This window comes from Microcoleus sp. FACHB-SPT15, assembly GCF_014849525.1.
GTDB lineage: Bacteria > Cyanobacteriota > Cyanobacteriia > Cyanobacteriales > Coleofasciculaceae > Symplocastrum > Symplocastrum torsivum.
Window position 1 is genome coordinate 170,608 of sequence record NZ_JACJNU010000064.1, and the last position, 57,671, is coordinate 228,278.

The following is a 57,671-nucleotide window of genomic DNA, read 5'->3' on the forward strand; positions in this document are numbered from 1 at the left end:
AACAAAAACCTCTAGTGCAATGGGAGAAGGTTCTTTAGTGATTGCTCCCAAAGGCGATCGCTTTTTCCGCTTTGCCCCTAATGCTGCTGCAAACACCATCGCATCAGCATACGTGTGGAAAGGTCCAGTTGTATGGTTTGAGTCTACTAAGGCTTTCACCAAATCAGCCTTATCCTTCGCAACTCTAATTCGATTTGCACCCATGTTGTTCGTATCTAGTTTCTCAAAATCTTATAGCAGTTCTCATGTGGATGAGGTACAAATTTCTGGGTTTTAGGGAATAGGGAATGGGGAATTGGGAATAGGCAAAGGGGGATTGAAAGTGTTGATGCGATCGCCAATTACCTAATAAAAAAAGAGATCGTCCACTGACATCAACCATCCCAGCACAGCAGGTTCAGCTTCAGCCACCTCACCACGATGATAGACTTGCGGCTGTTCAGGACTATCTGCACCATACACTCTCACAACTTCCTCTTTCAGCACATCTACATCCCAAACAACCAGCGTCCCTGCTGTAAAGTAATCCTGACGCTTAACAGCCATCTCCTCCTCTGCTGGCTTACCATAATCATTTTCACTTCTTACCTCAACGGCAAAAACAGGCGCACCATTGAGAAATTTCCCGCCTGTGGGTTCCCCCGTGTAGAAAGCAGCATCAGGGCTAAAAGAACGACGAGTTGGGAGATTAACCAGGAAACCAACATTATCAGGCAGCGCATATCCACTCCTGGTGCGGCGTTCATAATCGCGCAGACTGGCATAAATTTCACCACCCGCCCGCCCAGGCAGGAAACCCGTCGCCGCCATCAATACCAGTTCTCCATTCACAAGTTCCGCCTTCCCATCTTCAGGCACGCGGTACAAATCTTCGATAGTTGCTTTAGTTTTTATACTCATCAGATCCCGGCAAACCTTTACTGCCCTGCGTTAAGAACCTCTTCTGCCGTTAACGACTTTATAGAGATTACAGAAGACTGAATTGGGTCAGACCCACTGAAAACACCCAGTTCACGATAAATTCCGTTCTTAAGTTCCAAAACAGTAATAGTTTGTTGTATTCGGTCAATCAGCCAGTATTCAGGGATGCAGATATCTTGATACTGCTTGCGTTTAGCGATGTAATCCCTCTCCCTATTGCTTTCACCAGGGCTGACCGCTTCAATCACCAGTAGAGGCGGTTCCATGGAAAGCCTGATCGTGTTGCGTGATTGCAACTGTTGGATGTGTTCTTCTCGAATAACAACGAGGTCAGGGTAGCGATTTTTGGGTTCTCCCCATACTTCAAGTTCTAACCCCCATCGCACTCTTCGGTATCCCACAAGCGGTACGAGCTGGAGACAAACGAACATGAGAATGCTATTATTTTCACCCGATTCTGGTGGCAATTCAATTAAGTCTCCATTAAGTAGTTCGTAACGTTTGTCTGTCCCATCGTCATAAGACAAATAGTCTTCAAAGGTTGAGAATATGGGTTTGGCTTGAGTCATGGCGATCGCTCCTTTAGAAAACCATGTCATCTAATAGCGCTGTTACTCTTCTAACGCATTGGACAACAACAATGTACTTTCTGCTATACCTATGGCGTCATAGGTACGAAATCGGCATTAACTTTGGTGAAGTTTAAAATAGGCACAATACTCAAGAGGTAGTGATGGTCAATCCCACCAGAGCGAAATTTCTCGCAGCGGCGGTACTCAAGGTTGCTGTCCTATGCCTTTCATTGTCCCTGCTGGTAAGCGGCAATAGCTGGGCGCAACCCACTCCCTACACCCAGGTTGCTCCACTCATTGAGAAGCTAACCGATAATGATTTTCGGGTTCGCCATGATGCGGCGGATGCGATCGCAAAAATTGGCTCACCAGCGGTTCCTGCTCTCATCGAAGCGTTGAAGAGTGAAAATAAACAAGTTCGTTGGCGTGCTGCCTCTGCCTTGGGTGAAATCGGTGCAGAAGCTTCATCGGCTGTGCCTGCCTTGACGGCGGCATTGCAAGATGAGGATGAATATATTCGCCGGATTTCTGCCTATGCGTTAGGAAAAATTGGTTTAGAAGCTGCCTCAGCAGTCCCTGACTTAATTGCCGCGTTGCAGGATACGGATCGAAACCTTCGCCTGGTTGCCGCTTATGCATTAGGCAAAATTGGACCAGAAGCTTCATCGGCAGTTCCTAACTTAATTACTGCCTTACAGGACACGAATGCAGAAGTTCGCTTGAATGCGGCAACGGCGTTGGGGCGAATTGGTGCGGAATCAAAAACGGCAGTCCCTGCCCTAATTGTGGCGTTGCAAGATACAGATAAATACGTTCGCCAGGGTGCGGCTGATGCCTTGGGGCGATTCGGGACGAGAGCAAAAACAGCCGTTCCTGCCCTAATTACTGCGTTGCAGGACAAGAATAACTATGTTCGCTTGAATGCGGCTGCTGCTTTGGGACGAATTGGGATGGAGGCGAAACCCGCGATTCCTGCTCTAATTGCTGCCTTGCAAGACGAGAAGGAGGAAGTGCGGCGCAATGCCGCGAATGGATTGGGAGGGATTGCTGGTATCTTTCAGGATAAGGCAAAGTCACTCTCTAGCTCGGAGTTGGAAAAAGACATTTCAGATTTAGAAAAAGCCCTAAAAATTGTAGAAGACCCTGAGGCTAACTTTGCCGAAGAATATATTGCCGTTGTGCGACGACCACTTTTGGCACTAAAAGCTGAAAAAGAAACCCGCTTGTTTGATAGAACCTTTGAATGGATTCTTAAACATCAATGGCTTTTAGGGTTTACCAGTTACGTTATCTTTGTTCCTTTACTCTGGTTAGCACTCCTCTGGCTGCGTCCTTTGTGGCTGTTGCGGATAAACAATGCCCTAAAACCATATACAGACGTTCCCTTGCCTTTCATCGGCATCAGCGTACCAATTCGATTTGCACTATTTGTTGGTTTTTTTCACTACCATCCGAGAGTCTTGGATGCCTGGGTGACGGCACACATCACATCAGTTCGAGAGAAATTTCAAGATAAGGACACGGTACGCGATCGCAACATCTATATTCCAGTCCCAGTGGTTTTAGATGGCGAAACTGTCGCCCAATTCACCGCTAAAGATTTGCGCTCAAAGTTAAAAAAGCGTTGCCTACTGATCTGGGGTGAAGGAGGCGCGGGAAAGACAAGTTTGGCGTGTCAGATTGCTAAGTGGGCTTTGTCAGAAAATGAGACAGAACGTCTCTGTGACTACCAAATGTTGCCTGTGCTGATTGAGGAAGAGTTAGATTTTGATGCAGCAGGACAACAACCGTTTATGGCTGCAATTCGGGGACAGTTGCAAGATTTGACTAACGAGGCTGAGCCAATTTCCGAGGAACTGTTGGAACGTCTTCTTAGACAACGGCGTATTCTCGTAATTGTCGATCACTTGTCGGAAATGACTGAGGCAACGCGCAGGGCAATTCGTCCTGACTTACCAGACTTCTGGGTTAATGCCTTGGTGATTACGTCTCGGACAGAAGAAACACTGGGCAAAGTCACGAAGACGACGCTTAAGCCTCTCCGAATTGAGGGGAATCGGCTGTCATCATTTATGGAAGCCTATTTAACGCAGCGAGGAAAACGCGATCGCTTTACCGATACTGAGTTCTTCGATGCCTGTAGTCGATTGAGTGTAATGGTAGGAGCGCGAAATATTACCGTCTTGCTTGCCAAGCTCTATGCTGAACAACTGATTGCTGTTAAGGATGGTACAACAGCAGGCACACCCTTAATTGCGCCCTTGCCGGATAACATTCCTGATTTAATGCTTAGCTACTTAAACGAATTGAATCGGGATGTGACCGGGGATAAATTTGATGATCGCACAGTTCAGGAGGATGCAAAAGCGATCGCTTGGGAATGCTTGAAGCTTTCCTTTCGACCAGTAACAACAAAGCGTCAGGATGCGATCGCTGTTTTAATTGGTGATAATGCAGAAGCCCGTCTCCACTATCTAGAAAATCGCCTGCGCCTCATTCAAACTATTGGTCCGGCTCAAGACCAAATCCGCTTTGCCCTCGACCCTCTAGCTGAATATCTTGCAGCTTTGCAGTTGTTAGAGCAGTACGGCAAAAACCAGGGACAGTGGCGTAAGTTTCTCGCTCAGACAGCCGCCATTCCAGGCGAACCAGTAGCAATCCAAGGTTTCTTGCTAGCTGTGTTAGATTGCTGTCTGGCGAAAGGAGTAGAAGCCAAAGTGCCTGATTTTGTAGCACAGGAACTCAGTAAACGTGCTGGCGCCAGCATTGCTTCTGGGCAAGCTCAGTTGGTGCAAACGCCTTAGACAAACTTGCCTCTTTTCCTGTAGATAAGTAGGTAGACACAAATAAAAGCCTTGCGCCCCTACAGATGGTGGTTCAAAGATAAATTTGCGTAAGTCCTGCAAATGTTAGGAGACTAAAATCTTCTTCCCTTCTGCCTTCTACCTTCTGCCCTCTGCCCCCTGCCTTGCCTCAACAGTAAAGATTAATGCCGAACTACTTAGCAGGGAATTGTAGCTTAAGCGCTAGCATAAAACATGATTGCGAGACTATCTGAATACAAGGAACCGGAGTATTGAAGTTATGGTAGAAAAACCCATAAAGCGATCCGAGCGTCAGACTATTGCCCCTAAGAGCGATAGTGGCGAAGAGGTCAAAGGGCAAGGACGCCCGACTGAAGATCGTTCTGACTCAACAACTGGACGATCTTTCCAGAAGCAAGATAGAAGAAAAGGAAAAGGAAAAGGTAATCAGCAGGAGTCGCGCCCAACTAGCGTGAATCCAGCCTTGATGCGAGGCCCGAAACCGACCAAACCGAAGCCGCCAGTACTTGAAGAGACACCGTCAGAAACAGTTGATGAAACTGAGGATTCAGCTACTGAGACTGAGGATTCAGTGACTGAAACTCCTCAAGAAACGGCTGCTGAAGAATAGAAGGTTGTGTTTGCTATTTGTTGTTCGTTAAAGAATACAAATAGCAAATAACCAACAAACAATTGGGCTTTCCTAATAAGCGATCGCAACATCGTTTTGTTGATGACATTCTAAGGTTGGGAAAGGTAAAAGGGCAATTTCCAAACCCTTTAACCCTTTCCCTTTTTCCTTTTACCAAGGATTACCAATCATCGTGAAAGCCGACCAGTAATATGGATGCTCAAGCGTTTGATCTCCTAAGGCTGCTAATTCCGGTGGTAAGGGAACATCTGCGCCAAGAGTGCGGAGTTTACCCCCTTCCAAGCGCACTTCTCCTTTGAGCATCGCGAGTTGCGCTCGTCGCAGTGCTTCGGCTTTAATTGGGGCGCTCTTCAACTGCTCGTAAAACCCTGTCATTAGTCCCAATGTTGCTTCATCACTGACGTACCAGAGACTGGCTAGTGATGATTTGACTCCTGCTAGTACTGATAACCCTGCAAAGCCTAATTCTGCTTCCTCATTCCCCAAGGCTGTGCGACAGGCACTCAGCACCAATAGCTCTACTGCTGGGTTATTCCAGCCTAGTTGTCGCAGTTGGTTGAGGCGCAGCTTGGTATCCCATAGCTGGATATAGGAGTTACTTGGCGCACCTGGCTGGAAGTCGCCGTGGGTTGCCAGGTGGATAATACCAAATGGCTGTTGCTGCCGCGATCGCGTTAGGTTCTCTAGAGTAAAAGCATCATTCAAGAAGGACTTACCCTGCCACAGTTGATCTGCAATGGTGGACACTTCTATGGGTACAGCAGGTAAAGGCGGTTGGTCGGTAAATTTTTCGGCTCCCATTGCCAGTACTTGCGACTCTTTGATGTCTTTGTAGCGGGTATCACTGAGGCTGAGACTCGGCATCAAAGCAACACTGTAGCGCTCAATTAGAAAGCCTTTTTCATCATGGAGGGCAGCAACAGGTAGGGAGCGCAAGCCAGTATCCATGAGGAAGACGAGGTTTTGAATGTCTCGCTCTTGTAAGTCCGACTCTAAGGGGGCAACTAGCCATTGGTAAAGTTGTTGAGCTGAAGCGAGGTAACCAGTAGGGCGCCTGAAGTTAGTGACTTGACTACGAAAGTCTTGAGCAACTTTGAGAACTTGTGTGCGAGTAGCCCCTGCAATCTGCTTGCGAACAGGTGTTCCTTTCGCTGTTATCATTACCAATTCGAGTTGATCATTGTCTTGCGGTAGGAGATTTTCTGGGCTTTGTGTTGACTGTTGTGATAAGGATGCAGTCGTCTGAGGCACAAACGTGACATAGAGTATTGCGGGTTTGATGCCAGTTGCTTTCTCTATTTCGTTCAGAATTTCACGCGCCTCATCCAGACTGGTGATTGGTGTCTGAGAAGGCTGTCCGAAATATTGCTCGAACTGGCGTGTCAATGATTCCTCTAGTTGAGCCACAACCGAGTCAATTTCAAGGGGGGGTAGGTCACTAATTAGGGGTAGTTTTTGTAAGGGAGTCTCTTCTGGAAGTGGATTATCCACTGGTAAATCCGGTGGGACATCTGGCGGGATATCTGGTGGGACATCTGGCGGGATATCTGGTGGGATATTGGGCGGCAAAGCAGTTACGTTGATGCTTACCTGTTGTGGCTCTGAGAAGGAAACGCGATCGCTTGCAGCAATGCTAAACGCTGAGAGTTGACCCGTAGTATCTGCTGGCGGCGTATAGACCAACGTATCACCTGGCAAAATCGTATCTCCTAGTGCCAGTGGAACACCATTTCTTGTCAGGGTTCCAGTTGCGATCGCCTCAAGAATGATTGACGTGTTATCTCCATTGGTATCATCCACCAAAGCACCTAAATCGGCAAAGGTGAAGCTAAGTGGCTGATTTTGTTGAACACCAGGTAGCTGTTGATTGGCTGTTAGCGTCGGTTTACTATTGACAAAAGTTACTTGAACCCCATCAACTCCTGGAGTAGTGCCCCGTGTAACCAAACCAGGAGTAGGAAATTCCTCTCCAACTGCTACCGTCACCGTCCCCGTTGTAATTGCGCCAGCCGTCCCGTTGTTCGTTGCATCACCGATAGTAAACGGTACGTTGTCTATTCCGCCGTCATGTTGAATCGTAACTGAACCGCCTTGAGTTCTTCCTTGAGTATTGATCGTGTTGCCTGCTATATCTCCTGTTCCTTGAATAACTCCGTTACTTGTCAGGATGACATCCCCTCCTCTGGCGACTCCACCACCGGTAAACGTGTTGATTCCTTGGGCATTGATACTCTCAAAGAGAATGTTACCTCCTGCAAGTAAGGTAACCTCACCTCCTTGAGCAGGTTGGCTAAAACTGCTACCAGAGGTATTAATTACACCTGTAGAGATATTCCCGCCTGCTTGTAAGGAGACATCACCCCCGGTAGCATTGAAGACGGAAAAACTATTGCTGAAGGTATTGATATCGCCAGTTTGAATATCACCTGTAATACTACTAATAGTTACCGGACCACCTGTTCGGATTGGAGTACCATACTGGTTAGTCAAACCAACATTGATATCGCCGTCAACTGTGACATTTCCTGGTGTAGACGTTTCGCCAGTTGCACTAAAAACTGTTGGGGGAAATCCAAATCCAGGAGAATCAGGAGGAACCTCAGCAAAAACTGTACCCGGATAGTTAAAGTTAGTCTCTTCTAAAACATCTAAGCCAGCTCGTAAAATGAGAGTCGGCTGTGTTCCTAAAGCGATCGCATCATCTGAGCAATTAGTCTGCGGATTACAAAAACGATTAAGATTGTCATCCACACCAGTAATAACAATATCTCCAGTAACAGTAATACTCCCTAACGTTTCTACCTTTAGGGACACACCTGTATAGTTACCGAAAACAACATCCTCAGTGGAGCTAATAATGGGGTCAAAGTAACTGACAAAATCACCACCACCACCACTCAAATTCAGAACGGAAAAACGACCACCACTCGCATAATGTGCATCTCCAGAAATAATTCCATTACTAACTAAACTAAGATCACCACCGCTAAGAAATGCTTTTTGGGTAAGATGATTCAGCGCAAGAATATTAATGCCTTGGTTTCCCTGAATATAGAGATTTCCCCCTGCTTGGGCAAGAAAAGGATTAGCGATACTATCTCGCACAAATACTGTATTCTGTGCCAGCAGATTCATGTCTCCACTAGTTACTAAGTTGCTCTCAATTAAAGAAAGATTATTTTGAGCCGAGAGTGTGGCTGTCCCACTATTCAATTGGCTGGTAACAACATCACCTACTTCTATCCCCACCCCCGAATCTGTAAGTTGTGCCTGTCCTAAGTTATTAACGCTTACACCCATCGCTAGATTAGCTGCCTCACCTGTCAGCAGTTGGGGCAACATCAAGGGTGTAATAGATAAAAGATTTCCCTCTCCATTCGTCGGCAGCTTTACCTCCAAATTGAGAATTTGTCCGCTTTGGCTCAGACGTAACCAACTACTTCCCGGTACAGAGGTTACAGTAATATTCCCTGCTGGTGCTTGCAAGCTACCACTACTAACAACTGTTCCCCCGATTAGCGTTGAATTCTCCCCAACGGGAACGGCTAAGTTGCCAGAATTCACAATCACCCCAACTTGAGAAGTGGCAAACCGAAAGGCATTGGGAGTACCAACTAAGCTGCTGTAGTTATTGGTTCCAAGTGCCTTAAACCAACCGCCATCTAAGCCAATACCTGTAGCAGTGGTAGCCGTGAAAGAAGCTGGAACATTTAGCTGGGCGTTTGAGCCAAATACAATTCCTGCGGGATTCATCAGGAAAAGGTTGGAATTACCGCCACTGACTTGAATCAAACCGTTAATTAGTGAGGCATTACCACCCGTGACACGCCCTAAGATATTCAAAATTGATGGATTCGATAGGAAGTTAGCCGTTTGCTCTGGGTTTAAACCGAATTGGCTAAAGCTATGGAATAGATTCTCTCCATTTCCAGAAAGCTCACCACCGCTAATGTTGTAGAAATTGCCATCGGGTGTAACGAGTGTATTTGTCGTGCCATCTGAGACAATTGGTTGAGCTGTAACAACTGAAGGCAAAAAGCACAAGGTAAATGGCAAAAGGGATGAAGCAAGGGAGGAAACCGTTGCTCCAACCTTCCATCCTGGAGAACTAACTCGTTTTTTATACCAAGCTCCAAAAGATATTACTCCCTCTGTTCTCTTGGAAGCCTTACTATTACGCCGCCGTTGGTAAGCTTGCGCTATCGCTAGCTGTGCATCACGGGCTTGCTGGGTTTGCTGCTGATGGGAGATGCTCTGAGGATGGGTACGGTAGTAATAAAGGGGCTGATTAACGTGTCGTATCTCGGTAATCTCAGAAAGCCGCAAACACAGATCGTAGTCTTGAGCGCAGTTAAATAATTCGTTGAAGCCACCGACTTGTTCATAAACACTCCGACGTATCAATCGGAAGTGGAAGGTCATGAACTGATGTAGTAGTCTTTCTTTGGAATAAGGTACAAGGCAGCGATACCCGTAGCTGACGATCGCATTTTGTTCATCAATATCTAGGTAACTTGTGTAAACCATGCCCACGTTTGGTTCTCGTTCGAGTACCTGGGCTGTCTCTTCTAATGCTGTCGGTGCAAGTAAGTCGTCGCTATCGACTAAGCCAACGTAGGTACCACAAGTTTGTGCGATCGCCAATTTCAACGCACGCCCTCGCCCTAGATGTTGAGCCACTACCACTCGCACCCGTCTATCTTGCTGGGCATAGTGCTGGGCAATCTCTACGGAACGATCTGTCGAACCATCGTCCCAAATCAGCAACTCAAAATCTTGCTTTGTCTGTGCAAGAACGGTTTCAATCGCAGCGCTGAGGAAACGTTCTCGGTTGTAGGTAGTAATGACGATAGAGATGGGTACAGTCATGGCTGAGGAGAAGAGAGTAGCAAAGAGGATTTTGACTGGGTGTAATTTCACGTTGTCTGAAGCAAGCTTCATCCTTATCTTGGTCAGACAATGCCAGTGAGTGATTAGTCTTTTTAGTAAATCGTCACTTTCGCTACCGAGAGAATAAAGACAATAGAAGCACCTCAGCGTCTCGTCCTAAGCTCTCGGAGCTAGAGAACCTAAGTATCCCAGTAATAAACATAAAAGCTCTCTGCCTTCTGCCTTCTGCCTTCCGCCTTCTGTTGTATCCCTGCACCAAACCGTCTCTTCCCACAAAAACACGAAGCCTGTCTGAGAGACATGAGACTCAGACAGGCGCTTCAGATGAGAATTAGAAATATTGCGAGTTATTAGCTAGGGTTGATCGCGATCGCCATAGCCAATTACAGCAATTTTATGGCGGTAAATCAGTTCTCCTCCAAACCAACCTCCAATACCGAGAAGCGTCGCGACAACTGCTGAGATTATCAACCCTGTATACAGGATATTCTCAGTGCGATCGCCTAAACGAAGCCCTAAGTTGATTGCCGTTAGCACCAGCGCTATAACGTTGGAATACATATGCGCCCAACCTGCTGTGTGCTTCCGCACTCGACCAATTTTCATAAAGTCCATCATGCCGATCAGGGCGGCTACGAGGCCCGTTACTAATCCTCCTATGAGTAGCAAAAACGAACCTCTTGCCCAAAATGGGTCTCCTGTCAACCAATAGCCAATATCAAATGCTGCTACTGCAACTAAAAGAGCAACTGGAAAAACAACCATTGGAGGATGAAGAGGATGCCCAGCAATCGTTACTGTACTAGGCACACCACTGTCCCGATAATCACTCTCGTCACTTTCGATTATTGGTGGGATATTTGGAGTTTGTGTCATGTTCCTCTCTCTAGTTTTAAGATTTTTACAGGTCAAAACCGCCTTAGGAGTGGTTTCAGGCAATTGAAAGCTCAGGCAGACGGAAACTTCGTGACGTTCGCTTCGGCGTGCAAGGTGAGTTGACCAGCTTCTACATCAAGCTGATGAATCTGCAATGAGATACCTTCCATCTCAAAGTTGCGTAAATTCAAGATTTCACTAGCTTTGCCCATCAAGGCTTGAGTAAGTTCTGGTGAAAGATCTTTTCCCTCAGGGTATTGGATATCTTCAAGAGAGACACCACGTCCATCCGCATTGACATGAGGCGTTGTTGTAAAGGAAACTGCTTTCGTCTCACCCGTTTGGCGCAGTAGAATCTCTGCATCCAAGGCGATTTTGCCATTCGCTAGCAGGTGACAATCTACCCGTTTCGTGTCTATGGTGACTGGCTTCCCGTCAACGTGGACATTGAGGTTACGCATCTGTTCACTCAGGAACTCGGAGTTAAAGGCGCGGTTGATGTCACTTTCCCTGAAAACGATGTAAGCCTCACCCTTTGCAGGCTGAGTAAGTTGAATGTTGCCCATTAGGGCTTTCCAGGGATTAACAGCGATGGAGCTTATCTGCATTTCCATCTTTTCCATGCGGAGGTCTTCTTGCATCACCAAACCATTGCCGTCAATGGTGAGTGATTCCAGTTCTCCTTGAGCTAGCTTGCTTGGATCAGTTTTGACTTGAACCTCTAACCGTTCTACTTCATCTAGCTGTGTTGATAAAGCCACTTCAGCAATTTTGTTGAGTGCCTGTTCACCAAGTCCTGCTTTCTCTTGCGTCACTGGCTAATCTCCTGCTGCCTTCATAAGGAGTACTCTAGCGGCAGTGATTGGCTAGTTGTATCTGCCTCATGGCATAAGGCATTAAGTTTATAGCAGTTAGCGGTCAGCCATCAGCCATCAGCTTTTTTGTTTTCCTGAAATCTCTTGACAGTGGGGAACGGGGAATGAAGGAATTAGGCTTTCATTAGACCTCTTACAAAAGTCGATTTTTGCCCCCTTAGATACCCTTCAATCACACTGCCAAATATTGATAATGCTGTCACCACAGCCACTCACTAAAGTCTGCCCATCAGGGGTAAAGGCGACGGCATGAATCCAACTGGGATGCCCTCTGAGGGTACAAAATTCTTGCCCCGTATTCAGATCCCACAACCTAATCGTCCTGTCATCGCTGCTACTAGCCAGCATCTTGCCAACTCCTAATCCTTGTTTCCTTTGGAATTGATCGCCTAACATAAACAGAATTGCCTCGGTTGTGCGATCGCCTTTAGAGAAGGCTAGTTCCTGAAGAGGTGTCTTTGTGCGATCGCCTCCGACACCTCGCACAGAGCGAACAGGACTAAAGGCAAGAGCATAAACTGATTGAGTGTGACCTTTAAAAGTGCCAAGTTCTCGCCTAATCCTTAAATCCCATAGCTTAATCGTTGCATCCTCGCCACCACTGGCAAGTCTCTGCCCATCTGGGCTAAAGGCAACAGACTGAATCCAACTGCTATGCCCTTTGAAGGTGTGTAATAGTTTTCCCGTCCTCAGACTCCACAACAGGATCGTACCGTCATCACTGCCACTCGCAACAATTTGCCCATCGGGACTAATAGCAACAGCCTGAACCCAACTGTTACGAGCTTTGATTGTCCGAATTTCTCGCCCTGTGTTCAGATTCCACAGCTTGATTGTTCCGCCACTGCTGAGGCTAGCAAGAACCTCTCGATTCGGACTGATGGCGACAGAATAAACACAGCCAGAATCCCCAGATAACCAATTACCAAGAGTAATCGTACCGAGTTGGCGTCCCGTCTTTAGTTGCCAGATTTTGATAGTCTTGTCATCACTGCCACTGGCAAGAATCTCTCCATCGGCACTAATCGCAACAGAATAAACGGCTTTCGTATGAGCCTTAAGCGTGAAAAGTTCTTCCCCTGTCACGAGATGCCATAGCTTAATCGTCTTGTCATCGCTGCCACTGACAAGTAGTTGACCATCCGGGCTAATTGCAAGGGAGCGAATCGAGCCAGCATGACGCTCAAGACTATAAACGCATCTCCAGTTCGACATCGGCGACGTTGATGTAGGCGTAACCCTAGGGGATGCTGCTTGTGATGACTGGACAGCAGACTTAGCGGTAAATCTTGGTGTTCTCGTTCCTGGGTTCGGTGGAGAATTCAGGGCGTGTAGAACCTCTGAGGCTGATTGATAGCGCTGACTCGTTGCCATCTTGACCATCTTGTCCAGCACTTGACGTAAGCGACGGCTGATGGGATGGGTCAAATAATCCTGCCATACCCAGGTCGCTTCGCTAAACGAATAAAGGTCAAAGGGTTCAGCTTGAGTCAGTAAATGGAGGCAGGTAACCCCTAAACTGTACAAGTCACTAGAGAAAGCCGCTTTGCCGCCAGCCTGTTCTGGCGCTGCATACCCAGCCGATCCGATTACGGTTCCTGTTCTGACGAGAGCCGTTCCTGTGGCATATTTAGCTGCTCCAAAATCAACCAGAGCCAGTTGTCCATCGCTGCGACAAATGATGTTTTCTGGCTTGATATCCCGATGAATGACGTTATGAGCATGGATGAATTCAATAACAGGGAGCAAACTGTTGAGTAAATCTCGAATCTGTTTTTCACTGAAAGCGCCTTCTGCTTGCAAGGCTTGGGCTAAGTTTTGCCCATCAATAGACTCCTGCACTAAATATTGGTGGTTATCTTGCTCAAAATGCGCTAAAAATTGGGGAATTTGCGGGTGTTTCCCTAACATCTCCAAGCGCACTGCTTCCTGCTCAAACAGTTCTGCTGCTTTTTGAGTATTAGCGATACCTTGAGCTTGCGGAAAAAACTGCTTGATGACGCAGTAGGGTTTTGAGGGTTCGTCTTCATCGACAGCTAAGAAGGTTCTGCCAAAACCACCTTGTCCGATGAGTTTGAGGGGGCGATAACGATTTTGCAGAAGCAACCTAGAGCCACAATTCTGGCAAAAGTTTTCCCCAACTGGGTTACGGCTGGCTCTGTGGCAATCGGGATTGAGGCAATAGCTCATGTAGCCTAAGCAACTCGGCGATCTCTTTCTATTGTCTCCTGATAGAAGAGCGATCGCTTTTTAGGAGTGATGATAAAAAAACTCGCTCCCAATTGTCTAAAACCTATCAATTCCCATCTAAAAGACCCAGCCTCATCTAGACAATCCTACTCTCATAACTCTTAATATTTATATAACATCCTCTCATAATGGTATATTCCTCTCATTGATGAAAGTCTGTTCAGTTAAGCACTTGTTATTTGAGGAAGATTGATGAGCCGGATTAATGGGTTTGTCGGGCGTCGTAATTTCATGAAGTTTTTAGGTGTGGGGGGTGTTGGAATAGCAGCTAGTGCTGCTGGTAGTAGTTTCCTGTGGGATGCACAACAAGCTGTTGCTCAACAACCTGCTAGTACTCCTCAACAAGAACCTCCATCTGTTAGCCCGGATGAAGCGATGAAACGGTTGATGGAAGGAAACAATCGCTTCGTTGAGGGAAAGCGCCAAAACCCAAATCAATCCCGCTTGCGATTACAAGAAACTGCTGTTGCTCAATATCCGTTTGCCTGTATCCTCGGTTGTGCGGATTCAAGAGTTCCGGTGGAAATTCTCTTTGATCAAGGACTTGGCGATTTATTTGTTGTTCGTGTAGCTGGTAATGTTGCTAGTCAAACAGCAATTGGCAGCTTGGAATTCTCCACAGCTGTATTGGGTTCTCAGCTAATCGTCGTTCTAGGACACAGTGGCTGCGGTGCTGTGTCGGCTGCGGTTGCAGGTGACCCACTCCCCGGAAGAATAGGCGTTTTCGTTGAAGAAATCAAACCCGCTGTAGAAAGAGTTAGATTTAAAACTGGCGATCTTGAAGAAAATGCAGTCACTGCTAACGTACAGTATCAAGCTGCACAGTTAGCAGAAAGCTCAACAATCTTAGCTAGCCTGATTCGGGAAAGCAAACTAAAAATTGTTGGTGGTCGTTACGATCTGGCTACTGGGCAAGTAACTATTGTTACCTAATTCAAGCAAGGGGAGAGGGATTTATCCCTCTCCCCTACCAGCTAACACCTTTAGGACTTACGCAAATTACTCGTTTAAACAATATTCATAGTAGTAAGGTGGGCAGTGCCCACCCTACAGGTAGAGGTTCTGCATAAATCCTGACCTATTTTCAAGCTAGGCACCATAAGACGAAAGCTCACAAAGGGCTTGGTTGAAAATGTTGATTCCTTCTGCCCTCTGCCTGGTTGGTGAGCTTGTCGAACCACTGCCTTCTGCCTTATTTTCAACCTAGGACTCAGGGAATTTCTCAACACGAGCTTGAGATTGAAGCGTCAACCTGCCTGTTTGTATATCAAACCCTTTCAGGCGAAGTGACATCCCTTCTAGTTCAAAGTTGCGTAAATCGAGTAGTTCGTTGGCTCTGTCCAACAAGGCAGCCGTCAAATCTGGGGATAACTCTTGCCCTTCAGCATACTGAACGTCTTCAAGTGATATTTTTTCTCCTCCAGGACTTAGACGAGGTACGGTAGTGAAGGCAACCTGCTTCGTTTCACCTGTTTCTTTCACAAGGATTTCTGCTTTGAGACCAATCTTTCCTTCACCGGGAAGACTGAACTGTACTTGCTGAGTATTGATGGTCATCGGTTGACCATTGACATTGACATCCAGGTTTTGAAGCTTGTCATGGATGTACTCAGAGTTAAACGCACGCTCCATATCTTGTTCAGTTAGAACAACGTGAGCTTCAGCGTCTGTTGGACGGGTTAGTTCAATTTTCCCAAAAGCGGCACTCAGGGGATTAATCGCAATGCTACCTGTTTTGACTTCCAATTCCTCAGCGCGAAGGTCTTTCTGCATTACTAGACCTTCACCTTTAATCTCGACTGACTCTAATTCTCCTTGAAGCATCTTGCCGGGGTCAGTCCGAATATCAACTTCCAGATTTTCCACTTCGTCAAGTTGCGTTGATAGTCCAACTTCTGCGGCTTTACTAAGAGCCTGTTCCCCAATATTTGGTTCGCCTAATGCCACGACTGCTTTCCTGTTATGTATTCCTGACATAACACAATTTAGGCGATCGCTTTTTCAAGTTAATCTGTCTGATGGTATAAGCAAGCCCACAATGTTACTATGCATTATGAAGGAATCTGACTAATGAGAGCATTAAGCCACAATGTAATCTTGTCTATTTCTACATCCACTTGCTTCAGGTGCAGTGCTATATCCTCATATTGAAAATCACGCAGATTCACGAGTTTACTAATCATCATCAACAAAGCGGCTGTCAGTTCTAGTGGTAAGTCTTTCCCTTCAAAGTAGTAACCCTGCTCAAAGGCGATGTACTGCCCACCCTCAGCAATCCTGAGTACTACCTCAAGCGCAGCCGATTGAACTTTATCTGCCAGATGTACCAAAAACTCTGCCTTCATGACGAATTTGTTATTACCTGGTAACTTGCACTCTGCATGTTGCAAGTCAATCATCATGGCTTGATTCTTGGTTGGAATTTCTATTTTGCGTACCTGATTGCGTACATACTCAGAGTTCAAAGCAAGGTTGACATCTGCTGTCGTGAAAACCAAACGAACTGAAGCATTTGTCGGCTCGGTTAGTTCAATTTTGCCTAATGCCGCGCTAAGGAGATTAACCGCAATCTTGCCAATTTTTAGGTCTAATTCCCCGATACGCAAGTCTTGAGGCGTTACTAAGCCTTCCCCCTGCAACGTCAGTGAATTCAGTTCTCCCTGAATTAGCTGTAGGACTTCACTGTTAATCTTGATGTCTATAGTTTCAGCACTATTTAGCTTGCTAGATACTGCTAGCTCTGCTGCCTTGTTCAGTGCCTGTTCTCCCATTCCTGCATTCTGTTCTTGCATCACAAAGTCATCTCCGGCGGTGCTGCCACTCTCGCTGAGTGCAGCGTTATGTACTACTTGACGACTAGCGCTCTAGGGTTCTATGTCGTCTCTTAAGCCATAGTTTTTGATAGTTAGTTCTTAGGAAGTTGTAGATGACTTAGCTGTCACTTAATCTCAAGAACGCTGCCAATATACTATAATCAATAATCCTTTCTTTAGAGGCAAAGTTAAAAGAGATACTTCTGTAGTTAATATAGTTCAAACAATCAATTTTTATATAGCTAATCAATAAACAAAAAATCTCATCTATCTAGAGAGTTAAACTAAAGCTGGAACAACATTAAAGCTAAAAAAAGTAAACAGTAGTCAAGTCTAGGATTAGGGGAAATTTCAGCAGCTTCGAGATGAATCCATCAACAGAAGGATGGAGTAACTCGATCCCTCTGGCAAAGTGGGAAGAGTTGAAATACAAAATATCCTTAAGAGAGCAGTACACATGGTAGTAACACTTGATGATACAAAACGTCTTGCGATCGCTCAAAAATTATCTGACATGAAAGCGATCCAAAACCTAATCATTTCTAGTGAGCAGAAACTAATTGGAAGCATCACTGACGAAGAGATTAGAAAGCGCCTACAGGACTTCATCCAAGATGACCAGAAGAACATGGGTGTTCTTGATACCGTAATCGTTCAATACGGTGTTCAAGCAGAACCTAAAGAGTCAGCACAGAAGCTGGTTGAGCAAGCTCAGCAAATGATGGAAAGTTCTGAGTTTAGTCTTTATGAAAAGGCAGCTCAGATTGAATTGCTCAAGCACAAGCAAACGATGAGTGGGCTACTCGTCCATAAGTGTGCCCAGGTTGTCGGCGCTGATGTAATGGCAGCTATCTCCCCGTTAAATGCTGTTAACTTTGATAGCCGCGCTCACCAAGAACAATTCAAAGGTATCCTCGAAATTCTCGGTACTCGTGAACTGACTGGACAAGAGCCAGACCAAGGACTGTGGGGACGTGTTCAGGATGCTATGGCAGCTTTGTCGGGTGTAGTTGGTAGTGCTGTCACTCGCAGTGATGATGAGATGAGCATCCGTGACCTCATCCGCATGGATCATGCTAAGACCAATACCTTGTTCACAGAAATTGCTCAATCTAACGACCCTCAAAAAATCCAAGAGTACTTTGGTCAACTCTACAAAGATCTAAGCGCACACGCTGAAGCTGAAGAGCAAGTTGTCTATCCAGCAGTACGTCCTTTCTACGGTCAAGGCGATACTCAGGAGCTATACGATGAGCAAGCTCAAATGAAGCAGATGCTAAAAGAGATTGAGTCATTGAACCCATCTAACATGGATGACTTCAAATCAAGAGTGAAGAAGCTGATGGATGTGGTTGGCGATCACATTCGTCAAGAAGAAAGCACGATGTTTACCGCTATCGGTAATAACTGCAGCCACGAGCAAGAGAAGCAAATGGCGACTCAGTTCAAAGAAGCTAAGAGCAAGATCCAGCAACAAATGGCGGCTTCTAAATAATATTCCATTTTAGAAGCATAAATCTAAATGGCAAAAAACAGATTAAGCCATTAGATTAATCAAGAAAAAGGAGAGGTCAGGTAGCCCTCTCCTTTTTCTTTGACTAGTTAAAGCTTTAAGTTGATACAAGATTGCTTTCCTCTTACTCTACTGAAAAAGTAAGCTCAAGAAGTCAACAGTTGCTAAGTCTAAAATTATTAGAAATTTCAAAATTTTTGAGTAGAATCCATCAAGAGAAAGATGGAGCCACCCAAATTTATATGGCAAAGTTAGAAGAGATAAAACTTAAAGATTCTTAAAGAGAGAAGCACACATGGTAGCAACACTTGATGATACAAAGCGTATTGCGATCGCTCAAAAATTATCCGACATGAAAGCGATGCAAAACCTGATCATTTCCAGTGAGCAGAAACTAATCGAAGGTATTACTGACGAAGAGATTAGGAAGCGCTTACGGGATTTCCTCCAAGATGATCAGAAGAACATGGGTGTTCTCGATACCGTAATCGTTCAATATGGTGTTCACTCTGAACCCAAAGAGTCAACACAGAAGATTGTTGAGCAAGCTCAGCAAATGATGGAAAGTTCTGAGTTTAGTCTTTATGAAAAGGCATCTCAGCTTGAATTGCTCAAGCATAAGCAAACAATGAGTGGAGTCCTCGTTCACAAGTGTGCTCAGGTTGTTGGTGCTGACGTAATGGCAGCTATCTCCCCCTTAAACGCCGTTAACTTCGATAGCCGCGCTCACCAAGAGCAGCTTAAAGGAATTCTAGAGATTCTTGGTACCCGTGAATTGACTGGGCAAGAGCCAGACCAAGGACTGTGGGGACGTGTTCAAGATGCCATGGCAGCTTTGACAGGTGTTGTCGGTAGTGCCGTCACTCGCAGCGATGATGAGATGAGCATTCGTGACCTCATCCGCATGGATCATACTAAGGTTAATACTCTGTTCGTGGAAGTTCAGGGTACAAACGACCCTCAAAAACTGCAAGAATACTTCGGTCAAATCTACAAAGACCTGAGCGCACACGCCGAAGCTGAAGAGCAAATCGTCTACCCGGCTATCCGCAGCTACTATGCAGACACCCAAGAGCTGTATGACGAGCAGGCTGAGATGAAGCAAATGCTCGAAGAGATTAAGTCCATGAACCCTTCTAACATTGATGACTTCAAAGCCAAAGTTCAGCAACTAATGAGTGCTGTGCTAAAGCACGTCCAGGAAGAAGAGAACGATATGTTCCCCAAAATCCGCGACAACTTCAGCGACGAACAGCAGAAGCAAATGGCGACACAGTTCAAAGAAGCCAAGAGCCGCTTGCAGCAAGAAATGGCAGCATCTAAGTAATGCATCGCATCCTCCTCGCTACTAAGCTAAGTTGCCTAAAACACAACAAATAGGCAGATTAGCGAAAACAATCAAAAGAGGTCTACCCGACCTCTTTTTTTTGTGACTATTCAGAGCAAGGCTGTTAAAACTAAGTTGGTTGATAGACGTAAATCAACTTAGAATATCTAAATCGAGATTTCCCCATTGCCTCCACTGCGAAGGTGAGAATAAAGGGTGCATCAGGTTGTAGTGGCATAAAGCGTAGATACCGATTTGACTGTTGTTTGGCAAAAAGCAACAGAGGTGAAACCATGAATCCTGATGAACTCTTGCGGAAATATGCGGCAGGAGAAAGAGATTTTTTTCTTGCTGACTTGAGTGCTGCTCACCTCAAGCACGCCAACCTGAGCGGAGCCGATTTTACTCAAGCCAATCTGAGCGGTGCTAACCTGTTACAGGCAAACTTGAGTCGTGCGACGCTCAGTACAGCGGACTTGCGCCAAGCTGATTTGGAAGCCGCGAATTTACAAGGGGCAGACTTAAGCGGTGCTGATTTGATAGGGACTAACTTGAGTGGCGCTAACCTGAATTTTGCAGGTTTGACTGGCGCAGATTTGAGTGGAGCCATTTTGATGATTGCTGGCTTGATAGGTGCAGATCTCAATGGAGCTAACCTCAGTGAGGCGAACTTAGTTGGAGCGAATCTGCGAGGAGCAAACCTGATTGGAGCCAATCTGAACAAGACAAATCTCAGCGAAACTTACTTGCATGAGGCAGACTTGAGCGAGGCTAACTTCAACAATGTCAACTTGCAAAGAAGTTTATATAACGAAAAAACTCTTTTTCCCTTAGGGTTTGACCCAGTTGAGGCTGGCGCTTACTTGGTAGCTCCTCATGTGTCTCTTGCAGGTTTAAATTTGAGTGGAGTTTACCTTCCTGGAGTTAACTTACAGGGGGCAAACCTGAGTCAAATAGACTTGAGTCAGTCAACTTTAATCTGGGCAGACTTGAGTGGCGCGAATTTGACTGGCGCGAATCTAAGTAATGCTAACTTGAGTGGTGCTAATTTGAGTGGCGCTAACTTGAGTGGAGTCAATCTTGATGGAGCGAATTTGAGCGGTACAACGATGCCGAATGGTGAGTTGCACAATTCCGAGAGAATAGCGCGACAAGCTTGCAATTAGACATCTTCAGAACCTATAGCAAAAGGCAGAAGGTAAAGGGCAGAGGGCATAAAAGTTTACTAGTACGTGGTTGTTTTAGCCATTAAATCTGTCCTAATCTTTATAGCTGTCGCTATAAAGATTAGGACAAGTGTTACAAATGTTGCCTTGAATTCATAACTTTATGATGTGCTGCTTTTTGATTCGTAGCCAAATGAATTCTTCTAGCTAGAACATCAGTCAATTAATAAGTAAGGACAATCCTCAAGAGAATTGTCCCTACGAAAAATCGTTATTTTGATGATTGTTGAAAGCGTTCTAGGCTAACGCCAACGGCACCAACGAAGCTGATCGCGTTTGTGTAAACTTTACTCTAAAAAACTTACGCTCCAACGCGCCCTCTACCAAGAAGAGCCGCCCGTGTTTGGGGCCCGGCGATTCCATCTACACGTAAACCATATCTCTGCTGGAATTGTCGAACTGCGTTTCGGGTGCTAGGACCATAAATTCCATCAGCGCCAGAAGCTCCAATTGGGATGCCGTAATTATCCCGCAAAGCCAATTGAATGTCTCTAGTCCCTGCACTGTAACGAGGACGAGTCCGACCTCCAACTGCGCCCGAAGTGACACGGCGTCCAGGAGCATTACCAACATAAGCGGAAGCGACGTACCGACCCGTTGAAAGCCTGTAGAACCCGTTGCTATAGCCAACAATCGGTGCAAGTGCTGCTCCATTGCGAACGCAGGTATGAACAGGCGCACCGACGTAAGGAGCTGTGCGAGCATTCAGGCATCTACCGTTTGTCCTCACGTAGGCAGCTGCTGCTGGATCTGCTACGTGCAAACTGCTCAACAATACAGTGATGCATACTAAACTTAGCCAAGCGGAACTAGGAATTTTATTCCAGTTCAGTTTTAACTCTGGAAGATTGTATTCAATACCAGCTGCTTCTTCATAAGCAGCATACGAATTAGTGTAAGCAAGCGCTTCCACGAAGTTCTCCTTAAGTTTACGAAAAATCCAAATATTGACGCTGATTTCCTCAAAATTACCCTTAAATTTGAAGAAATCCCGGTTTCATGAGTGCCATTATAGCCTCAAAGTTCAATACGATGGCAATACCAAATAATTAAGAAAAAAAGCGATCGCCTACTGCTGTACCAAAAACTTAAGGGAAGGGGTTATGAGTGATAACAGAGCGGCTACGCTAACTTAACCCAACCTAAAAAATCTGCGGTCATACTGCAATACCGCAAGCGATAACGCACCAGCCACTAGCCCCCAAAACGCTGAGCCGATACCAAATAACGTCACGCCGGACGCGGTCACAAGAAACGTCACCAGTGCGGGTTCGCGCTCTTTCTCGTGAGTCAGCGCCGCTGCAAGCCCATTGCCAATAGTACCTAAAAGAGCAAGCCCTGCGATCGCAAGCACAAGCTCCTGGGGGAACGCCGCGAACACTGCACCCACCGTTGCGCCAAACAGCCCGATCACAATGTAGAAAACCCCAGCGGCAACCGCTGCTACATAACGCTTTGCTGGGTCTTCATGGGCTTCCCGTCCCATGCAAATAGCGGCTGTGATGGCAGCAAGATTCAAAGCGAATGCACCGAATGGAGCCAACACCATTGTTGCAGCTCCTGTCCAGCCAATTAGTGGGGAAATAGGTACTGAGTAACCGGACGCACGCATTACAGCAACCCCAGGTACGTTTTGGGAAGCCATCGTAACTACAAACAGCGGCAATGCCACGCCGACAAGCGCACCAACCGAAAACTCCGGCAGCGTCAAAACAGGCTCTGCCAGTTGCAGGCGTACTGTATCAATACGCAGTAGTCCTTGAATTCCTGCGATAACCATACCTAATATCAATGCAGAAACAACCGCATAGCGCGGCAATACGCGACGTGCGATCAAGTAGGCGCAGAACATAGCGAACGTCATCACAAACTGCGTTTTCATAGCGACAAAAACATCAAGCCCGAACCGCAACAGAACGCCAGCCAGCATCCCTGAAGCAATAGACATCGGAATTCGGTTAATCATGCGCTCGAACCAGCCGGTAAAGCCGCAAAGCGTAATTAACGCGGCTGAGATGAGGAACGCTCCGATGGCTTCTTCCATCGAAACGCCAGCCGCAGAGGTGATTAGCATAGCTGCACCAGGCGTAGACCAAGCGGTTACGACCGGAACCCGGTAACGCAGGGAAAAGATGATGCTCGTCAGCCCCATGCCTAGCCCCAATGCACACATCCATGAGCCGATTTCGGTAGGTGAGGCATTAAGGGCTTGGGCGGCTTGGAAAACAATGACGGCTGAGCTAGTAAACCCAACTAATACAGTGACGAAGCCTGCAATGATCGCAGAGGCAGAGAAGTCCTTGAGTAATACCATGCGCGTGCCGAAGACCGAGAATTTCGGGTAGAGGAGTGGATTGTCGATAGAATCAAGGCTATGGGCGCTGAGGCTTAACTGTATTGGATAAAATTGCTCTTCTGATACTGCCCTTGGAGTAATCCCGAAAGCTCGTTTAAAGCTTCGGTTCAAATGGCTCTGGTCATAGAATCCATTTTCCACAGCAATTTCAGAGAGTGGCTTTGAGGTTCGTAGCGATCTTACTAACGCCTATACTGCCGTAGCAAACAATTCAAATCTATTTCTTACTTACACTTAATTTCAACAAAATTAGCTGCCCCTTATGCTTAACAGCCAGCGTTTGGCTATCTGGAGTCAACCCAAGCGCTGAGATATGTGATCTGCTTGGCAGCAGTGCTTCGCTATCACAAACCTGGTATAAATGTTAAGCAAAAAGTAGATGTTGAGTTAGCGAGGAAAGTCCACCGATAAGATATGCGATCACTAGGTCTAGTGGATTACAAGCTAGAGTAGTACAAATTACCGCTTCAGCACTAAAATCCTATGCCATAAACTTCGTCCCACTCTCCAAATTCTTCGAGTGCTAAATTGAGGAAGCTTGGCACGGCATCCGTTAATTCAAATGTTGCGTCTTTGGCTCTACATATGTCATTGTAGACAGCTTGACGAAAAGCTTTAAGTTTTTTATCGATAAGTTCGATAGCGGTAGCTGAGAGTTGGTGATGCTTCTCTCATCTTCCGTCGAAGGATATCTGTGCAATTGACAGTTACCTTATCCACCACTTTTGATACCAGTAACTTACTGTGTCATTTCTCCACTCTGCTCGCTTCTAGTCTAAACTCCAGTTGCTTAAAGAATAAGGTTGACCAAGCAAAGAAAGGCTCACGTCCCCGATCAAGGAGTAAATCCGAAAAGGGGACGTAATTTTAGTAGCGACTAAAGGTATTTTGGTTAAGTTTGTTACCTCAAAATGTAGTCTGTTCAGCTTGACGTACCGATCGCACTACAGCCGCACTAGCGCGGTCGCCAATTAACTTTTCTTGGTCATATCCAAGCAAGATTTCCCATGCCTGATCGGGATACTGTTCTGCAAGAGGCAAAGCGACATCATCCATCATCCAACGACCATGCCGTTCGTCTTCCTTAATGTGCAATTCCCAGTACCCCATTGCTGCATTTGATAATCCCAAGCGTTGTGCTGCTGCCAAATAGTTCCTGTAAGCCGCAGGACCAGCTACCTCAAAGTACGCTAATCCTCCATTATAGCGCAGGAAGTAGCGCTTGCGCTCGGTCAATAGGAAGTTGTGGTTGATACCTGCTAGCACCTGCCAAGGTACCAAATCAAAGTATGCTTCTGGTTCTGTGTGCATTCCAAACTCGGCAAGCATCTGGGCGAAGAAGGTAGAGTGCTTGCGAGCGAGGCGGCCATTTCCATACTCCTCAAGCAATACTCGTGTTAGGGTTGCTTGCACCTCATTGGCGGCACCACCGAGGATACGAGAGAGTCGGCTGGCTTCGACTAAGCCATCAAAAGACGCGATCGCAAGCAGGTGACGATAGCCTCTTTCACTCATCTCTTCCTGCAAGTACCGACTGTCCTCTGATAGAGGAGGATTGAGATCAGCCGCCGCACGCTCAACTAGTGCTTGCTTCACATTTACTTGCTGGAGTGCTTCCATGTCCAGTTGCGCGAGTTCCCACGGCTGCCAAACTGCTTCAATTCGGTCACGCACGGTTCGCAAGTAATCTGAGCGTTCATTGGTATAGTGCCTTAAGTCGTCATACCAAAAGAGCTTGAGTCGGTTGATACGATATAGAATGCGTTGAAGAAAGCGGTGCGCCGCATCATCACCGGGTTCTTGTTCGTAGGCAGCATCCAGTGCTGTTGCGATCGCCTTTTCAAGGTTAGTTACAAGCGAGGGTTGTGCCTCAATTTTTTGATCTAACTCCTCCATTTCGAGCAGTTCTATAAATTGCTGCTCGGCTTCCTCATAGTTTGTCGTTGTTGGCTGGCTTGTCGGTGAAGTCTTTGCCTCCGAAAAAGCCTTCGGGAGCGTGGGTGAATTGCTCTGCATGTAATGTTTCTTCTCTTTGTCTAATGCATCACAATTCTCGACCTTCTTTACACTTAGTTACATCTACCTTGAAGATAGATTTCCTCTACCAAAAGAAGGACAAGGCTCTCCAACCTTAAATACATAGCAGAAGGGTATTAACTATCAGCTTTTCTGTCGTTGCTGTAAAATTATATTGCTTGTGCTATTTTAGTTTGGCTCAGCTTAAAGATATTGCTTATCAGACTGGTCAAACTATTTATCAAATCAAATACGCACTTTTGTCAGACTATTTAATTCAACAATTGAAACGACCGAATATTTTCAGGCGTTTTGTCAAGTTTTTTGCGAAAAGGCACGGCGTAGCCGTACCCGTGCTTGTGACAGTTGCGTAAGTCCTGAGGCTATTGCCTCAAACGGGTGGCGAAAGTTCAACCTCAAAAAAATTCCCGAAACGGATGCAATCAAGGAGGCGAGAATAGAGTAGCTAGCTGGCTCCCCTAACTCCCCTGCTCCCCAACTTTCTCTAACGAGAATAAATCAGCTTTGCCCTTAGTGGGGTGAGCCACTAGTGACTTTCTCCAACACTTCTTTTTTGACAGTGAGTCGCTGACGTTTGCGTCGCGGCTTTTTGCCTCCAGGAAAATCGTGAAGCAGGGTATAGAAGCAGGGAATGATGAACAGGGTGAGAAGTGTCGCAAGGGACAAACCAGAGAAGACGACGACACCCAACGGTTGCAGAAACTCTGAACCTTCTCCAATTCCCAACGCTAGGGGGAATAAGCCTAAGACAGTGGTGATGGTGGTCATCATAATCGCTCGTAGGCGCAGGGGAGCCGCTTCTAAAATTGCGGTTGTGCGATCGCATCTTTCCCGCTCGTAAATTTGGTTTGCCAACTCAACCATGATGATGGCGTTGTTCACAACAATCCCCACTAGCAGTACTGCGCCAACAAGTACAGTTGCCCCGATCGCAGTTTTGGTAACATAAAGCCCTAAAATTCCTCCAGCAAGGGCGAGTGGCACGGTGAGCATAATCACCAAGGGGTCAATCAGCGAGTTGTACTGCACTGCCATCACCACGAAAACCAAGAACGCCGCTAATCCTCCCAGAACTTTCAGAGACTCTTGCAACTGCCGATTTGTCTCACTGGCGGAACTAGGGAGTACACTAACGCCTTCAGGGAAGTCCAACTCTGCCAACACAGCAGTAGTTTGAGCGATCGCATCACTCAACGTCGCTCCCTCAGCTAGATTTCCCGCAATCTGGAAAACCTGTCGCTGGTTAATCCGCTGTACTTCTCCCGGTGCTTGCCCTTCTTCAATCGTTGCAACGTCTCCCAGACGGATTTGGCGATTATTGTCTACAAATAAGGGTAACTGCTTTAACTGCGCCGCACGCTGCACAGCTTCCTGATTGAGCTGCACTCGCACATCCACCAAACGATCTCCCCGTTGCAGTTCAGTTGCCACTGAACCCTCAATTGCCGTCTGAATCGTGTCTCCAATCTCCTGAGTTGTTAAACCAAACTCAGCCACACGTTCCCAGTCGGGACGAATCTGCACTTCCGGTTGCCGTTCATCAGCATCAGGACGGAAACGCGCCAAGGTAACCCGCTCATCCAATGCTTGAAGTGCTTGACGCCCTGCTTCTTGTAGAGTTTCGGCATCGGACCCCTGGAGAGAAACGTCAACCTCTGCACCTCGTACTGGGGAGTTGGAGAGGATAATACCGCGCACCTCACCCGGACTTACCCGGATGCGAGTATTGACTAAATTTAGCTTTTCCACCTCCTGAGTTACCTGCTTTACAAACTCCTCAACATCAGTATTCGGTTTGAGGGTAATCGTGCTGGAACCGCGCAGGGCATTTTCTGTTGTATTACTACCGAAGAGAAAGCCACCTGATGTTGTAAAAACACTCTCAGTTTCTGGCTGTTGGAGGAGAATGTCATCAACAATACTCATCACTTTTCGGTTCGTTTCCAGGGTGGTGCCAGGAGGAAACTGCGCTCTCAGGTTCGCTTGTCCGGTATCAATTCGGGGCAGGATTTCTTGCGGAATTTGTCCAGCTAAAAAGAGACTACCGCCACCAAGGACAATGAACGCGATCGCAATAACAATAATCCGATAACGCAGCACCAAGCCTAAGAAACGCCCATAACTGCGAGTTGCCGCCTCAAATCGAAGGTTAAACTGCTGCAACGGCCAAAACTCACTAGCGCGACTTGACCAACGTATTGCCAACAAGCGTGAAGTAAGCATTGGAACGATAGTCAACGCTACCAGTAGAGAAGCCGCGACAGAAAAACTGATAGTAAGAATTAACTCATTGAACAGCAGTGAGACAAAGCCACCAATTAGCAAAAATGGCAACACTGCGACCAAGTTAGTAGTGGTAGAAGCAACTAGCGCTGATTCTACTTCTTGGCTACTGCTTACGGCTTGATTAATTAATTGCCCTTGACTCAGGCGAACGCGGTTAGTTTTTCCGGGTGTCATACCAGCACCATCAGAAATGGTTTCTAGCATAACGATCGCATTGTCCACGACAATCCCCACACCCAATGCCAAGCCTCCTAGACTAAAGACATTGAGCGATAACCCAAATAGCTGCATTAAGATAATTGCCGCTAACGTTGCTAGGGGAATCGCTAGGACAATAATCAACGTTTGACGCAAAGAACCCAAAAACAGGAGAACCGCTACGGCAGCAAGTCCTGCACCAATTAGTCCAGAACTGGTCACATTGGAAATCGAGTTGCGGATGAATATCGACTCATCCAGCGTTGCTACCAATTCCATATCCTCTGGAATCACACCCGACTGTCGCAGTTCTTCGATGCGTTTTTTCACGCCGTCTACCACTTCAATCGTGTTAGCATCTGGCTGCTTCTGAACACTGACTTTAATCGCGGGTTCTCCATTCAGGAAAACAAATACTCGCTGATCTTCAGTGCCATCGATGATTTGGGCAAAGTCTCGCAGGTAGACACGGCGAGTTGATTGAGGAGTCGGCAGTAGGGGTGATATCCCCGTGTCCGCCCCGGAGTTAGGTGTAGTGGCAGATAAACCGCTTACCTCAAATGAGAGATTTTCGAGTTCTTGGGCATTCCGAAAGCGCCCGACTGTCCGTGTCAGGGGTTCCGCATTCTCCCCTCGCAGACGCCCACCAGAGACATCCTGATTGCGATCGCTAAGGGCATCTAACACATCCGTCAAACCGATACCCAGCGCTTGTAAGCGATTAGGGTCAATTTGAACCAGCACTTCTTCAGAGGCACCACCAGCGACATCTACCGCCGCCACTCCTGCCACAACGCCAAGTTCACGGCTGAGTTCTTCATCCGCAAATACCCGCAAATCGACATCCTCTAAAGAAGGCGATCGCAAGGCTAATTCATACACAGGCAACTGAGAAGGGTCAACCTTGAACAAGCGCGGCTGTTCGACAATATCAGGTAAGTTGCCTTGAGCACGGTTAAAAGCAGCTGTCGCATCGTTCAGTGCCTGGTCAATATTGCCTCCCGGCTCGAAGAACAAGTCTAAACTCACCTGTCCTTCACGGGTTTGGGAATAAACTTGCACAACTCCTTCGGTTGCGCTTAAGGCTTCCTCCAGGGGTTTTGTGATTTCCTCAACCCCCACTTCTGGTGAAACTCCAGGCGCACTCAGTCGCACCCCAATTCGGGGATAGGTAATCGAAGGTAGCAAATCGACCTGAATTTGAGAGATGAAGAATATACCTAGCACGATTACCGCTACGGTAAGTACGAGGGTGCCTATGTGTTGGCGGATCGAGATGGTACTGAGACTAAATCCAGAGTTGTGAGCATTCTGCATTACCGTTGCTCCTGTTGTTGGGGGGTTCTCGACAAAATACTCAGACGCACCGTTTCACCAGCTTTTAAAGGCTTACCACTGCTGGCAACAAAGCGCTCTCCTGGCTGCAAACCAGAGAGAATTTCTACTTGACCATTGACGCGATCGCCAACTTGCACACGCCGCGCCTGTACTTTCGCTTCACTACCTGTACCTGTAACAGTAAACACTGTCCCTTCAGTCGGTTGAGAATTACTTCCTCTGTTTCCTGCTTCCCCTGTTCCCTCTGCTTTCGTTGCTCCTCCTCTTCCCCGTCCCGCTTCTTGCAGCGCGGTTTCAGGCACGACAACTCTTTCTTGCTTGCTGGAGGCAAAGTTAACTCGTGCTAAAAGTCCACTGCCAATCCGCCCATTACTGTTGGGAATTGTAATTTCCACTGGCACCTGACGTGCTGCCTGATCAGCCGCAGGAGAAATACGTGTGACGCTTCCAGCAAATGAATTATCAGGAAAGGCATCTAAGCTCACCCTAACTGACTGTCCAACCCGAATGTTGGCAAGTTCCAACTCTGAAACGGGAACAACTACCTTCACACGGCTAAAGTCACCCAATTTAAGGACTTCTCCTCCAGGCTGAATCAGGTTTCCGGGTTCGCTAATCTGCTCTAAAACAACACCATTGATCGGAGAGGCAATTAGAGCATAGGAACGACGTTCCCGTTCTTGGGCAACAGCGGCTTGTTGTGCTGCTACTCTCCCTTTTGCGGCTTCTACTGCCTGTTGTTCTGTACGGATTTGTTCGAGGGCAGATTGCAACGTTTGTTGAGCGGTTTGGGCAGCCGTTTGTGCCAATTCTGCTTCTTGCTGGGAAATTGCGCCTTGGTTCCCAAGAGTCTGCCGACGTGCTGCGTCTACTTGAGCTTGCTTGAGTTCAACACGGGCTTGTTCTGCTAAGGCACGAGCATTGCTTACCTGAGTTTGGGCACGTGCGACTTCTGATTGCAGTGCCCCCAGTTCCGCTTGGGCTTGACTCACAGATGTCATCAACAAAGAGTCGTCTAACTGAGCAACAATTTGACCTTGCTTCACCAAGTCACCTGCACCAACTTGCATGTTTAGCAATCGCCCTTCTACTTGGGCACGGAGGGAGACTTCCCGCACGGGTCGTGTGGTACCAGTGTATTGGGTTTCTTCTTGAAGGGTTCCAGTTTTTGCGATCGCCACATCGACTGGCGTGACTTGCCCTCCCTGTTGTGAGCCAGGATTACCAGTTTGAGCTTCCGCTTGAGTTCTAGGAAGGAAACCACACCCAGATAGGCTAACGAGCAAGCCTGCCAATACTATTTGGGTTAATGGGTTTGAGCAGACAAACGAACCGGATGAGGACTTAGGGAAACTGTGTTCAACAGCAGGGTGCTGTTCTACTTGGGATTTGGTGGTGGTTGGATGAGCAGAGGTGGAATTTAAAGACACGATTTAGGTTCCAATTAGGGCATTATTGGTGTGACATCCCTATCGGGATCTAAACGGACAACTGGCTTTTTTAAATTTAGGTTTGAATCTTAATAATAAATTAAGAAGTATTAAGTAACAAAAATTTACCTCTTAAGTTTGAGTGAGAAGTTATGAGAGTAACCGAGGCTAGGCTTGATTTACCAACATCACTAAAAAAGATGGCGTTGAGGAGCGATCGCGTTCTTCCCTCAACTCTCAACTATGAAATGGCACAGCAACCAAAGGCAGCAACGCTAAGAGAACCAAACTCCAAGTCCACGAGCTTGACGGCGTTGATGTTTCTGGTTCCCCTAAAAGTGCCTCAATCCTCTCTTCTAAACGATTGCGAGGAGCCGCACAGCTAAAGGCAGCACAGAAACTTTCTGAGGCTATTACTGGGGCGCTTGCCACCATCAGCAGCGATTCTGCCAGCAGCAAGCTATCTACACGCTCTGCTGCCCAACGATCAGCACGAAGTTCCCGTAATACCAGGAGTTCCTGCCACAACGCTTCTGTATTCGGCAACCAGGAAGTACAGTGTCGTAACCAGCCTAGCCAGAAAAACCAGAAGGTATCCCGGTAGTAGTGATGAGCTTGCTCGTGAGTCAGTACCGCTTCAAGATGCTCCGGTTCGAGAGCCTGCAACAGTCCCTGTGTGACAACCAAAGATGGCTCCCAAAAGCCGATCTGGGCACTGAACAGAACAGGATTATCGACAAGATAAACTGGCTTACCGTCAAGGTCAATTTGGGGATAATTGCGAATGTGTTGCAGAGACTGCCACCCTTGAGCGGCTAACTGCAAGCCGAAAAAGATGGACATCCCTACATAGGTGAGAGCGAGACAATAGCTGAACCAGTCGGTGTGCAGCCCAATCATTTGTCCCTGTGGTCCCATGCAAAGCACAGCAAGAGCCGTGATTAGGAGTAAAAGAGGCGGCAAGAGAAATAATAAAAGCGATCGCTGCCAGCGTGTTGTCCAGTTTCCACTAGGTTCAGACCAAGTGCATCGGAGTAAGCAAGCTGAGGCTAATGCCACCAGAATCATAACTAGATGCATTATTGCTCCTCCCTCGCTTGACGTGCGGCTTTTAGGCGAAGTGCGATCGCTTCGATTTTCTCTAAGCTTGCTGCATCCAAGCTATCAGCAAAGGCAGCAACAACATCCGGGTTACCCACAGCAAGAAACTGATTAAGCTGATCGTGAGCTTTGATTACCTGCGCCTCTTCACGAGAAATGAGAGGTTGCCAAGAGAAAGCACGCTCTTGTTTCTCACAAACCAGCCAACCTTTCTGGGTGAGGCGACGTAGCACCGTAGTCACGGAAGTATAAGCCAACTCCCGATCCGGGTCAGCCAAAATCCGTTCATGCACATCCTTAACGGTGGCACAACCCAGTTCCCAGACGATATTTAAGATTTCAGTCTCTAAAGGGCCAAGTGAGAGTTGTTTTGGACGATAGTTCGGCAGAGGAGTCATTCGTCATTTTGAGTGTAAGGGGTTTCTCAGGCAGTGCAACCAGAGCCTACTCTAAAGTATCGAGCAGTGAGGCTATCCTCTGTCCCCCTATAGACTCCCAAAAGTTAACAAAGGTTCAAAGAGTTTCAACTTTTGACGAAATGGATACAAAGACTTCTGATTTGGATATGCTTAGTTTTTTAGCATGGAGAATAAATTAAGTAATCTACTAATTGCAGGGTTAGCTTTTACAACGTTTTTCACAGCTAGAAGTTCACCAACGGCTGCTCAAACAACTCTGGTTGAAGAGAGATTTAATGACAACACCACTGTTGGCTGGTCACTTGGTGTGGCTAACCCAGCAACCCCCTTTCCTTGTTTAACAGCAGGAGACGCATTTACTCCGCTTGGTTCAATTGGAGCCTGTAATCCTGCACAACCTGATCCACAGGGAGAAGGAGCGCTGAGAATCACGACAAACGAAACAGGGCAAGCAGCCTTTGGTATCTACGACTTCACTATTCCTTCAAGGTCAGGTTTAGTAATTACCTTCGACTACTTCGCCTACGGTGGTATCCCAACTGGCAATCCTCCCAGTACAGCAGATGGAGTCACCTTTTTCTTATTCAGTGGCGAAACTACTAATCCTCAGCCTGGTGCTTTTGGTGGCTCACTTGGCTACGCTCAACGAACCGGAGGAGGCAATCCCCCAGGTTTAACCAATGGCTATGTTGGTGTCGGACTAGATGAGTACGGAAATTTTGCCAATGATAACGAGGGACGTGGTGCAGGCTGTCCTGTTACGTCTCCCTTTGGAACAGGAAACACCAGAGTACTTGATTCTGTCACCCTCAGGGGTTCGGGTAATGGAAATACTGGATATTGCTATCTCGAAAATTCCGGTGTTCTCCCTCAGGGTATTGACGAACCCGATGCGCCCAATCGTGAGGTGGCACAACGAAGGCTCAGGATTACGCTGACTGAGGATAATACCATATCAGTCGAGCTAGACTTTACCGGGACGGGAAACAACTTCCAACAAGTTCTTGACCCAATCAACTTGACAGCAGCACCTGGACAAGCTTCTGTGCCTAGCTCGTTCAAGTTTGGTTTTGCGGGTTCAACTGGAGATGCAACGAACATTCATGAAATCCGAAACCTTACAGTTACAACGATCGAGAATATCCCTACGCCTGACTTGACGCTACGCAAGAGGCAAATTCCTGCGTCTTTCACTCCAGGGGGAACGGGTCGATACAGATTGACGGTAAAGAATGTGGGTGATGGTCCAACTTATAGCCCCACTACAGTTACAGACACTCTACCTCCAGGCTTCAGACTTGCGTCATTTACTGGTGATGGCTGGAGCTGTTCAGAAAACCCGCAGAGAACCGTTACTTGTATCTATTCTCCAGAGGCAAACAATCCAGCTATCCAGCCTGAAGAGAGTCGCTCAGTCATTCTCACCGTTAACGTGCCTCCTACGCTTGGGAGTTACCTCAACACGGCAACTGTTTCGACGACAGCCGATGAGAATCCGAATAATAACACGGCTCAGACATCGAACTTGCTGCCGCCGCCACCACCAATTTGCAACCGAGCAGGAGATATCTGTCAGTTTTAATCTTCCACTATTTAGAGTCTGGTGCTAGACAAAGCTTATCTACTAAATGAAAAATTTTTGTGTCAATTCAACTTGTGTAATGGAGTTGGTAGTATTTAATTCTCTAGAATTCGCTCAGGCGTGTTCATACCTGAGAAAAGCTACCCTAACGCTAGCAGCCCTTGGCTTAATCGCCGCTATCACTCCAAAGCCAGTGTATGCCCAAGCGATCGCACCCGCTAGTGATGGCACTGGTACACTGGTTACTCAAGACGGCAACCAATTCAACATTTCAGGTGGTTCTCTGTCTGGAGATAGTGCCAATCTCTTCCATAGCTTCCAGCAGTTTGAGCTTGATTCGGGTCAGATTGCCAATTTTCTGTCAAAGCCTGAAATTATTAATATCCTAGGACGGGTTGTTGGTGGTGATGCCTCGATTATTAACGGTTTGATTCAGGTGAGTGGAGGCAACTCAAATTTATTTTTGATGAATCCTGCTGGAATTGTCTTTGGTCAAAATGCGACTCTCAATGTACCAGCCAACTTTACTGCAACCACGGCTACCGGGATTGGCTTTAGTGGAAATAATTGGTTTAATGCCTTTGGTGAAAATGACTACCAAAACCTAATTAACACCCCTACACAGTTTGCTTTTGACCTGTCCCAACCCGGAAGCATTATCACTGTTGGCAATCTAGCCGTACTAGCACAGCAGAACTTAACGCTACTAGGTGGCATCGTAATTAATACTGGACAACTAGCAGCACCATCCGGAACCATTACTCTAACAGCCGTTCCAGGTGAAAACCTAGTCCGGATTAGCCAACCCGGACACCTACTAAGTCTGGAGATTGAAGCGCCTCGTGACAATGCTGGACAGTTGCCAATTACTCCTCTGGATTTACCGACTTTACTAACAGGGGTAGCAGGAAGTGTGGAGACAGAACTCAGTGTTTTGCTTGGTGCAGTGCAACTGACGAATTCTGGTACAACTATCCCAACTGAAGCAGGAACGGTAATTGTCTCCGGTAGACTCGACACCTCGAATTCAACTGATGGGCAGATGGGAGGTGAAGTGAATGTTTTGGGTAACAAGGTTGGGTTGCTGGGTGCAGATATTGACGCGGCTGGTACTCTTGGCGGTGGAACGGTGCGAATTGGTGGAGAGTATCAGGGCAATGGGACAGTGCCAAATGCTTCTCGCACAGTTGTCAGTAGCGACTCAGTTATTAATGCAGATGGATTGCTTAATGGTGATGGTGGGCGCATCATCCTCTGGGCAAATGAGATTACAGGATTCTCTGGCAATATTAGTGCCCGTGGAGGACTGAATTCTGGTGATGGTGGTTTTGTAGAAGTATCGGGTAAGCAAAACCTACTTTTCCAAGGTGCTGTTGACTTGAGTGCAGCAAATGGTAGCTTCGGCACCTTGCTGTTAGACCCAACTAATATCACGATTATTAACGGTACGGGTTCTACAGATGATGGTGTCATTGCAGACAATCAAATCTTGCAAGGAGATGGTGGTGCTGTCTCCTACACCATTTCCCAAACTGCCCTTGAAGAATTATCAGGTGATGCTGATGTCATCCTGCAAGCAACTAACGACATCACGATTGATAACTTAGCTGATAATGCTCTCAGCTTTGACACTGGTACTGGCTCAATTACGTTTCAGGCAGATGCCGATAACAGTGGCGTTGGCTCTTTTTTTATGAATTCGGGAGACTCTATCTTCGCAGAAGGGAGAAATGTCTCAATTTCAGGAGCAAATGTAACCGTTGGAGAGATTAATACTGCTTCTTTGAATGACGGAGGAGCAATCAGTCTTTCTGCTACAGGTAACATCACTACTGGTAATCTTTTCTCTTTTTCGTATGATCTGGGTACCGGAGGAAACATCTCCCTCACAAGTACTCAGGGAGCGATTGACACAACAACAGGAGATTTGAACTCTGCGTCTTTTTTTGGTAATGGCGGAGCGATCGCACTTTTCGCAAACGGTAGTATTACAACTGGCAATCTGTACTCCTACGCCTCTTCTGGTGCAGGTAATGGAAATAGTATCACTCTTACCAGCACTCAAGGAGCGATTGATACGACAGCAGGTAGTTTAAATTCTGCGGCTGGTGGTACGGGGAATGGTGGCGCGATCGCAATTTCGTCTAACGGTAACATCACTACGGATCGGGTAGAGACGAGTGCGCTGAATTACGTTTCTGGTAATAGTGGTAGCAGTGGCGCAATTTCTCTAATTTCCGACAACGGCAGTATCAGCACAGGCGAACTATTATCTCCGTCTCAGTCTAACTTTGGCAGTTCTGGCGATAGCGGCACGATTAGCCTCACAGCGAACAATGGCAGCATCACTACCAACGGCAGAATCTGGTCTTTTTCTCTTGCAACTGTAGAAGGCGGCTCAGGAAATTCTGGTAATGGTGGTGCAATTACCTTAACGGCTAGAGATGACATTACCACTATTCAAGACAGTATAAATAGTCGCTCTCAAGGTTATTTTGGGGCGAGTCGTTTAGGTGGAGCCATCAACCTTACCAGTAGCACTGGCAACATCTCCACAGGCAATCTTACTAGCTCCGGAGCTAGCGGCGGCTCGACCGCCATCAACGCCGAACAAACTATCAGTACAGGAGCAATTGATTCTAGCGGCAATTTGGGTGATGGTGGGGATGTCACGCTTGACGGAATTGGTGATATTCAGGTGAATTCCATCAAGGCCCAAGGTGGCAGTAGTGGCAGAGGCGGTCAGGTTAATGTCACTACAGAACAATTTTTCCAGGCTACAGAAACTTTTAGCGATCGCAACGGAATTGAGGCGAGTATCTCCAGCACTGGAGGTATCGGTGGCGGGAATATCACGATTCGGCATGGAGGAAATGGAGAAACACCGTTTGATGTCGGCAGTGCTAGCACCAACGGTACAGCTAGTGCAATTACCAGTGGCGAGTTCACAATTCCCTCTTTTAGCTCCTATCTCTACACCTACAGACTAGGCAATATTCAAATTATTAGCGTTGACCCGCCTAGTGTTCCTCCTACTGTTCCTACTACCCCACCCACACAGTCTGACCCCGACATCAATTTCGTTGACTTGAGCAAGCTACCAGAAGAGCGATACCTACTACCACCGATTCAAAATAATAATTTTGATGGACTGGAGATTGATCGGTCACTCAGTGGCGATTTCAACCAAGCTCTTGGACTGGGTGAGACAGGAGGTATTACTTTAGCCCAAGCACAAGATACCCTACGCAATATAGAGAAAGCTACTGGTGTTAAACCAGCTCTCATCTATGCTGTATTTTTTCCCTCTACCATCACCTCAGCCCCCACTTCTGATGTCAGTCGCACTCAGAATTCTTCAGGGATAGTGCAATCTTCCTTGTTGCGTCCTGTGGTTCCCAGCCCTAGTGATCAATTGGAACTGATTCTCATCACAGCAGAAGGCTACCCAATTCGCAAGTCACTGAATGCTACTAGAGCTGTAGTTGTCCCAAAAGCAAAAGAGTTTCGCACTTCGGCGATCAATTTAATCAGACCTCGTAGTTACCTTGCCCCAGCCAAACAGATGTATCAGTGGCTTTTAGCCCCCCTGGAAGAAGACTTACAACAGTTGGGTATTAAGAACCTGGTTTACATTATGGATGCTGGATTACGCAGCATCCCTCTAGCAGCTATTCACGATGACAAGGGATTTATTGTCGAACGATACAGTGTTGGTCTAATGCCCAGTCTGAGTCTCACTGATACTCGTTACGTGGATGTAAAGAACAGCACTGTCTTAGCAATGGGAGCTGACCGATTCACCGACCAAGACTCCTTACCTGCCGTACCATTGGAGCTATCTATAATCACAAGCTCGTTGTGGCAAGGTCAATCCTTTCTAAACAAAGCATTCACACTATCCAATCTTCAAAAAGGTCGCTCTTCACGAGATTTCGGCATTCTTCATTTAGCGACCCATGCCGAATATGAACCCAGTAATCCCAGTAACTCTTATATCCAGCTATGGGATGGCAAACTGCGACTTGATCAGTTGAGACAGTTAGGACTAAATAAACCACCAGTAGAGTTGTTAGTGTTGAGTGCTTGCCGTACTGCTTTAGGTGATGAAGATGTCGAACTGGGATTTGCCGGTTTGGCAGTACAAGCTGGAGTTAAATCGGTTTTGGGAAGTCTATGGTCTGTTAGTGATCAAGGAACATTGGGGTTAGTCACTGAATTTTATAAGGAGTTGAGAGAAGCTCCAATTAAAGCCGAAGCACTGCGGCGAACACAATTAGCAATGCTCAGAGGTGAAGTGCGATCGCACGGAGGAAAGCTTGTTACAAGCTGGGGCAGCTTCCCGTTACCGCCAGAGATAGCCAAGCTAGGAGACCAAACCTTTTCTCATCCCTACTACTGGAGTGCTTTCACAATGATTGGCAACCCCTGGTAACTAGAGTTCAATACCAAGGTGATAAGCTGGCTCAGCATTCAAGTTGCATAGTGGGAGCTAAGGGAAGCCCGGAAGAGGATTATGCAATGTTTTCTGCACATCAGCTTAACTGTTTGTACGGCGTGAGAATGCCACATTTTCGGCGTTTGAGACACCAAGTCAAGTCAGTTTAACCACAAGCTAACTGAGATGCGAGGTCATTCAACCAACAAGGCGATTCAGTTAAGAGAATATTTTTAGTTTCAAGGTTTAAACCAGGAGGAAACACAACAATTTCCTTCCCTTGACGCAATGCTTTACGGTAAAGCGCAAGCGCCTCACTCAAGCAGAAGCAGGGAATGGGAATCCATCTGTCGCTGTAAAAATAAACCACAACTTGAAGAGTTGTCTGCTCCCCTTTTGGGAGTGGAAGTTGCCAGGGCGAAACCACAAACAATAAACCTTAGCTTTTTAGTCTGTCCACTTACTGTAATGACCGTCATACATATGTAATAAGAACTGTCCGAGGAGATAGGTCTAGAGTAGTATCTTTGGACACATCATGCCTCTCCCTCTCGACCTTTAGGCTTACCTCAGTTAGGAGTTAGTAATACAAAATTATTTCTACAGGTACGGGAAGAAGGTAAAAGGAAAAGGAATATTGCAAGAAGGCAGAAGGAAGGGGACAGAAGGCAAAAGGTCGAAAGGCTTATACGTCTCAGTTTTGGCTCTTTTGTTAACTGGTCACTTATTTCCGCCATGCTGCAATATAATCATGCCTTTCCCCATTACATCCTGTTGTCATCACTCTGGTACAACAGGATGTGATGGGATAAAACCCTCTGGTTAATAGGCGTCACCACACAACTGCTTAAGTTCGGCTTCGGGTTGACCTAGATGCTGCTGGCGACAAAGTAAGACTTGACCTGCTCGCTGTTGATAGTAGATTCGATGAGCAAACCAACCTAAAGGCGCACCTGCAATTATGCCAATCACTAAACCAGTAGCGAGACTGGAAATAAGGTTTTTTCGAGTGATTCTATTGTGTTCTGCTCTCGTAATGTGGTCGTGTTCTGTTCGAGTAGCGTGATCGTGAGTCATCTAAAACTTCTCCTTTAAACCGCGATTCCCTAAAGAAAGCAAATCTTAGAAGAAGTGACTTCCCTCTTTCTGCTTATCACGTTGAGATAAGCTGATGACGTTGAGCCAGCAAAGCCGTTTTCACTTTCTCATACTCCGTTTTCGCCTGTAATACTTTTACTGGTGTATCAGTAAGCGTACCTGTACGGGCGATCGCTTCTAAGTCCCCGCAAAGTTGGGCAAAGCTTTTCGCACCTAGCATGGCGCTAGTTGACTTAAGGGAGTGAGCTGCCCACTCCAACTCTGATGCATCTTCTTGGGCGATGGATGTAGCGATCGACTGCAACAACTTTGGCGTATCTTCCAAATAGCGATCAATTACCTTGATCAAGATTTCGTCTTCATCCAGCATTTCTTGGACTTCTCGAAATGCCGCAATGTCAAACGCCTCTCCTTCTACAGACTCTGGCTCGACTTCAACCGTAGGAACAAGACGCTCCTGAATCACTTGACAGTTGCTCAAGACGCGACTGAGTTCCTCCACACGAATCGGCTTACTAACATAATCATCCATGCCTGCGTCCAGGCACATCTCGCGATCGCCTTGCATCGCATTGGCTGTCATCGCAATAATCCGAGGACGTTGAGCAAGTGACCATTCACTAACGATGCGACGTGCAGTTGCTAAGCCATCCATCTCCGGCATCTGTACATCCATAAGTACCACGTCATAAGGCTGACGGCGCAGTGCCGCTAGTACCTCCAAGCCATTACCTGCCACATCCGCCCGATATCCCATCCGTTGTAGTAGGTGTAGCCCGACTTGCTGATTGACAACATTGTCTTCGGCTAAGAGAATTCGTAACGGCAAGCGTTGGGCCAAGTGACAGTCAATCTTTGAGGAAATTGAGCAGGTTGATCGAACTTTGATGGGCTGTCCGACGATTGCCTCAATCAAGACATCATAGAGCTGAGACTGTTTAATCGGCTTGTTGAGGAAAGCCAGAAAATCATCCTTCACAAAGTTATGGCTATTTGACCCCGCTATGCGATCGCTAAGTTCTGGCTTCCCAATCGTGGTCAGCATGATTAAGATTAACTGTTGACATCCGGGCTGTTTGCGAATTTCCGCCGCAAGGTTTAGCGCGTCCATCTCTATCATCTGCATATCCAGAATGGCGAGGTCAAATAGTTCTCCTTGACGCAGCCACTCTAGAGCTTCTGAACCTGACTCAGCCACACGAATCACCATTCCCCAAGACTGTCCCTGCATCGTCAAAATTTGACGATTGGTTGCATTTTCATCCACAATCAGCAACCGCTTACCGACTAGCTGGGGTTGGGGAACATCAAGCTCATTCTCTTGAGGACTCTCACACGCTTGCGTGACGAGGGTGAAATAAAAGGTCGAACCCTGACCCACTTCACTTTCTACCCAAATTCTACCCCCCATCATTTCACTCAATCGTTGGGAGATGACCAACCCTAATCCAGTGCCTCCATAGTTGCGCGTTGTCGAGGAATCAACCTGGCTAAAGGCTTGGAACAGGCGACCTAGACGCTCAGCAGGAATACCAATACCTGTATCCTTAACAGCGAATTGAATTTCGTAACGAGGGGAGGGAGTAGGAGGAAACAAGGAAGATTTTTCTTTCATGTCTCCCGTGTCTTCCCGATTCCCAATTCCCAATTCCCGATTCCCAATTCCCTTCGGGTGCGCTTCCTCATCCGGAGGGAACCTCCGGATGCCAGCGTCACCCGATTCCCGATTCCCCAATACATTAGCCACAACTGAAACAGTGACTTCTCCTGTCTTGGTAAACTTAACCGCGTTACTGAGCAGATTGACTAAAATCTGACGCAGACGAGTAACGTCTCCCAAAATCGTGGTTGGTGTTTTTGGGTCAATGAGATAGGCGAGTTCTAGCCCCTTCTCTGCGGCTTTCGGTGCGAGGAGGTCAAGGGATTCTTCGATACAGGTACGCAGTTTGAAAGGGTATTTTTCTAGTTCGAGTTTGCCTGACTCGATTTTGGAGAAATCAAGGATGTCGTTGATGATCGTAAGCAATCCTTCACCACTGCTGCGAATCGTTTTGGCAAAGTCTCGTTGTTGTGGTGAGAGTTCCGTATCGAGCAACAATCCTGTCATGCCGATAACGGCGTTCATCGGGGTGCGGATTTCGTGGCTCATTGCTGCTAAGAATTCACCCTTAGCTTGGTTTGCCGCTTCAGCCGCTTCTTTTGCTTTTTGGGATTCTTCTTCTGCTCGCTTGCGCTCAGCAAGTTCGGCTGATAACTGATGATACAGTTCCGATTGCTGAACCGCGATCGCAACCTGGGTTGCCAATTGTTGTAGTAACTCAATGGCTGAAGACTTCCACTGCCGAGGTTCGCCACAGTGATGGGCAAGTAACAGTCCCCAGAGTTTGTCTCCTTGCAGAATCGGTACTGTAAGACTTGCGACTACCTGAAACTGAGCCAGGAAGTCAACGTAGCAGGGCGTTAGACCAGCTTTATGGACATTCTCAATGACACTCACACGACCTTGTTGATATTTCTCGGTGTAAAATTTTTCAAAACAAGGGTCAGAAATCATCGTTCCTAAAACAGCCTTCCATTCAGGCGTGACAGACTCAACAACAACCATCCCACTCCAGTCAGGATTGAAGCGGTAAATTAGTACCCGATCAGTCTGGAGGAAGTGTCGCACTTCCGTAACGGTAGTATTGAGAATCTCCTCTAAATCTAATGACTGGCGTACTCGGAGTGCGATCGCGCCAACTAAACGCTCCCGTTCCGCTTGCTGCTGAAACGCAACTTCAGAACTCTTGCGTTCTGTAATATCGGTGCTAGTCCCAATCAAACGGTAAATCCGGGAGTTATCATCCCGCAGAGGAGTTAAGCTCGTCAACCACCACATATCTAACCCTTTGAAGGGTAGACATTCCTCATAGGAAATTGTGGCTCCAGCCTCCACACAAGTGCGATAGCGCTCAGTCACGGTTTGAGCAGCCTCCAGGGGCAATACTTGCTCAGGACTTTTGCCACGAAGCTCCTCTGAACGCAAACCTGTCAGGTGTTCGTGAGCCGGATTCAAGCCCACATAACGAAACTCCCCATTCTCCAGGACATCAACAACAAAGATCGACTTTTCTACGCCATCGTAGATACTGCGTAAAAACTCTTCATTTTCTCGCAAAGCCGCCTCTGCCTGCTTTCGTTGAGTGATATCGCGCACAATGCAGACGGCTTCATCAACACCACTTTTGACGATACGCACTTCATAGTGATAGATGCCATCAGGCTTTTTAAATTGATGCTCATACGTCTGCAATTCCCCTATTTCGACAGCCATTTCTAGAAGATGCAGATGATGCTTCTTTGCCTCTTCAGATATCGGTAAGTCGCTGATATTACTTCCAATTACTATCTCTGCTGGGATGAATACATTACTTTCTGTCGCCTTGAAATCCAAATACGTTCCATCGACTCGTTGACGAAACATGAGGTCAGGAATCGCATTCAGCAGCGCCCGCATCTGCTCTTCGCTTTGGCGCAAGGCTTCCTGAGTGTTGAAAAGCTCAGTAATATCAGTATGGGCACCCACCATACGAATCACTTTGCCATTGGCATCTTTCAGGTGAGTGGCTCGTGAAAGGATGTAAACTGTTGAGCCGTTTTTGTGATAGAAGCGTTGCGTTACAAGAAAGCGTGAGACTTTGCCGCAGTTGTAATCTTCTATCAGCTTTAATGCCGCAATTCGATCTTCCTCATAGATGACTTTTTCCCAGGAAACCAATTCGTTGGGTAGTTCATAGTCAAGGTAGCCCAGCATCTCCTTCCAGCGTGGAGAGTAATAAATTTCGCCAGTTATGAGGTTCCAGTCCCAAAAACCATCTTTCGAGGCTTGGGTGACTAGATCAAAACGTTCTTTTGCCGCTGTGAGTTCCTCTTGGAGACGTTGGTGTTGAAGGGAAGGCAGAGGGCAGAAGGCAGAGGGAGCGGTGAAAAGGAACCTGCGTCCCGGCAAGGAAGCACCCCGGAGGGGCAGAAGGTTCTGTGCAGGCGGGGATTCTAAACCCTGCTGAACGGGAACCCCTAAAACGTTGTTCGGTGGGGGATTGTGACCCTTGCTCCGCAATGGTTCGGCTATATGACTCGTACCATCGGCAGACGCTCGTTCGACGAAGTCGTCCCCGTTCCCCGTTGGCGCAGCCTTCTCCAAAAGAGTAGGGGTTCCCGAAGGGTAGGGTAGACTCGCTACCACTGACGCTCCTACGTCGCTATCGCTTCGCGTCACGCTATTGGGATAAATCCCTCCTGCCTTCTGCCCTCTGCCCTCTGCCTTGTTTTCCTCGACAGTTTGCTGCAATTGTTCAATTATGCCAAGCAGTTGCATTGGCTCAAGCGATCGCAATAAATCCTCTTGAGTGAAGACTCCTAACCAATTTTCTGGCTGTTCCCACACCATTAAGTGTTCACTCTGCCATAGGTGCAGCATCTTTTGATTGGCTGTCCACAATGACTCATCAGGACTCAAGCCATACAAGGGTGTCCTCATCACCATATGCGCTTGAGTTTTCGACAAATCAAGCCCTAGCAGCGAGAGTTGGACAAGCTGGATAATGTCGCGTTCTGTAATTAGCCCTACTGGAATTAACGATTGCAACTCAGTTTGGTCTTTTGTCGGAGCAAGGTGTTGCGCTCCATTCTCCCTCTCTTCATCACCTCGCCTCTCCTGAGTCAGCACCACGTAGCTCACATCATGAGTTACCATCAGGCGGGCGATACTCAGGATAGAGCTAGTTGAGAGAGCCTGAATAATTGTGGTTGTCATCACCGTCTCTACCTGTTGCCATTTCAGGAACTTGAGCGGTGATAGCCTTCTACATAGACTCTCAGGGGTAATTACTCCCAACAGTTGACCCTCAGAACCTAAGACAGGTAGGTGATGAATTTGATGTTGATGAAAAAGCGATAGTACTGTGAAAAGATTACAGGACTTCGAGAGAGTCAGGGTAATTGGCGATCGCGTCATCACCTCTGCAATCTTTATTTCCCTAAAGTTCATCTCACAAGCGGTTAGCTGAACCAAATCCTGTGCCGTAAATACCCCAACTAACAAATCTTGTTCCATCACCAAGACGCAAGTCGATGGCGCAGTACACTTGTAATTAGCGATCAATGTCTGCCTTGGTATAGCATCTTCTAAGCGCTGAGTCTCCACAAGAGAAATTGACGCAGCACTGGACAAAGCATTAGTTTTTCCCCCTTTCCCCATTAAGGCAATGACATCTAATAGTGGTGTCTCAGGAGAAATCGTTAGGGGATGAGAAGCGATTAGCTCCTCTAAGGACGGTAAATTAACAAGGGCAGGGTCAGGCTGCATAGTAGTTCCATTGTGTGCTTGCATTGGGAGATGCCAACCTCTTTACGGTTATACTTCAGAATTTTTTCTTTATCTAAAGAGGGCTTAAAGAAACTACAACTAATTATGATGTTTTTGTAAAAATCTTTTTTAGATAGCAGATGTCTGATTTATAAACCAAATCTTACACACATAGAACAAAATAAAAGTAATTTAAATACAAAATACTCCGATTTTAATTGATTAAGACTAGATTTATTACATAGTTTATTCAAATAGTAGGATGGACAAAAATGCCACCCTACTATTTTTTAATCTAACTTGTACGCGCTCTGGAATCTAGCGTCTTACTGGGGGTTAGCACCCATGGCGATCACTGCACTACGCATGAAGTTAATCCGCTGCTCAAAGTCCAGTTGTTTGACGCTATTTGTAAACTCTTGGGTTTCAGTGGGCAGTTGGTAGTCAGAAGGTACCTGAATAACGGTTCCTTTTTCCATCCCTTGTGCTAGACGCAGCCACACATCCAGCTTACCGCTGGAACTTAAAGAGCTATAGGTATGGCTGATCGGAGTATCTGCACAGCTAGCAATATCGCGCTGCGCCTGTAGCTGTTCTTCTGGCGATAAGGCTTGAATTTGATCGAATGCAGCTTCAGCAGTTGTTTGTGCAGAAGTTGCATTCGCTGGATCTAATTGGTCTTTGATGTCTAAATAACCAAACCATAGTATAGCGAGTTGGGTATCAACATCGAAGCCCTTAAAGGATTCGAGAGTTTGTTTTGTGATATCGTCAGTTGCAAAAGTCATTTGAATCTCCGATTGAATTACTAATGGCTCAGATTTCTGAGCGGTTGAGGTGGCTTTCTTGCCTCTCTTCACAAAATTTAATAAATTACCGATGATTGATTAACCTTGCTACAGGTAGAGATCGGGATCACTGCTAAGGGCAGATGAAACAGTAGAGTTTTAATTAATTTTCTTTACAAAATTCCATAATGCGATCACTTTAAAGCTTGATCGTTGATTTAGTTGTTCGTCATGTTAAAGAAGAAGTAGGGGAGGAGTCAGGAGTTGCTCCAAGTACAGAAGAGGACAAGGATAGCCACGATGTCTCATCCAATCAGAAGGATGTTCAACTTTCTTGCCCTGCTTTTAAGTGGCGTTGGTCTATTCTTGAGTGCCTGGATTGTCATCCCCGCTCCCACAAGGCGCCTACTTCCCTTGGGAGTTGGTGCGCCAGAAGTGAGTCCTTGGTTACTGGTACTCAATGCGCTCGCTTTTGCCACTATGCTAGTTGTGTCTTCACGGGTGAAGCGACACCGTCGTTGGCTGTATCGCCTAGCTTTGTTTGCGAGTTTGCTGGGGTTATTCTGGAGCGCACTGCCACTCTTGCAGTTGCCTGCAACCGCGCAGCGTATGGGAGCAGCGATGGTTGAGGGACTAGGCGCAGACTACATGGCAAAAATTCCGAGTGAAGTACAGCAAATGCGATCGCCCAAGTTGCCTCGACAAATGCGATCGCAACCCTTTGTCCTGACTGAGGTCTTTACAGGCATTAAACTTGGTGAAGTCCGCTACATACCTAACATTCAGTTTGCTGCTCCAGACAACGTGCCATTAAGCCTAGATATTTACCAGCCTCCAAAACCAGGACTATATCCAGCACTTGTCGTAATTTATGGTGGTAGCTGGCAAAATGGTGACCCCACTGTGAATGCTAGTTTTAATCGCTATATGGCAGAGCGAGGTTACACTGTTTTTGCGATTGATTATCGCCATGCCCCACGCTACCAATTTCCAGCGCAATTAGAGGACGTACAAGCAGCATTAACCTTCATTCATCAGAATGCAGCTAAGTACGAAGCTAACCCCAAACGCATTGCCTTACTTGGACGTTCTGCTGGAGGACATCTAGCAATGCTTGCGGCTTATCAACCTGATGCTCTACCCATCCGAGCCGTTGTTAGCTACTATGGACCATTTAACCTAACAAGTGGCTACAAAGACCCACCCTATCCCGACCCGCTCAATGTACGTGCTGTGTTGGAAGCCTTTTTAGGAGGAACACCGGATGAGCTACCGGAGCAATACACCAAAGCTTCACCTGCAAGTTATGTAACACGCCCACTCCCACCAACGCTCTTAGTCCATGGAAGCCGCGACAATATTGTCGAAGTACGCTTCGCCCGGAATATGTACAATCGTCTGGGTGCAACTGGGACTACCCGCGTCTTGCTCGAAATTCCTTGGGCAGAACACGCCTTCGATGCGATCTTTAATGGACTGAGCAATCAGCTAGCACTCTACTACACAGAGCGTTTTCTGCATTGGGCGCTCAAATGAACTTAAAGCGAATAGCACTTAATCTGAGTAAGGGGGCTGAAGTATAAAACAAAAACTTTGATTAATTAAACTGCCTATAAAGGTATTGCTCTTAATCGGTGGTCAATAATCTATGAAATCTTTAAAGAAGCTTTACTTTATGACGAGCGATCGCAATTATTATAAAAACACAAAGGTAAAACTTTGATTCAAGAGTAAGTTTGTAGCTCTTTACACTTAGAATCAACGTCACCCAAGCAGTAAGACTAGGAATGCATCTCCACAAAGCGCTCTAGTTATTTGACCACTACAGCTTTGACAAAGCAGTTTTTTATAAGCATAATAATGGGTTCTCCTCTGGAGGAATTCATCAGGGCACCAGCTATCGGCACTGGCAAAGCAATAGAAATTGAGAAATTTTCCTTGCCATTAAAACCTATGCCTGTATAAAGCTCATAGTATAGTTTCCTTTTGTAAACAACGGTTTGGTAGGGTGCGGACATAAATGACTTCTTACTCAATGCATTTGTCTTAACTAATTGTGGTTTCATCCTCATGACAAACCAACTGAATTTGACTTTTCCAGCAGTCAAACACCGCTTATTTGCCAGCGGGGTAAGTTCTAGAGAGCGCACTAAAGCTTTGGTTTTAGCGCTCTGCTTGAGCATCATTCCTGCATTGGGTATTGGAGCAACAGGCTACCACTTTGCAAACCGAGCCGCAACCAAACCAATTGCCCAGGTTGAGTCAGGGGAAACAAAGGTTTCACCAATTCTTCAAAAAAACCTACTGCTTGAATTAGCGCTCTTTAGTGGAGTTGCAGGGGTATTAGCAAATGCGATCGCATTACTCGTTTATCGCCATCGCCTCAGTTCCGTAAAGCCTTGCTCTGAGAAAACGCTATTATTTGGTGATATTGCCTCCCAAAATCAACCGATCAATCTTCACTCTCTCTATCAACGAACCGTTGAGGGAGCAAGAAAAATCCTCAATACTGATCGGGTAATTATCTATACCTTTGACGAGAACTGGAATGGAACTATTACCGCTGAATCCGTTGCACCGGGATTAATTCAGTCGATTGGGAATGAAATTGTAGACACCTGCATGAAAGACAGCAAGGGTGGACTCTACAAAAATGGTCGCATCTGTGTCATTAACGACATTTACCAAGCCGATTTGTCAGCGTGCCACATTAAATTGTTGGAATACTATCAAATCAAAGCCAACATGGTGGTACCAATTCTTCAAGATGACCAACTTCTTGGCTTAATCATTGCTCATCAGTGTGACCAAGCACGAGTTTGGCAGCAAGACGATATCGATTTCTTCGTGCAGTTAACGTCACTTATTTCACTGCGCTTGAGTCGCATGAACTTCCTAGAACACAAAGCAGAAGCCAAACAAGTTAGTTCATTCTCCAACGTTGCTTTGCGTATCCGTGAATCTCTCGATTCAGAGGAAATATTCATCACAGCCGCTACAGAAATTCGCCAAGCCCTAAATGTAGATCGAGTCCTTGTCTGTCGCCTCAACCCAAGCCTCAACGGTGGAGAAGTCGTGGCAGAGTCAGTTGTTTCCGGTTGGTCGTCAACATTCGGCTTGCAACTCGCTAATCTTGGGATTGCAGAGCGTGATTTGGAGTTGTTGAAGAATGGTTTGAACCATCCTATTAGTAAGGTCATTGAAGAATCAACTTACAACAAGACTGACAAAATTCTCGCAGCGCAATACCAAGTTAAGGCAAGTCTAATCGCACCAATTCGGACAAACAAACAGCTCCAGGGTTTAATCATTGCTCATCAGTGTTCTACAACACGCACCTGGGAACAGCCGACAATTGACTTATTTGAGGAGTTAGCCACCCAAGTTAGCTTGGCGCTTGAACAAGCGACCCTTTTAAAACGGGTGGCAACTGAAGCGAAGCGAACACAACTCTTGGCAGACTTTACCTCCCATATTCGTCAGTCGTTCAACTCACAAGACATTTTCAGCATTTCAGTCAAGTCGATTCAACAAACCCTAAATGTTGATCGTGTGTTGATTTACCGATTCAATCCTGAAGGTACGGATGGAAAAATCACATCTCAAGCCGTGTCCTCCGATTGGACACCGACTCCGGAACACAATCTCAATCAACTATTTAAGGAAGAAAATTTCCAAGGCTATCGCATCGGTAGCCTCTGGATTGCCCATGATGTTTATCAAGCCGATCTCACCGCTACTCACCTAAGGCTCTTGGAAAACCTGCAAATTAAAGCCAGTATGGTCGCGCCGATTCTCTCCGGTGATGAGTTAGTCGGTTTATTGTGTGTTCATCAGTGTTCGGAGCGTCGAGATTGGCAGCAACCAGAATTTTATTTACTTAAACAGTTAGCGGCTCAAATTGGCTATGCTCTTGACCAAGCCAAGCTCATTGAGCAAGTTAATCTTGTTTCTGAGCAGCGAAATCAGCAAAGTGAGGAACTGCGGAGTCAATTAATTGGCTTGATTCAAGAGGTTGAAGGAGCCGCTAAAGGTGATCTAACCGTTCGCGCCGAAGTGACGAATGGTGAGTTGGGTACCGTTGCTGACTTTTTTAATGCAATTATTGAAAGCTTGCAAGGGATTGTGACACAGGTCAAACAAGCAACAACTCAGGTTAACGCTTCCCTTGGAGACAATGAAGAGGCAATCCGGCAACTGGCAGATGTTGCCTTCCAACAAGCTCAAGAGACAACGCGAACCTTGGATTCAGTGAAGGAAATGACTCGTTCGATTCAAGAAGTGGCGGATAGCGCTTGCCAAGCGGCGGCTGTGGCGCGTACAGCCTCGACAACAGCCGAAACAGGTGGGGAAGCAATGGAGCGCACAGTGCAAAAGATTTTGAACTTGCAGGAAACAGTCGCCCAAACGGCTAATAAAGTGAAGCGTTTGGGTGAATCAACTCAAGAAATTTCTAAGGTGGTTTCTTTAATCAACCAAATCGCTTTGCAGACAAACTTGTTAGCCCTCAATGCCGGGATTGAAGCGGCACGAGCAGGTGAAGAGGGTCAGAGCTTTGCTGTAGTTGCAAAAGAAGTGGGTGAACTGGCAGCCCGTTCTGTAGCGGCTACTAAAGAAATTGAACAAATCGTGGAAAAGATTCAACTAGAGACGAGTCAAGCGGTTGAGGCAATGGAACTGGGTACATCTCAGGTTGTTGAAGGTACTCATCTGGTTAATGAGACGAAACAAAGTTTAGGTCAGATTGTGGAGGTGTCTCGCCAGATTGACCAGTTGATTGCCTCGATTTCTGTTGCTACAGTGTCTCAAGTAAAAACATCTTGTGTTGTGACGGATTTGATGAATGAGATCGCCAAGGTTTCGGAACGGGCTGCCGAGTCTTCTCATCAAATTTCTGACTCATTGCAGCAAACTGTAGAGGTAGCACGGCAACTACAAGCGTCGGTGGAGGTATTTAAGGTGGATACAAAGAATCATCAAAAGCGATCGCTATGGGAAGGCGATCGCAATTTGCCTCTTTGATATAGCGAAGGACTCTTCGTTCAATGCGATCGCCTTCATTCTCAAGCAGTACTTTTTTACTTAAATGATTGGTATTCAGAAAGGGATTTGACCAAAACCTTGCTTTTCACACCGCTACTAATGATTCATCTTCTTGCCAAGAAAGCAAGGTATCAAGTTTGCCTGATTCTGTAAATGTTCTAGCAGCCAGTAAGCAAGGAAGCAAATCAACACATATCTTGGCTGGATAAATTCCTTCTTGTCCACCAATAACTAGCTTTTCTGTAGCATCAGGTTTTGATAAATCAACCAAGTTATGGAAGCTCATGTTATTGAAAGTTACAGAGACAACATAATTTCCCGATTCACCTCCACCAATAGTCATGTATGCTTCGTCATCTACTCCCAATGTCACTAAAGTTTTGCTCTTGCCGTCTAATTCACGGATGGCTGCTTCTATTTGATTCCAGTCTGGGTTTTCAATGAAGTCACTTTCATTTCGGTTCCCAACCCATTTTTCAACTGATAAGTCTAATACAAACATTATTGGCTCCTTCTGTTTGGCGGTTTTACAGTTATTGTCTTACTTTCGCTTGGAGTAATAGTTTCTAATTCTTCTATACCTAACTGCCAAGCCATAGAATTGACACCCCCTCTTATACCGCAAGCAGCGCAAAGATCGCGATCCACAATCAAACGAGCTTTACCACCTTTAATGCCTGCATCCGCTGCTTGTTGAAAAGCATCAGCCTCAGCGTGGGTTTTAGTAATGGGATTGACTTTGAAAGTTATCTGTCGAGGATGGGGATTACTACCAGAATTTATACCGAAGAAAGTTTGACCGCCTATTTCTAGTTTGGCGATGGTTGATTTATCTATTTCACTTCCAGCAGGGGGTAAATCGAGGCGTTGTCTATATTCAGCTAGTTCTTCAAAAATACTAATAGTTTTTTCCTTCGATATCGAAAATGTTTGCTTCGACTGCTTCACAGTGAATTCGTCTAGCTGCCCCTTAAGCCGCTTATAGCATTCAGATGGTATATTTCTATCATCAGTTTTTAAAGGTAAAAAAATCAATCCTTTACTACAAGTCCATCCCACTACAAGAACGAATTCTTGGCTAGGATCATACTTAGAAATTAATTCTTGGCAGTTTTTCCGATCCTCAGTTTGCTTCAAATATTTGGACAAGCCGTACTGATACTCACCTAAGTATTTAAAAGGAAATTCCCCAGAATTCCAGCTTGGTATGCCTAACGCCTCCCACCCTCCTTTACCCAAGAGGACATGAACGGCACCACGTCCTTGTTCTAAATAACCCTTCCAGGCAAAAGCTGCAAAAAGCTCGAAATCTTCTGCTATGAGTCTACAAATAGGGTGAGGTGGGTTTAATGGGTCAGCCCATTTAACACTAGCCCTTAAATCTAGTAATTTATTCAGTGGTGACGCTGGTTCCTCTGCCTGAAGCCCAAGTTTTTGGTAATTCTCTGGTGGGGTACTGGAAGTCGAATTGTAGCGTAGGCTAATATGCCCATCCCTGCCTCGCCATTCAAGGATAATCGCTACCTGTCGTTCTGGATCATATTCATTCACTATCTTTTGAACTTTATCGGCTTGCATCGCAGCCCAAAGTCCACGCATCATCTCCTGACGAAATATCTCTCGCTCGTCTATGTACTGAACAGAAAAATTACCTCCAAGCAGAACTATCTTATTCAACTTAATGATAAGTGCCCCACGTCCTTTCTCTAAATAACCTTTCCAAGCTTCCCCTGAAAGACGTTCCCAATTTTCCTCAATGAAGCGTATTAAGGATTTCCTGTCAGCTCCTTCTCTAGCAAATTTTTTTAAAGGATGAGATTTTGTTGAGAAGTTACTCTTTATTAAAATTTTATTTTCGCCAAAACCTTTGCCACGACTCATCTCTTTCATCCTGATGTTTTGGAGAATACTAAATCTTATCCCTCACCCAAGCTCGAAATGATTTCAGCAAGGCAATTTCTCCAGAAATTTTACTCTGCTCAATAAACCGACTCATCTCAGCCACCGATACTAGGGAAAAGGCAAGGCTAAACTCACACTCAACATACTGCTCCTCAGCTAGCTGATAGAATTTCAAAACTCGTCCCTCATATCTCCAAAGTTCAGGTATACCTAGGGCTGAGTAAATTCCGAACTTGTTAACAGAACTGCTGGTAATGTCAATCTCAATTGCTAAATCAGGTGGCGGATCGGTTTCTAAATCTAGTTCTTGCCTACCTCTGACTGCTGGTTCATTCTGGATGTAGTAACAGTTATCTGGTTCTATTCCTCGATTAGTTAATTTCCGCATTAGCGTTGTAGAACCAGCACTTTTAATTTCAATTTCTAGTTCTTCAACTAAGGCAAAGATTAAGCGATCAAACTGAATTTTAGGATTTTCGTGTTCGTAAAGAGGAGTCATTATTTCCAAAGTACCGCAATCGTAAGCAAACCGTGAAGCTCTGTCTTCACCTGTCTCTTTCAGTAAAGTTTCAAACGTTTGCCAACTGATGTTTCGTAGTACGGTTCTTTGCTCAGCTTGAGTTAAGGTAGTAACCATCTCAATCTTGGATAAGTTTTAGAACATGAAAGGGTGAGCAATGCCCACCCTTCAAACATAACTGAAGATACTTTATAGTTTCCTTTCAGTCCATGATGTTGCCGAAAAAGTCGATCGTGTCCTTGAGGGCAACAATGAAAGCATCAATATCTTCACGGCTGTTGTAGAAGTACAAACTTGCCCGTGCTGTACCCGATATGCCTAGAATTCGGTGTAAGGGTTGAGTGCAGTGATGACCAGAACGTATAGCAACGCCTTCTTGATCTAACAGCGCAGAAATATCGCTAGAGTCAAGTCCTGGTAGTGTAAAAGAAGCTAGTGCTGCTCTACCTTTACCGTCTTCTGTAGGTTGCGGGCCATAGACTTTTAGTTCAGGTATGCCGTCCAGTTGCTTGAAGAGATAGGCGGTTAGTTCTTCTTCATAGGCGTGGATTTTGTCCATGCCTAAGTTTGATAGATAGTCTACTGCTGCACCTAACGCGATCGCTTCTCCAATTGCCGGAGTTCCGGCTTCAAATTTGTGGGGTAACTCTGCATAAGTGGAGTGATCAAGGAAGACTTCGGCAATCATCTCACCACCACCCATGAAGGGAGGCATTGCCATGAGTAGGTCGAGTTTCCCATACAGGAAGCCAATACCCGTTGGAGCGCACATTTTGTGACCGGAGGCAACTAACCAATCACAGTCCATTGCCTGGACATCAATCGGCAGATGAGGGACACTCTGACAAGCATCGATTAATACCTTAGCGCCGTGACGGTGTGCGATCGCAATAATCTCTTCGACTGGATTAATACAACCCAAGGTATTAGAGACATGAACCACACTTACCAACTTAGTCTTATCGGAAATTAGCTGCTGAAAATGCTCTAAGTCAAGCTCACCTGTCTCAGTGAGGTGTACGTGCTTGAGTACTGCACCTGTTTTCTGAGCAATGAGTTGCCAAGGAACAATGTTGCTGTGGTGTTCCATCACCGAGAGGATAATCTCGTCTCCCGGCTGCAACGTGTTCAATCCCCACGTATAGGCAACCAAGTTAATCGCTTCACTGGCATTACGGGTGAAAACAATTTCTTGCCGCGAGGCAGCATTGACGAAGCTAGCAACTTTATCCCGTGCGCCTTCATATGCTTCTGTTGCTCTCACACTCAGAGTATGAGCGCCTCGGTGAACGTTGGCATTATCCCGTTCATAGTAATGGCGTAGGGCATTCAGTACTGCCAGAGGTTTTTGGGAAGTGGCAGCGTTATCGAGATACACCAACGGTTTGCCGTTGACTTCCTGATGCAAAATTGGGAAGTCTTGACGCACTTTGGCAGCGAGAGTTCTTTCCTGAGCAATCGTCATGGGTTATCAGTTAATGGCTATTGGTTAATGGTTGTTGGTTATTGGTTATTGGTTATTGACAAACAACAAACAACCAACAACATGCAACTAAGACATCCTGCATGAAACACACTGAGCCAGTCTATGCCGTAGCGAAGCTACAGGAATGCGATTAAGAATCTCAGCCGCAAAGGCATCGAGCAACAACTCGCGCGCGCTTGCTTCATTCAGTCCACGGCTTTGCAGGTAAAAAACTTCATCGGCATCCAGTTGGCTTACCGTCGCCCCGTGAGAACATTTCACTTGGTCAGCAGTGATTTCTAGTTGGGGTTTGGTGTCAACACGGGCTTTTGGTGATAGCAGTAAGTTGCGGTTTAGCTGACCCGCGTTCGTAAATTGTGCCGCTTTCGGGACAAATACCTTACCATTGAAGACGGCGTGACCCCGGTCGTCCACGATACATTTATGCAACTGATTGCTGATGCCGTGGGGATGATTGAGAGCGATCGCACTATGAGTGTCAGCCACTTGTTCGCCGCCAATCATCGTCAACCCGTTTAGAGTCGTTTCCGTGCCTTCACCTGTCTGGAATACCTCTAGATGATGGCGAGATAGTTTTGCCCCCAACGTGATGGCATTGCAGGTGTAGCGGCTATTTCGGGCTTGTGCGATCGCACTTTTGCCAATATGAATCGCGTCAGCCGCGTCTCTCTGACTCCGGGTATGAGTCACTTGAGCATTTTCCTCTACCCAAATTTCTGTCACCGGATTTGTGAAATAGGGACGATTCACAGGAATATCTGGACACCCTTCTACACTAGTGACATACGACTCGATTACATTCAATTGAGAGCCTGTTTCAGCTACCACCAAACACCGAGGCTGGAAAATAATCGCCACCTCATCGGTAGTCGAGATAAACAACACATGAATCGGTGTTTCTACTACCGTATTCTTCGACACCCAAACCACAGCGGCATCTGTTAAACCCGCAGTATTCAGCGCCGTGAATAGTTCTTTTGCGCCTTGTTGCTGGGCGAGATATTCACCAACTCTTGAGCGATGAGTTACAGGTAATTGAGCCAAATTACTGACAACTAACCCCTCTGGCAAATCAGCCAAAGATGATAGTTGGGGCGCATAAACCCCGTTAACAAAGGCTAAGCGAATTGGTGCTTCGGGTAATGCGAACTCATCTAGTAATGATTCCGGTAAAGCAGAAGTCGTAGAGGTTTGGAAATTAACCTGTACTAGTGGTGATAAATCAGTAAAGCGCCATTCTTCATCCCGTCTAGTGGGAAGTGTAAGCTTCTTCACCCATTGCGAAGCGCGATCGCGTAACTCATTGAGCAACGCTACCATTTCCGGGTCAATTACTTGTAAACCCAGTGCTTGGGACTGATTTAGTAACTCAATAAGATAAGCATCTTGAGAGTCAGAGGCAGTGATTAATAACTCTTCGGGGTTAGGAATTGTGTTGGCAGAAACTTGCATCGTTATCGTCCTCCAACCTCAACAGCTTCTTCTTCCAGCACCCAATCATAGCCACGAGATTCTAATTCCAAGGCAAGTTCCTTACCACCCGTTCTGAGGATACGACCACTTGCCATTACATGAACAAAATCTGGCTCAATGTAATTGAGTAGACGTTGATAGTGAGTAATCAAAATCGTCCCATTCTCTGGATTGGTCAACTGATTAACGCCATCAGCAACAATCTTAAGAGCGTCGATATCTAAACCCGAATCTGTTTCATCCAGGATTGCCAGCTTCGGCTCTAGTAGCGCCATCTGGAGAATTTCATTCCGCTTTTTCTCGCCGCCAGAGAAGCCTTCATTGAGACTACGTTCTAGAAAGCTAGGGTTCATCTTGACAACTTCTAGCTTTTCCTGTACCAAATCTTCAAAGTCAAAGGTGTCAATTTCTTCTAATCCCTGGTTCTTACGGCGGGAGTTGTACGCTACGCGCAAGAAGTCTAAATTACTAACACCGGGAATTTCTATAGGATACTGGAAGGCGAGAAAAATACCTGCGATCGCACGTTCTTCCGGTTCCATTTCTAGCAAATTTTGCCCATGGAAAACTATCTCGCCTCCAGTAACGGCATAGGCAGGATGACCCGCTAAAACTTTAGAAAACGTACTCTTTCCAGAACCATTGGGTCCCATAATGGCGTGAATTTCTCCCGCCTTAACGTCTAGATTTAATCCCTTAAGAATTTGATTCCCATCGACATCTGCCGTCAAGTCGCGAACCGACAGAATCACTTCACTATTTTCTTTAATCATTTCGACTAACAATATATTCTCTGCAAACTTTGGAAATTGGTGATTGGGGATTGAGAAAAAAGGTTTGTTGTTGAATTCACACGTCATACTTTCCCAGCCCCCAGTCCCTAATCCCTAACCAACACTACCTTCTAGCTTGAGGCTCAACAATTTGTCTGCTTCGGCGGCAAACTCCATTGGTAGTTCATTGAAGACATCCTTACAGAAGCCACTAACCATCATGGAGATAGCATCTTCGGCAGAAATTCCACGTTGCGCGAAGTAGAACAGTTGGTCTTCCCCAATCTTGGAGGTAGAGGCTTCGTGTTCTACCTTGGCAGTATTGTTCTGCACTTGGATGTAAGGGAAGGTGTTCGCCTGCGCGCTGTCACCAATCAGCATTGAATCACACTGAGAGTAGTTCCGTGCGCCTTCAGCTTTGGGACCAATCTTCACCAAACCGCGATAGCTATTTTTGGAACGGCTGGCAGAAATTCCCTTAGAAATAATCGTGCTGCGGGTGTTTTTGCCAATATGCACCATTTTGGTGCCAGTATCAGCTTGCTGCATATTATTGGTCAGCGCTACAGAGTAGAACTCCCCGACAGAATTATCGCCAACGAGTACACAACTGGGATACTTCCAGGTAATCGCAGAACCTGTTTCTACCTGTGTCCAGGAAATCTTGGAGTTAACGCCCTGGCACAATCCCCGCTTGGTGACAAAGTTGTAAATACCACCTTTGCCGTTTTCGTCTCCGGCATACCAATTCTGTACAGTGGAATATTTGATTTCAGCGTTGTCGAGGGCAACGAGTTCCACCACAGCCGCGTGTAGCTGGTTGGTATCGTACATCGGTGCTGTGCAGCCTTCTAGGTAGCTGACGGAACTGCCTTCTTCCGCGACAATCAAGGTACGCTCAAATTGTCCGGTGTCACCTGTGTTAATCCGGAAGTAGGTTGAGAGTTCCATCGGGCATTTAACACCCTTGGGAATAAAGACGAAGGAACCATCACTAAAGACGGCAGCGTTGAGGGCAGCGAAGTAGTTATCTGCAACAGGAACAACGCTACCAAGGTACTTCTTAATCAGTTCTGGGTGTTCTTGCAGGGCTTCGGAGATTGAGCAGAAAATTACGCCATCTTTAGCAAGCTTTTCTTTGAAGGTGGTTGCCACGGAAACACTATCAAAAATTGCATCCACAGCAACGTTAGACAACCGCTTTTGCTCAGAAAGGGGAATGCCTAACTTCTCGAAGGTTTCCAGCAGTGCGGGGTCAACTTCATCAAGGCTATCTAGCTTCTGTTTCTTTTGCTTAGGTGCCGAGTAATAACTAATATCCTGATAATTAATAGCAG

General features: G+C 46.4%; 39 protein-coding genes and 1 pseudogene (2 of these 40 only partly in view). 10 read left to right on the plus strand and 30 right to left on the minus strand.

Annotated elements, in window-relative coordinates:
* From H6F98_RS27945 to H6F98_RS27955, 3 genes are all read right to left on the minus strand, one after another.
* Positions 1–204: the start of a DNA phosphorothioation-associated protein 4 gene (locus H6F98_RS27945; RefSeq protein ID WP_192221993.1), read on the minus strand. The gene continues 261 nt to the left of window position 1, outside the view; 204 of the gene's 465 nt are visible here — the first part of the coding sequence; its start codon is at positions 202–204; its stop codon lies beyond the left edge, outside the window.
* Positions 205–345: 141 nt separating this feature from the next.
* Positions 346–900 (minus strand): Uma2 family endonuclease, encoded by a 555-nt coding sequence (locus H6F98_RS27950; protein ID WP_192221994.1) that lies wholly within the window; start codon positions 898–900, stop codon positions 346–348.
* 17 nt (positions 901–917) lie between these two features.
* The gene (locus tag H6F98_RS27955; RefSeq protein WP_192222041.1) at positions 918–1,490 is read right to left on the minus strand and encodes a Uma2 family endonuclease; all 573 of its coding nucleotides are present in this window, start codon (positions 1,488–1,490) and stop codon (positions 918–920) included.
* Positions 1,491–1,654: 164 nt separating this feature from the next.
* Here H6F98_RS27955 and H6F98_RS27960 point away from each other — a divergent pair, with 164 nt between their 5' ends.
* Positions 1,655–4,297: a HEAT repeat domain-containing protein gene (locus tag H6F98_RS27960; protein WP_192221995.1), complete on the plus strand. Its 2,643-nt coding sequence runs from the start codon at positions 1,655–1,657 to the stop codon at positions 4,295–4,297.
* A 280-nt stretch (positions 4,298–4,577) separates the two neighbouring features.
* Complete coding sequence (locus H6F98_RS27965) at positions 4,578–4,928, plus strand: hypothetical protein (RefSeq protein ID WP_192221996.1); 351 nt, start codon at positions 4,578–4,580, stop codon at positions 4,926–4,928.
* Positions 4,929–5,099: 171 nt separating this feature from the next.
* On the opposite strand, the gene H6F98_RS27970 is transcribed toward H6F98_RS27965, so the two are convergent.
* The 4 genes from H6F98_RS27970 to H6F98_RS27985 all read right to left on the minus strand — a co-directional run bounded on the left by H6F98_RS27970 (position 5,100) and on the right by H6F98_RS27985 (position 13,780).
* Positions 5,100–9,890, minus strand: coding sequence for a CHAT domain-containing protein (locus H6F98_RS27970; protein WP_242058728.1), 4,791 nt, complete (start codon positions 9,888–9,890; stop codon positions 5,100–5,102).
* Between the two features lie 303 nt (positions 9,891–10,193).
* The gene (locus tag H6F98_RS27975) at positions 10,194–10,715 is read right to left on the minus strand and encodes a DUF2231 domain-containing protein (protein WP_192221997.1); all 522 of its coding nucleotides are present in this window, start codon (positions 10,713–10,715) and stop codon (positions 10,194–10,196) included.
* Between the two features lie 71 nt (positions 10,716–10,786).
* The gene (locus H6F98_RS27980) at positions 10,787–11,530 is read right to left on the minus strand and encodes an LmeA family phospholipid-binding protein (protein ID WP_192221998.1); all 744 of its coding nucleotides are present in this window, start codon (positions 11,528–11,530) and stop codon (positions 10,787–10,789) included.
* 228 nt (positions 11,531–11,758) lie between these two features.
* Positions 11,759–13,780, minus strand: a complete 2,022-nt coding sequence (locus tag H6F98_RS27985; RefSeq protein WP_192221999.1) for a serine/threonine-protein kinase — start codon at positions 13,778–13,780, stop codon at positions 11,759–11,761.
* Positions 13,781–14,032: 252 nt separating this feature from the next.
* Here H6F98_RS27985 and H6F98_RS27990 point away from each other — a divergent pair, with 252 nt between their 5' ends.
* Entirely contained in the window at positions 14,033–14,773 is a 741-nt protein-coding gene (locus H6F98_RS27990; protein ID WP_192222000.1) for a carbonic anhydrase, read from the plus strand.
* 270 nt (positions 14,774–15,043) lie between these two features.
* Here the strand turns inward: H6F98_RS27990 and H6F98_RS27995 are convergent, their stop codons facing one another.
* A complete protein-coding gene (locus tag H6F98_RS27995) occupies positions 15,044–15,787 on the minus strand; it encodes a DUF2993 domain-containing protein (RefSeq protein ID WP_313929957.1) in 744 nt (247 codons plus the stop codon).
* Positions 15,788–15,891: 104 nt separating this feature from the next.
* Entirely contained in the window at positions 15,892–16,632 is a 741-nt protein-coding gene (locus H6F98_RS28000) for a DUF2993 domain-containing protein (RefSeq protein ID WP_192222002.1), read from the minus strand.
* 478 nt (positions 16,633–17,110) lie between these two features.
* Here H6F98_RS28000 and H6F98_RS28005 point away from each other — a divergent pair, with 478 nt between their 5' ends.
* Positions 17,111–18,148, plus strand: coding sequence for a hemerythrin domain-containing protein (locus H6F98_RS28005; protein WP_192222003.1), 1,038 nt, complete (start codon positions 17,111–17,113; stop codon positions 18,146–18,148).
* Positions 18,149–18,461: 313 nt separating this feature from the next.
* Entirely contained in the window at positions 18,462–19,493 is a 1,032-nt protein-coding gene (locus H6F98_RS28010; protein ID WP_192222004.1) for a hemerythrin domain-containing protein, read from the plus strand.
* A 130-nt stretch (positions 19,494–19,623) separates the two neighbouring features.
* Here the strand turns inward: H6F98_RS28010 and H6F98_RS33155 are convergent, their stop codons facing one another.
* Complete coding sequence (locus H6F98_RS33155) at positions 19,624–19,788, minus strand: hypothetical protein (RefSeq protein ID WP_206759683.1); 165 nt, start codon at positions 19,786–19,788, stop codon at positions 19,624–19,626.
* Here H6F98_RS33155 and H6F98_RS28015 point away from each other — a divergent pair.
* Entirely contained in the window at positions 19,787–20,659 is an 873-nt protein-coding gene (locus H6F98_RS28015) for a pentapeptide repeat-containing protein (protein ID WP_192222005.1), read from the plus strand. The two genes, H6F98_RS33155 and H6F98_RS28015, sit on opposite strands and share 2 nt — an antisense overlap.
* A gap of 361 nt (positions 20,660–21,020) precedes the next feature.
* Here H6F98_RS28015 and H6F98_RS34245 read toward each other — a convergent pair whose 3' ends face one another.
* From H6F98_RS34245 to H6F98_RS28050, 8 genes and pseudogenes are all read right to left on the minus strand, one after another.
* On the minus strand, positions 21,021–21,632 hold the full coding sequence (locus tag H6F98_RS34245) for a peptidoglycan-binding protein (RefSeq protein ID WP_192222006.1): 612 nt from the start codon (positions 21,630–21,632) through the stop codon (positions 21,021–21,023).
* 219 nt (positions 21,633–21,851) lie between these two features.
* Positions 21,852–23,033 carry a benzoate/H(+) symporter BenE family transporter gene (locus H6F98_RS28025; protein WP_199349026.1) on the minus strand — a complete coding sequence of 394 codons (1,182 nt, stop codon included), beginning with the start codon at positions 23,031–23,033 and terminating at the stop codon, positions 21,852–21,854.
* 117 nt (positions 23,034–23,150) lie between these two features.
* A pseudogene (locus H6F98_RS34250) lies at positions 23,151–23,243 on the minus strand (helix-turn-helix domain-containing protein); the annotation flags it as partial.
* A gap of 738 nt (positions 23,244–23,981) precedes the next feature.
* Positions 23,982–25,091 (minus strand): iron-containing redox enzyme family protein, encoded by a 1,110-nt coding sequence (locus H6F98_RS28030; RefSeq protein WP_192222008.1) that lies wholly within the window; start codon positions 25,089–25,091, stop codon positions 23,982–23,984.
* 531 nt (positions 25,092–25,622) lie between these two features.
* Positions 25,623–28,913 carry an efflux RND transporter permease subunit gene (locus H6F98_RS28035; RefSeq protein ID WP_192222009.1) on the minus strand — a complete coding sequence of 1,097 codons (3,291 nt, stop codon included), beginning with the start codon at positions 28,911–28,913 and terminating at the stop codon, positions 25,623–25,625.
* Positions 28,913–30,364 (minus strand): efflux RND transporter periplasmic adaptor subunit, encoded by a 1,452-nt coding sequence (locus H6F98_RS28040; RefSeq protein ID WP_313929958.1) that lies wholly within the window; start codon positions 30,362–30,364, stop codon positions 28,913–28,915. The genes H6F98_RS28035 and H6F98_RS28040 overlap by 1 nt, the downstream gene beginning before the upstream one ends.
* A gap of 237 nt (positions 30,365–30,601) precedes the next feature.
* Positions 30,602–31,444: a M56 family metallopeptidase gene (locus H6F98_RS28045; protein WP_192222010.1), complete on the minus strand. Its 843-nt coding sequence runs from the start codon at positions 31,442–31,444 to the stop codon at positions 30,602–30,604.
* Positions 31,444–31,863 carry a BlaI/MecI/CopY family transcriptional regulator gene (locus H6F98_RS28050; RefSeq protein ID WP_192222011.1) on the minus strand — a complete coding sequence of 140 codons (420 nt, stop codon included), beginning with the start codon at positions 31,861–31,863 and terminating at the stop codon, positions 31,444–31,446. Before H6F98_RS28050 ends, H6F98_RS28045 begins: the two co-directional genes overlap by 1 nt.
* Before the next feature lie 184 nt (positions 31,864–32,047).
* Here H6F98_RS28050 and H6F98_RS28055 point away from each other — a divergent pair, with 184 nt between their 5' ends.
* The gene (locus H6F98_RS28055; protein ID WP_192222012.1) at positions 32,048–33,466 is read left to right on the plus strand and encodes a lectin-like domain-containing protein; all 1,419 of its coding nucleotides are present in this window, start codon (positions 32,048–32,050) and stop codon (positions 33,464–33,466) included.
* A 46-nt stretch (positions 33,467–33,512) separates the two neighbouring features.
* Complete coding sequence (locus H6F98_RS28060) at positions 33,513–37,901, plus strand: CHAT domain-containing protein (protein WP_242058729.1); 4,389 nt, start codon at positions 33,513–33,515, stop codon at positions 37,899–37,901.
* A gap of 169 nt (positions 37,902–38,070) precedes the next feature.
* On the opposite strand, the gene H6F98_RS28065 is transcribed toward H6F98_RS28060, so the two are convergent.
* From H6F98_RS28065 to H6F98_RS28080, 4 genes are all read right to left on the minus strand, one after another.
* Complete coding sequence (locus H6F98_RS28065; protein WP_192222013.1) at positions 38,071–38,331, minus strand: hypothetical protein; 261 nt, start codon at positions 38,329–38,331, stop codon at positions 38,071–38,073.
* Positions 38,332–38,726: 395 nt separating this feature from the next.
* Positions 38,727–38,981, minus strand: a complete 255-nt coding sequence (locus H6F98_RS28070; RefSeq protein ID WP_192222014.1) for a hypothetical protein — start codon at positions 38,979–38,981, stop codon at positions 38,727–38,729.
* Between the two features lie 76 nt (positions 38,982–39,057).
* Complete coding sequence (locus H6F98_RS28075) at positions 39,058–44,373, minus strand: response regulator (RefSeq protein WP_192222015.1); 5,316 nt, start codon at positions 44,371–44,373, stop codon at positions 39,058–39,060.
* Positions 44,374–44,675: 302 nt separating this feature from the next.
* Entirely contained in the window at positions 44,676–45,137 is a 462-nt protein-coding gene (locus H6F98_RS28080; protein ID WP_192222016.1) for an orange carotenoid protein N-terminal domain-containing protein, read from the minus strand.
* A 300-nt stretch (positions 45,138–45,437) separates the two neighbouring features.
* Here H6F98_RS28080 and H6F98_RS28085 point away from each other — a divergent pair, with 300 nt between their 5' ends.
* Positions 45,438–46,673: an alpha/beta fold hydrolase gene (locus tag H6F98_RS28085; protein ID WP_192222017.1), complete on the plus strand. Its 1,236-nt coding sequence runs from the start codon at positions 45,438–45,440 to the stop codon at positions 46,671–46,673.
* Between the two features lie 275 nt (positions 46,674–46,948).
* Here the strand turns inward: H6F98_RS28085 and H6F98_RS28090 are convergent, their stop codons facing one another.
* Positions 46,949–47,203, minus strand: a complete 255-nt coding sequence (locus tag H6F98_RS28090; RefSeq protein ID WP_192222018.1) for a hypothetical protein — start codon at positions 47,201–47,203, stop codon at positions 46,949–46,951.
* 4 nt (positions 47,204–47,207) lie between these two features.
* On the opposite strand from H6F98_RS28090, the gene H6F98_RS28095 reads away from it, so the two are divergent.
* Positions 47,208–50,159: a GAF domain-containing protein gene (locus H6F98_RS28095; protein ID WP_192222019.1), complete on the plus strand. Its 2,952-nt coding sequence runs from the start codon at positions 47,208–47,210 to the stop codon at positions 50,157–50,159.
* Between the two features lie 106 nt (positions 50,160–50,265).
* Here the strand turns inward: H6F98_RS28095 and H6F98_RS28100 are convergent, their stop codons facing one another.
* The 7 genes from H6F98_RS28100 to sufB all read right to left on the minus strand — a co-directional run.
* On the minus strand, positions 50,266–50,682 hold the full coding sequence (locus H6F98_RS28100; protein WP_192222020.1) for an Imm1 family immunity protein: 417 nt from the start codon (positions 50,680–50,682) through the stop codon (positions 50,266–50,268).
* Positions 50,682–52,061 (minus strand): deaminase, encoded by a 1,380-nt coding sequence (locus H6F98_RS33795; RefSeq protein ID WP_242058730.1) that lies wholly within the window; start codon positions 52,059–52,061, stop codon positions 50,682–50,684. The genes H6F98_RS28100 and H6F98_RS33795 overlap by 1 nt, the downstream gene beginning before the upstream one ends.
* Before the next feature lie 28 nt (positions 52,062–52,089).
* Complete coding sequence (locus H6F98_RS28110) at positions 52,090–52,719, minus strand: Uma2 family endonuclease (RefSeq protein WP_192222021.1); 630 nt, start codon at positions 52,717–52,719, stop codon at positions 52,090–52,092.
* Positions 52,720–52,804: 85 nt separating this feature from the next.
* Positions 52,805–54,067: a SufS family cysteine desulfurase gene (locus H6F98_RS28115; protein ID WP_192222022.1), complete on the minus strand. Its 1,263-nt coding sequence runs from the start codon at positions 54,065–54,067 to the stop codon at positions 52,805–52,807.
* 87 nt (positions 54,068–54,154) lie between these two features.
* Complete coding sequence (gene sufD, locus H6F98_RS28120) at positions 54,155–55,540, minus strand: Fe-S cluster assembly protein SufD (protein ID WP_199349004.1); 1,386 nt, start codon at positions 55,538–55,540, stop codon at positions 54,155–54,157.
* Positions 55,541–55,542: 2 nt separating this feature from the next.
* A complete protein-coding gene (gene sufC, locus H6F98_RS28125) occupies positions 55,543–56,334 on the minus strand; it encodes a Fe-S cluster assembly ATPase SufC (RefSeq protein ID WP_192222023.1) in 792 nt (263 codons plus the stop codon).
* Between the two features lie 114 nt (positions 56,335–56,448).
* Positions 56,449–57,671, minus strand: partial view of a Fe-S cluster assembly protein SufB gene (gene sufB, locus H6F98_RS28130; RefSeq protein ID WP_192222024.1) — the 3' portion only. Its footprint extends 217 nt past the window's final position; 1,223 of the gene's 1,440 nt are visible here — the last part of the coding sequence; the start codon falls outside the window, past its right edge — the gene reads right to left on this strand; it ends in the stop codon at positions 56,449–56,451.

Coding starts and splice junctions, on each gene's coding strand:
- H6F98_RS33155 (WP_206759683.1), bottom strand. CDS start 19,788: ATGGTTTCACCTCTGTTGCTTTTTGCCAAACAACAGTCAAATCGGTAT.
- H6F98_RS27990 (WP_192222000.1), top strand. CDS start 14,033: ATGAGCCGGATTAATGGGTTTGTCGGGCGTCGTAATTTCATGAAGTTT.
- sufC (WP_192222023.1), bottom strand. CDS start 56,334: ATGATTAAAGAAAATAGTGAAGTGATTCTGTCGGTTCGCGACTTGACG.
- H6F98_RS28070 (WP_192222014.1), bottom strand. CDS start 38,981: ATGACTCACGATCACGCTACTCGAACAGAACACGACCACATTACGAGA.
- H6F98_RS28110 (WP_192222021.1), bottom strand. CDS start 52,719: ATGGTTACTACCTTAACTCAAGCTGAGCAAAGAACCGTACTACGAAAC.
- H6F98_RS28025 (WP_199349026.1), bottom strand. CDS start 23,033: ATGGTATTACTCAAGGACTTCTCTGCCTCTGCGATCATTGCAGGCTTC.
- H6F98_RS28000 (WP_192222002.1), bottom strand. CDS start 16,632: ATGCAAGAACAGAATGCAGGAATGGGAGAACAGGCACTGAACAAGGCA.
- H6F98_RS27985 (WP_192221999.1), bottom strand. CDS start 13,780: ATGAGCTATTGCCTCAATCCCGATTGCCACAGAGCCAGCCGTAACCCA.
- H6F98_RS27960 (WP_192221995.1), top strand. CDS start 1,655: ATGGTCAATCCCACCAGAGCGAAATTTCTCGCAGCGGCGGTACTCAAG.
- H6F98_RS27950 (WP_192221994.1), bottom strand. CDS start 900: ATGAGTATAAAAACTAAAGCAACTATCGAAGATTTGTACCGCGTGCCT.
- H6F98_RS28060 (WP_242058729.1), top strand. CDS start 33,513: ATGAAAAATTTTTGTGTCAATTCAACTTGTGTAATGGAGTTGGTAGTA.
- H6F98_RS33795 (WP_242058730.1), bottom strand. CDS start 52,061: ATGAGTCGTGGCAAAGGTTTTGGCGAAAATAAAATTTTAATAAAGAGT.
- H6F98_RS27970 (WP_242058728.1), bottom strand. CDS start 9,890: ATGAAGCTTGCTTCAGACAACGTGAAATTACACCCAGTCAAAATCCTC.
- H6F98_RS28045 (WP_192222010.1), bottom strand. CDS start 31,444: ATGCATCTAGTTATGATTCTGGTGGCATTAGCCTCAGCTTGCTTACTC.
- H6F98_RS27975 (WP_192221997.1), bottom strand. CDS start 10,715: ATGACACAAACTCCAAATATCCCACCAATAATCGAAAGTGACGAGAGT.
- H6F98_RS28090 (WP_192222018.1), bottom strand. CDS start 47,203: ATGAAACCACAATTAGTTAAGACAAATGCATTGAGTAAGAAGTCATTT.
- H6F98_RS27965 (WP_192221996.1), top strand. CDS start 4,578: ATGGTAGAAAAACCCATAAAGCGATCCGAGCGTCAGACTATTGCCCCT.
- H6F98_RS28050 (WP_192222011.1), bottom strand. CDS start 31,863: ATGACTCCTCTGCCGAACTATCGTCCAAAACAACTCTCACTTGGCCCT.
- H6F98_RS28115 (WP_192222022.1), bottom strand. CDS start 54,067: ATGACGATTGCTCAGGAAAGAACTCTCGCTGCCAAAGTGCGTCAAGAC.
- H6F98_RS28030 (WP_192222008.1), bottom strand. CDS start 25,091: ATGCAGAGCAATTCACCCACGCTCCCGAAGGCTTTTTCGGAGGCAAAG.
- sufD (WP_199349004.1), bottom strand. CDS start 55,540: ATGCAAGTTTCTGCCAACACAATTCCTAACCCCGAAGAGTTATTAATC.
- H6F98_RS27955 (WP_192222041.1), bottom strand. CDS start 1,490: ATGACTCAAGCCAAACCCATATTCTCAACCTTTGAAGACTATTTGTCT.
- H6F98_RS28055 (WP_192222012.1), top strand. CDS start 32,048: ATGGAGAATAAATTAAGTAATCTACTAATTGCAGGGTTAGCTTTTACA.
- H6F98_RS28100 (WP_192222020.1), bottom strand. CDS start 50,682: ATGTTTGTATTAGACTTATCAGTTGAAAAATGGGTTGGGAACCGAAAT.
- H6F98_RS28010 (WP_192222004.1), top strand. CDS start 18,462: ATGGTAGCAACACTTGATGATACAAAGCGTATTGCGATCGCTCAAAAA.
- H6F98_RS28005 (WP_192222003.1), top strand. CDS start 17,111: ATGGTAGTAACACTTGATGATACAAAACGTCTTGCGATCGCTCAAAAA.
- H6F98_RS28080 (WP_192222016.1), bottom strand. CDS start 45,137: ATGACTTTTGCAACTGACGATATCACAAAACAAACTCTCGAATCCTTT.
- H6F98_RS28085 (WP_192222017.1), top strand. CDS start 45,438: ATGTCTCATCCAATCAGAAGGATGTTCAACTTTCTTGCCCTGCTTTTA.
- H6F98_RS28095 (WP_192222019.1), top strand. CDS start 47,208: ATGACAAACCAACTGAATTTGACTTTTCCAGCAGTCAAACACCGCTTA.
- H6F98_RS28035 (WP_192222009.1), bottom strand. CDS start 28,913: ATGCAGAATGCTCACAACTCTGGATTTAGTCTCAGTACCATCTCGATC.
- H6F98_RS28075 (WP_192222015.1), bottom strand. CDS start 44,373: ATGCAAGCACACAATGGAACTACTATGCAGCCTGACCCTGCCCTTGTT.
- H6F98_RS28015 (WP_192222005.1), top strand. CDS start 19,787: ATGAATCCTGATGAACTCTTGCGGAAATATGCGGCAGGAGAAAGAGAT.